The sequence below is a fragment of the Candidatus Halocynthiibacter alkanivorans genome (assembly GCF_003333265.1).
Classification (GTDB): Bacteria; Pseudomonadota; Alphaproteobacteria; order Rhodobacterales; family Rhodobacteraceae; genus Halocyntiibacter_A; species Halocyntiibacter_A alkanivorans.
On the sequence record NZ_QOLB01000084.1, the window covers coordinates 1 to 48759 of the forward strand.

The window sequence follows — 48759 nt, forward strand, 5'->3', positions numbered from 1 at the left end:
ATGCGGGAAGCTTGCGAGGCAATCTGCGATATCGCCGACCTCACAAGGCAGCTCCCGCTCAAACATTACTGCTCCCTTGCTATCCAGAATGCAAAGCGCACAGGATCGCAGCGAAACATCTAGTCCAACAAAGTATTCCATCATCTGTCTCCCTTGTTCACAGCTACCCTGTGATCCTATCGGGAGCTCGACCTCAGAACAGAGGCAGCCCAATTACGCATGCTCTCCGCCCTTCCTGACGAAATTCTGCGGCAGCAGCATTGGGGACAACGGGCTCGGAATGGCCGAGCGCTGCGGTTAGACTGATGTAGGCCCTCACAGCCGGCACCGCCCGTCTACCTGAGCGCATCCCCTACCAGATCGCTCGCCGCCGCCGCGATGGCCCTTTCCGCCGCCCTCACCCGTTCGCGCTGTGCGGCGGCGGCGGTGTTGCCCACAACTGCCTGAAATCAACCGCTCCGCGCCACCCGCAGACCGTGCATCTGGCGCGGGTCAGGATCTGTTCCCGCCGCACGTCCTCGATCCTGTCCACGCCGGGGATACCGTCCAGCGGAATGGTCGCGTGATGGCCGCAGCGGCAGACAATGTGGAACTTGTACATGGTGAGAACAGGTAGCGAACATGCCCGACCCTGAAAAGCAAAAATCCCCGGCGATCAAGCCGGGGCCTTCCGCTATCGTGGCTCTGATCAGAGCGACCCAGCTTGCCTACCGCTGTCGGCCCTGAACGGACGAAGGGGCGTGGTTGCAGCCAATGGAAGTTGCCCGCACGATTTCTGGTGATGAATGTGAACTGGGCTTCAGACCTAATAGCCGCTTCATCTTAGCAAGCGCAAAAGTTGGGACAGAGTTTGGAATAACCTCGCCTCCCGTACCTTAGTGTTTTAATCTGGTATTATCAGCCATGTAAGACCTGCTTGACGGAGGTGCGCAATATGCAAATGAAAACCAGCTTCTGGTCCCTGGAGCACGAAGCCGCCTTCCGTGATGCGAACCAACTGGTGCGTCGGGGCGGGCAGTGTGCGGCGGTGTGTGGCGCGCGGACGCGAACGGGTGCTGCGTGTCAGAACGCGCCAATCCGCGAAGGCAAGGGCCGGTGTTTACGGCACGCCGGGCCAAAGGCTGCAAGAGAACACCAGGAGCATCAGCGGCGGCAATTCTTTGCCGGGAAGATCAGCGCCGCTGAATGGAGCAAATCGGAAGCCCGGCGCGCTGCAAACCGGCTCGGATGGGAGTGGAAGAAGGGCCCATCGGTGCCAGGGAGCACAATTGATCTGGCCGCATTGGAGGCAGGCTTCCGCCGCGCGATCCAAGCGTTTTGCGTGGACGTCGCTCTGCTGGCCCCAGCGGTAGCGGATTGGCTGCGCTGGCGTTTCAGGCGAACGCAGATCGACCGCCAAAATGAGCGTGTATGGGCCCGCATTTTGACAGTGGACTTGCCGGATCGCATCCGAAAAGCGGGCGCAAAGCCCGACACTTACGATGTAACGAGGGCATTGCCGGACGTCAGTCAAACTCCGGCATGAAAACTGGCTGTGAGCGCGCCGGAGGGCCCTTCTAAGTGGCCGGACGCGGATCTACCTCCTCCCAAGGCAAGCCGTGGAAAGGGCCATGCAGGCCCCGGACGCCCGCCCTCAGTGCCGCCCGGCGATGAGGAACTAGGCGTGCTCATGGCGCTCTACATAGCGCACCGCACCCTTGTGGCCCCGCTTATGGGCCGGTGCGTATCTGAGGGCGGCAGAATGGCCGTTCTGCGCGCTCTGCGTGGCTACTTGGCCGCCCCGGGGGAGCGGGCTCCTCGTGAGCGTTGGCTGGCTCTGGTTACGCGTCTTGGCAGCTTCGACTTCCTTGGTGGTGAGCAGGTGCAGGCCCTTTGCCATAGATCGCCCCCTTGTGATGAACCGCAGCGGACGGAGGCGATCTCGCCGCTGCCCGCCCCTAACGTGCCCCTAAACTTTAGGGGCTGTGGGTGACTATCAGTGAAGGGTAAAGGGCCTGCTTTTGCCGTAACATGTTTAAATGGCAGCGCCAAATGCAGATGTATGATCCTTGGTGATTGCCTGTTAGGCGGCCACATCGGCCGCCCTCACAATCTTCAACTGCTAACGGTTACAGTTTGGGTGCCACCTGCAGCAGCGGCAGAACCTCCGCCATTTCAGGGCCTTTTGACCGCCCGGTCACCGCTTTGCGCAACGGCATGAACAAGCCACGCCCTTTGCGCCCGGTGGCCTGTTTTACCGCCGCAGTCCAGCTTGACCAGGTGTCCGCGCCATAGGGCAGCGGCGGCAGCATCGCAAAGGCTTCCGCGACAAAAGCACGGTCCTCGTCTTCCACCAACGCCTCAGCCCCGTCGCGGAACAGGTCCCACCACGCCGCCATATCCGCTTTCACAGTGATGTTTTCGCGCACCACATTCCAGAAGGCCTCGCCTTTCTCCGCCGGCACACCCAGCGCAGCAACTTCAGAAGCTACAGTTTCAAAAGGCAGCGCCGCCAGCACCCGGCCGGTCAGCGGGAACACGTCCCGGACGTCAAATTTGGTCGGGGCCGAGCCAAAATGGCCGATGTCAAAGCCCTCGATCAGCTCCTCCATCGACGCGCGCAGCTCCACCGGCTGGCTGGAGCCCAGACGCGCCATCAGGGACAGCAGCGCCATCGGCTCCACCCCCTGTTCGCGCAGATCACGCAGCGCCAGCACGCCCAGGCGTTTGGACAGCGCTTCGCCCTGCGGCCCGGTCAGCAAGGAGTGATGGGCAAATTCCGGCACGGTGCCGCCCAGCGCTTTGATAATCTGGATCTGAGTCGCGGTATTGGTCACGTGGTCTGAACCACGCACCACATGGGTGATGCCATAGTCGATATCGTCACAGACCGAAGCCAGGGTATAGAGGAACTGGCCGTCGCCCCGGATCAGCACCGGATCAGACACCGACGCCGCATCCAGCGACAGATCGCCCAGAATGCCGTCGGTCCAGTCAATGCGTTCAAGATCCAGCTTAAAGCGCCAGTGGCCATTGCCACGTTCCGTGCGCAGCGCCGCTTTCTCATCTTCTGACAGGGACAGCGCCGAGCGGTCATAGACCGGCGGCTTGCCCATATTAAGCTGTTTCTTGCGTTTCAGGTCCAGCTCAACCGGGGTTTCAAAGCACTCGTAAAACCGGCCAATGTCGCGCAGTTTCTGCGCCGCATCTTCATACCGTTCCAGCCGGTTGGACTGGGTTTCAACCCGGTCCCAGGTCAGCCCCAGCCATTCCAGGTCTTGCTGGATCGCATCAGCATATTCCTGTTTGGAACGCTCCGGATCAGTGTCGTCCAGACGCAGCACAAATTCGCCGCCTGTCTTACGGGCGATCAGGTAATTGAACAGCGCAGTGCGCAGGTTGCCAATGTGAAGAAAGCCCGTTGGCGAAGGGGCAAAGCGGGTAACGGTCATAGCGGATCCATTTCAAATTTGCCCAGTCATACAACGCCCGGATCAAAAGGCCAAGCAGGCGCTGCACATGGTCCGGCAGCGGGACCAGGGGGGGGCCGTGGTGCGGTTGCTCCGGCGCGGCTGCACCTTTCCCCGGAACCGTGCTTTCGTGTCCCACCGGGCGGATTTGGGAGGCGGCCCGCAGAATGTGGCGATCAGCAGGCAGCGCCCGTTTTCGACCTGGGATCAAAAAAGGCCTTTAATGTGGTTCAACGGGCCAGATGGCGTTCAGTTGTTCCAGGCCCCGGCGGATGACCTGCTCCAGCACCGCCATATCCACATCCGCCAGTTTGTTGATATACAGGCAGGCGGCGCCGGTTTTATGTTTGCCGAGACGATCCAGCAGGTCGCCCATATCCTGGTATCCGGGCATGATATACAGCGACAGGCGTGCTTTTTGCGCGGCAAAACCGGTGGCCTGACAATCGCCCTGACGGCCAGTTTTATAGGTGTAGTGATAGCGGCCATACCCAATGATGGAACTGCCCCACATGACCGGTTCAAACCCGGTAATGTCGCGAAACAGCTGATCCAGCACCTGCGCATCGGCCCGCCTGGTGGGATGGTCGATCGCCGCCAGAAATGCGGCGACGTTCTGATTCGTCGGTTGGGTCTTGTTCTCAGCCATGACACCCTCCTGCAGTCCTGCCCTGCCCGCGCAGTGGCAGTCGCGCCCGTATCCAGCCCCGTCAGCCCATCAGCAGAGCCCGCCTTGCAGCGCGATCACACCTCAGCGCCGCCAGACCAACAACCCGGTTACGCCTCCGCCGGTGAAGCCTTTACCCGGCCAGACGGTCAAACCGGCCAGCCTGTCAGCTCTCGTCGCGCCAGCGATTCACAATCGGATAGCGGCGATCAAGCCAGAAAGCGCCCTTGGTCAGCCGCGCACCGGGGGCGGACTGAAACCGTTTATATTCCGAAATATAGAGCAGGTGTTCGACTTTTTTCACCACCTCGCGCGAGTGCCCCATGGCAACAATTTCCGCGACACTGGCATCCTTGTCGACCAGTTGTTCGAGAATTGCATCCAGCACCGGGTAATCCGGCAGGCTGTCGCTGTCTTTCTGATCCGGACGCAGCTCGGCTGAAGGGGGTTTGTCGATGATCGACACTGGAATCACCGCGCCTGCAGGGCCGGCCATCCAGTCGCGGTGATTGTCGTTGCGCCAGCGGCATTGCTCAAACACGCGGGTTTTATAGAGATCTTTGATCGGGTTATAGCCGCCCGCCATATCGCCATAGATGGTGGCATAGCCCACCGCGACCTCGGATTTATTGCCGGTGGTCAGCAGCATCTCGCCAAATTTATTCGACATTGCCATCAACAGCAGACCACGCAGCCGCGATTGGATGTTCTCCTCAGCCAGACCGGGCTCATGCCCGTCAAACAGCACTGAGAGCGTATTGGAAATGGCGTCGCGCCCTTCTTTGATCGGCACGTAATCATAGCGGCACCCGAGATTTTCTGCGATCTCTTTAGCATCGTCCAGCGAGCCTTGTGAGGTGTATTCCGACGGCAGCATCACGCAGCGCACGTTGTCTGCGCCCAGCGCATCCACCGCAATCGTCGCCACGATGGCGGAGTCAATGCCGCCGGACAGGCCCAAAAGCACCTTTTTAAAGCCGGTTTTGCCCATGTAGTCGCGCAGTGATTCCACCATCACCCGGTAATCCTGCTCCCATTCATCCGGATGGCTGACGATCTCGCCGGGCAGTGCAGCCCAGCCCTCAGGCCCTTCCTCAAAGTCCACATGGCGCAGCAACTGGTCATAGACCGGCAGCTGGTGCGCCAGTACCCCGTGTGGGTTCAGCACAAACGAGCCGCCGTCAAACACCTGGTCATCCTGACCACCCACAAGGTTCAGATAGATCGCCGGCAGACCGGTCTCGACCACCCGGCTGACCATCACCGACATGCGGCGGTCGAACTTGTTGCGATAATAGGGCGAGCCGTTGGGCACCATCAGGATCTGCGCCCCGGTTTCCTGCAGCGCCTCAGCAACATCGTCAAACCAGGCGTCTTCACAGATCGGGGTGCCGATCCGCAGCGGCCCTACCTGATAAGGGCCGTTTATGGGGCCGGCGTCAAAAAGTCGTTCTTCATCAAACACATCTTCATTGGGCAAGTGGTGTTTCAGCACCACGGTCTTCACCCGGCCCTGTTGCAGGATGAAATAGCCGTTGTGCAGTTTATCGCCGATCGACACCGGCCCGCCAATGCCCATCGCCGGCCCATCGGCCAACTCTGCTGCCAGCGCCTCAATGCGCGCCACGCAATCGGCGACAAAAGCCGGCTTACGCACCAGGTCCTGGGCCTGGTAGCCCGAGACAAACATCTCGGGCAACGCCACCATATCCGCCCCGGCAGCGCGGGCCTGCTGCCAGGCCTCCCGGGCCAGCTCAATATTGGCAGCCAGCGCGCCAACTGTGGGGTTCAGCTGTGCAAGTGTCAGACGAAATCTCTGGGCCATAGTGGTTCCTCTTGATCCTGCCCCCTGATTTAACAGACTTGGCGGCAAGGGAAAGATGCTTGCGACCAAAAAACATTGCTCCTCTATGTCTGCTCCACTACTCTTCAGCCTCAAAAGGGCCGCAATCGGCCCGGGGCCGTCGAGGGCGGCCATCCGGATTGATGGGATATACCGTGCAGAAATCGTTACAGAATTCATTGCAGAAATCAGTCGCCCGCCGCCCGGGCCCAAATTCGGGCCAGACACGGAGCCTGAATTGGGGCCTGATCCGCGGCCTGGCATATGGCCTCTCTGCCCTGGCGCTCAGCGCCGCACTTGCCCTGCCGGCAGCGGCGCAGACCAGCACAAGGGTCATCACCAAGCAATACGCCGAGGGCGGTGTCTATGAGGGCACCTTTAAAGATGGCGAACAGCACGGCACCGGCACCTACCGCCTGCCCAACGGCTATGAATACAGCGGCGAATGGGTGATGGGCGAGATCCGCGGCCAGGGCGTGGCGCGCTTTCCCAATGGCGCGGTGTATGAAGGCCGCTTTGCCAAGGGCAAACAGGAAGGCTTGGGCAAGATTACCTACCCGGACGGCTCCACCTATGAGGGCGACTGGGCGGATGGCGCGATCAACGGTCAGGGCGTGGCGGTCTATGCCAACGGGGTGCGCTATGAGGGCGCGTTCATAAACGCCCTGCACGAGGGCAAAGGCCGCATGACGTCTGACAGCGGTTATATCTATGACGGCGACTGGCGCGCCGGCGTCAAAGAGGGCTTCGGCCGCATCACCTATCCTGACGGCGCCGTCTACTCTGGTGAAATGCTGGCCGGAGAGCGCCACGGCCAGGGCAAGCTGAGCCTGCCGGACGGGTTGACCTATGACGGTGCCTGGGCGAGCGGCCAGATCAATGGCCAGGGCGTGCTGACCCAGCCCAATGGTGATGTCTATGATGGCACGCTGGTGACCGGCAAACGCCAGGGCGAAGGCCGTGTCACCTATGCCAATGGCGACATCTATGAAGGCGCCTTTACGGACGACAAACGCCAGGGTCAGGGCCGCTTCACCGGCACCGACGGCTACGTCTATAACGGCGCCTGGGTCGACGGCCGCATTGAGGGCAAAGGCGAGGTCACCTATCCTGATGGCTCCCGCTATAACGGAGATTTCGCCGACGACCTGGCCCATGGCACCGGCAAAATCACCTATCCCGACGGCAATACCTATGAGGGCGACTGGATCTACGGCGTCATCGACGGCTCCGGCATCGCGCGCTACGCCAACGGGCTGGTCTATGAAGGTCAGTTCAAGAACGCCCGCAACCACGGCAAGGGCAAGATGACCTATACTGACGGTTACAGCTATGACGGCGACTGGGTGGACGGCAAGCGCGACGGCCAGGGCGTGGCAAACTATGCCGACGGCACTGTTTATGAAGGCCGTTTTGTCGCCGGTCAGCGCGAAGGCCAGGGCAAGATCACCATGCCGGGTGGTTTTACCTACAGCGGCAGCTGGAAGGGCGGTGAGATAGAAGGCGAAGGTGTGGCCACCTACGCCAACGGCGATGTTTACACCGGCACGTTCAGAAACGGCAAACGCCAGGGCAGCGGCACCATCAACTACGCCTCCGGCCAGGTCGAAAGCGGCGAGTGGGAAAACGGGGCACTCAACGATGACAGCGAGGCGGCCAATGGGGACGACAGCGCAGCTTCGGACGTCAGCGATGCCACCAGTACCAGTACAGTGGAAGCCGCCACCGGCGACACCGCCACAGGGGACGCCGCCACTGTAAGCGAATAAGCCCGCAACCAGGCGGCACCCGCCACACAGGCTGACGCCGCATTCCGCGGCAAGAGCCGCCGCCCCGGAAAACGCCACAGCGCCGCCGCGGCTGCGCTGCGCACCCTCCGCAGCGCAAGCTTGAAAACAGAGAGAAATACCGCGATTTGCCGCTTGTCTTTTCCAGGGGCGGCGCTAAAGTCCTGATTATGACACTGAAGGCACATATCTCTTTGAAATCCTCCGCGCCGCTGCGCGGACTGCCCCTTCGTGCTCTTCTTCTCCTTAGCAGCTTCTGAGCGTGCCTCCGGCGCGACCGCTCAGAAGTGCCCAGCGCCGACCTTAAATACCCCGGACACTCTCCCCGATACAGCGCCGAGCGCGCCCCGCCTGCTAAGGCAAAACGAAAGACCTGACCCATGACCGATACACGTGACCAGGACCGCGTCCTGATTTTTGACACCACCCTGCGCGATGGCGAGCAAAGCCCCGGCGCCACCATGAGCCACAATGAAAAGCTCGAGATTGCCGCGATGCTGGATGAAATGGGCGTCGACATTATCGAAGCCGGTTTCCCCATCGCTTCTGAGGGCGATTTCGCCGCTGTCAGAGATATTTCCAAAAACGCTGTGAACTCAACGATCTGTGGTCTGTCCCGCGCCAATTTTCGCGATATTGACCGCTGCTGGGAAGCGGTGAAATATGCGCGCTCCCCCCGCATCCACACTTTCATTGGCACCTCGCCGCTGCACCGTCAGATCCCCAATCTGAACATGGATGAAATGGCCGACCGCATTCACGACACCGTCACCTATGCACGCAATCTCTGCGACAATGTGCAATGGTCGCCGATGGATGCCACCCGCACCGAAGAAGACTACCTCTGCCGGGTGGTGGAAATCGCCATCAAAGCCGGTGCCACCACCATCAACATCCCCGACACCGTGGGCTATACCATTCCGCGCGAAAGCTCTGAGCTGATCGCGATGCTGTTGAACCGGGTGCCCGGCGCGGACGAAATCATCTTTGCCACCCATTGCCACAACGATCTGGGCATGGCGACGGCCAACAGCCTTGCCGCAGTTGAGGCCGGTGCGCGTCAGATTGAATGCACCATCAACGGGCTTGGCGAACGCGCCGGCAACACCGCGCTGGAAGAGGTGGTGATGGCGCTGAAAGTGCGCAATGACCGCCTGCCCTACCGTTCCAATATTGACACCACAAAAATAATGAACCTGTCGCGCCGGGTCGCCACAGTGTCCGGCTTTGCGGTGCAGTTTAACAAAGCGATTGTGGGTAAAAACGCCTTTGCCCATGAAAGCGGCATCCACCAGGACGGCATGCTGAAAAACGCCGAAACCTTTGAAATCATGCGCCCCGAAGATGTGGGTCTGAGCGAAACCAACATCGTGATGGGCAAACATTCCGGCCGCGCCGCGCTGCGCTCCAAGCTGGAAAACCTCGGTTTTTCGCTGGGCGACAATGAGCTCAAAGACGTGTTTGTGCGTTTCAAGGAACTGGCCGACCGCAAGAAGGAAGTCTATGACGACGACCTGGTTGCACTGATGGGCGACACTTCCGGCGCACCGGAAAACGTGCGCATTCAGCTCAAATCCCTGCGCGTGGTCTGCGGCACCGAAGGCCCGCAGGAAGCCGCGCTGACGCTGAAAGTGGATGGCGCGGAGAGATCCGTCACCGCGACCGGCGACGGGCCGGTGGATGCGACCTTCAGAGCAATCAAAGAGATCTTCCCGACCACAGCGACACTGCAACTGTATCAGGTCGGCGCCGTGACTGAGGGCACCGACGCCCAGGCCACTGTCTCGGTGCGGCTGGAAGAAGACGGCAGGATTGCCACCGGCACGTCGGCAGATACCGACACCGTGGTGGCCAGCGCCCGCGCCTATGTCACTGCACTGAACCGGCTGCTGCTGCGCCGGGAGAAATCAGCCCCGGATTCAGACCTGAAAACCGTCGATTATAAAGACGTATCCTGAGACCCGTCTTTGTGACTCTGCGCCGGCCCCGACGGGCCGGCGCCCCGTTGCCCCATTGCACAGCGGTCAAACCATATGCTCTGCCGCAGGCGCCTCATACAATGCGCACACGATAAACCGGCACCGCGCTGCCAGCCTGGTACTGCCCTGGCATTGCCCCTCCTGTCACGCCTGCACCGCGAGTACATCTCGCTGACCCGGTGCCTTTTCTGGCCGCGCAACCACACTGCAGCCAGCACCGTCCCCCCGGGATCCGGCGGAATTACGCGAATGGTCCGCACGGGGCTTTCCCTTCACACCGCGCCTGCTTATACATGCCGGACAGAAGGTCGGGTCCCGGTCTTCTTTGAGATTTGGATTAAACGGAAAGCCCATAAAATATGTTCGGTTTCGCAGGACTATTTTCGTCCGACATGGCTATTGATCTGGGGACCGCGAACACGCTGGTCTATGTCAAAAACAAAGGTATCATTCTCAATGAACCTTCCGTTGTGGCGTATCACGTTAAAGACGGGCGCAGACAGGTCCTGGCCGTAGGCGAAGACGCCAAGCTGATGCTGGGCCGTACACCTGGTTCTATTCAGGCCATCCGCCCGATGCGCGAAGGCGTTATTGCCGATTTCGACACCGCCGAAGAGATGATCAAATATTTCATCCGCAAAGTGCACCGGCGCACCACATTCTCCAAGCCCAAGATCATCGTCTGCGTGCCCCATGGCGCCACCCCGGTGGAAAAACGGGCGATTCGCCAATCGGTTCTCTCGGCAGGTGCACGGCGCGCTGGCCTGATCGCAGAACCCATTGCAGCCGCCATCGGCGCTGGCATGCCGATCACAGATCCGACCGGCAACATGGTTGTTGATATCGGTGGCGGCACCACCGAAGTGGCGGTGCTTTCGCTCGGCGACATCGTTTACGCGCGGTCCGTGCGAGTCGGTGGTGACCGGATGGACGAAGCGATTATTTCTTACCTGCGCCGGCAGCAGAACCTGCTGGTCGGAGAAGCCACCGCGGAGCGGATCAAGACTTCTATCGGCACCGCGCGCATGCCCGACGATGGCCGGGGCGCTGCAATGTCCGTGCGGGGTCGCGACCTGTTGAACGGGGTGCCCAAGGAAATCGAAATCACCCAGGCACAGATCGCCGAAGCTCTGTCAGAGCCGGTGCAACAGATCTGCGAAGCGGTGATGACGGCGCTGGAAGCCACCCCGCCCGATCTGGCGGCGGATATTGTCGACCGTGGGGTGATGCTGACCGGTGGCGGCGCGCTGCTGGGCGACCTGGATCTGGCGCTGCGCGAACAGACCGGCCTTGCCATTTCGGTGGCCGATGAGTCCCTGAATTGTGTGGCCCTTGGCACCGGCAAAGCGCTTGAGTTTGAAAAGCAGCTGCGCCACGTCATTGACTACGAAAGCTAAGCAGCCCTGACGGGCTGCGCGACCCGGAGCCCCCATTGGCAACAGATCGTAACAGTGAGGCTTACATTCGCCCGGTCAGACGACTTCTGACCGGGCTTATGGTCTTGTTTTTCCTCGCGACATTCATCCTGTGGCGCATTGACAACCCGCGTGTTGAACGGCTGCGGGCGCAGCTGGTGGACCAGCTGGTGCCTTCTTTCAGCTGGGCGATGGCGCCGGTGACAAAATTCTCCCGCATGGTAGAAGATTTCCAAAGTTACAACCGCATCTATGAGCAGAACCAGGAGCTGCGCCGTGAGTTGCAGCGCATGAAAGCCTGGAAAGAAGCCGCGCTGCAGCTGGAACAGAAAAATGCCCGGCTGCTGGAGCTGAACAAAGTGCGGCTGGATCCCAAACTGACCTATGTGACCGGGGTTGTTCTGGCCGACAGCGGCTCACCGTTCCGCCAGTCGGTATTGCTGAATGTGGGCGCCCGGGACGGTATTCTGGACGGCTGGGCGGCAATGGACGGCATCGGGCTTGTCGGCCGCATCTCGGGTATCGGCGCCAATACGTCGCGCGTCATTTTGCTCACTGATTCCAACAGCCGCATTCCGGTGACCATTCAGCCCTCAGGCCAGCGCGCCATCCTTGTCGGGGACAACTCGGCCGCGCCACCGGTGGACTTCCTCGAAAACCCTGAACTGGTGCGCCCGGGCGACCGGGTGATCTCCTCGGGTGACGGTGGCGTTTTCCCCGCCGGGCTGCTGGTGGGCCAGGTGGCGCTTGGCAAAGACCGTCGCCTGCGCATCCGGCTAGCCGCCGATTATGAACGGCTTGAATTCCTGCGGGTGCTGCGCAGCCGGAACCCGGAAAAAATCGCGGGCCAGGGCGATCTGATCGCACCGCCCGGCGCGCCGGCGACACCGCCGGAGCTGGTGCAGTTCCCGGAAGATCCGATCGCCCCGACTGACCCGCATCTGGACGCCGGCGATGGTTGATCCGCTGACCCTGCGACGGTTCCTCTATCGCCTCATGCTGAGTGTACTGGCGCTGCTGATTGTATTTTTCCACCTGCTGCCATTGCGGCCAGGTTCCGGCCACCTGCCCGGGCCGGATATGTTTGTGGCGCTGAGTTTCGCCTGGGTGCTGCGCCGCCCGGATTACGTGCCGGTCTTGCTGGCCGGCGGCATTATGATGGTCCTTGACATGTTGTTCATGCGCCCGCCAGGGCTGTGGGCGGCGTTGTTTGTGATCGGGCTTCAGGTGTTGCGCAACCGTCAGGGCGTGGCCCGTGAACTGTCCTTTGCGCTTGAACTTGCCCGCGTCGGCGGCGTGCTGCTGGCGATGGCCCTTGCCAATCAGCTGGTGCTGGCGCTGCTGATGGTGGACCGGCAGCCTTTTGGCATGTCGCTGTTGCAGGTGCTGGCCACCCTGGCGGCCTACCCGCTGGTGGTTCTGGGATCGGTGCTGCTGTTGCGGGTGCGCAAAATCACCCCGGGTGAAATTGATCAGATGGGGCATCGGATATGAAACGAGCCGCCAAAGACACCCTGGCCTCGGCGCGCACCATTTCGCGGCGCGCGCTGATCCTGGGCGGCGCGCAGCTGACCTTTATGGGCGGGCTGGGGCTACGCATGCGCTACCTGCAGGTCGACCAGGCCGACCAATACCTTCTGCTGGCAGAAGAAAACCGCATCAACCTGCGGCTGCTGGCGCCGGCGCGGGGTCTGATCTACGACCGCAACGGCGTTGTGATTGCCGACAATGAACAGATTTACCGCATCGTGGTGGTGCGCGAAGACGCCGGCGACCTCGATGAGACGCTTGCCAAAATATCCCGGCTGGTGGCGCTGACAGCGGATGAGATCGAACGCGCCCGCCGCGAATTGCGCCGCCGCTCGTCCTTTGTTCCGGTGACCATCGCCGACCGGCTGAACTGGGACGAGGTGGCGGAAGTGGCGGTGAATGCGCCGGCGCTGCCCGGGGTGACCCCCGAGGTCGGCCTGTCGCGCTATTACCCGATGGGCGAGGATTTTGCCCACCTGGTCGGCTATGTCGGTGCGGTTTCGGAAAAATACCTGGAACAATCCGGCGACGACGATCCGCTGCTGGAGATCCCGAAGTTTCAGGTCGGCAAACGCGGCGCTGAAAGCGAGCTCGAGCGCACTTTGCGCGGCTCAGCCGGCACCCGCCGCATTGAAGTCAATGCCGTCGGGCGTGTAATCCGCGAACTGGACCGGATCGACGGCACCGCCGGTGCCCCGGTGCAGATGACCGTGGACAGCCGGTTGCAGAATTTTGTGCAGGCCCGGCTGGCCGGTCAAAGCGCCGCGGCGGTGGTACTGGATGTGGAGACCGGCGACATCCTGGCGATGGGCTCGGCGCCCTCCTTTGACCCCAATAAGTTCGTGCGCGGAATTTCCAGGGCCGATTACCGCGCCCTGCTGGACAACAAGTTCCGGCCGCTGCCAAACAAGCCGGCGCAGGGCGCCTATCCGCCCGGTTCCACCTATAAAATGGTCACCGCGCTGGCCGCTCTGGAAGCCGGCGTGGTGCGTCCGGAAGAAACTGTTTATTGCCCGGGTTTTCTTGAGGTCGGCGGCCGCAAATTCAAATGCTGGAAGCGCGGCGGACATGGCAATGTGAATATGGAGCAGAGCCTGAAATATTCCTGTGACGTCTATTATTATGAGATGTCACTGCGGGTCGGGATCGAAAAGACCTCCGAGATGGCGCGGCGCCTCGGTTTTGGCCGTCGTTATGACCTGCCGGTCTCCAGCATCTCAGCCGGGCTGACGCCAACCAAAGACTGGAAGTTTGCCCGCCACGGTGCGGAATGGTTGATCGGGGATTCAGTGAATGCGTCGATCGGACAGGGCTATGTGCTGGCCTCGCCGCTGCAGCTGGCGGTGATGTCGGCCCGGCTTGCCACCGGCCGGGCGATCACGCCGCGTCTGATCAAATCCATTGGCGGTGTGGAGCAGCCGGTCAGAGATGGCGAAAAGCTGAATATAAATGAAAACATGCTGCGCGTGGTGCGCAAAGGCATGTATGCGGTCTCCAACGAGACCCGCGGCACCGCCTACCGTTCGCGCATCATTGACGAGGCGATGCAGATGGCCGGCAAGACCGGCACCAGCCAGGTCAGCAACGCGCTGGTGAACAACAAAGAAGTGCCCTGGGAGCAACGGGACCACGCGCTGTTTGTCGCCTTCGCGCCCTATGACAAACCAAAATACGCGGTTTCAGTGGTGGTCGAACATGGCGGCGGCGGATCAACCGCGGCCGCACCGGTGGCGCGCGACATCATGTTGCAGGCGCAATATGGTCAGTTGCCACCGCTCACAGCCTATCCGGCCAGCCAGCGCAGCACCATCAAAGCGCGCCAGGACGCGCTTCAGCTGCGCCAGATCAAGCCGGGCAGCGGCCGGAGCCGCGCATGAGCTATCTTGAGAACAATCTGAAGACGATACCCACCGGCTGGCGCAAAGTGCTGCATCTCAACTGGGCACTGGTGCTGTTGCTCTCCACCGTGGCCAGTGTCGGTTTTGTCATGCTCTATTCGGTGGCTGGCGGCTCATTAGAGCCCTGGGCCGCACCACAGATGAAACGCTTTGCACTGGGCATGGGTGCCATGTTCATCGTGGCAATGGTGCCGATCTGGTTCTGGCGCAACATGGCGGCACTTGCTTATATCGGCTCGCTGCTGCTGCTCGTGGCCGTTGAGCTGTTTGGCACCACTGGCATGGGGGCACAGCGCTGGATTGATCTCGGTTTCATGCGACTGCAGCCTTCAGAGCTGATGAAAATCGCCGTGGTGGTAATGCTGGCCGCCTATTACGATTTTCTCGATATCCGCAAAGTCTCGCGCCCGCTCTGGGTGCTGCTGCCGGTGTTTCTGATCCTGTTGCCCACCGCGCTCGTGTTGCGCCAACCTGATCTGGGCACTTCAATACTGATCATTGCCGGCGGTGCCATTGTAATGTTTGTGGCCGGGGTGCATTGGGCCTATTTTGGCGCGGTATTCGCCATGGTCGTCGGGCTGGTCGCCGCGGTATTTTCCAGCCGGGGCACGCCCTGGCAGTTGCTGAAAGACTATCAGTACAGCCGGATTGATACGTTTCTGGATCCGTCCCGCGACCCGCTGGGCGCCGGTTATCACATCACCCAGTCGAAAATTGCGCTGGGGTCCGGTGGCTGGAACGGCCGCGGTTTCATGCAGGGTACTCAGTCGCGGCTGAACTTTCTGCCGGAGAAACAGACTGACTTTATTTTCACTACGCTCGCCGAAGAGTTCGGTTTTGTTGGCGGCATGGGCCTGTTGGCGCTGTTTGGGCTGGTGCTGGCGTTTTGCATTGCGTCGGGCATCAGCAACAAAGACCGGTTCGGCGCGCTGCTGACCATCGGCATCGGCGGCACTTTTTTCCTTTTCTTTGCCGTCAATATGTCGATGGTGATGGGGCTTGTACCGGTGGTCGGTGTGCCGCTGCCGATGGTGTCTTACGGCGGCTCGGCAATGCTGGTGCTGCTGCTGGCCTTCGGCCTGGTGCAAAGCGCCCATATTCATCGCCCGAGAGGACGCCTGTGAGCCTGAACATTCTTTATGCTGCCAATCCCAGTGAGTGGGATGTCTATTCCGCCAGCCTGTCTTTTCTGCTGAAACAGGCCGGGCTTTCTGCCTGCATATCGCGGGAATTCGCCCCGGATGAGGTCGATTATATCGTCTACGCGCCCGGCTCAGAGCTGCAGGATTTCACCCCCTATACGCGCTGCAAAGCGGTGATGAGCCTCTGGGCCGGGGTGGAACGTATCACCGGCAATAAAACTCTGACCCAGCCGCTGACCCGGATGGTGGACAGCGGGCTGGAAGAAGGCATGTGTGAATGGGTCGCGGGCCATGTGCTGCGCTACCATCTGGGCATGGACAGACATATCCTCGGGCAGAATGGCGACTGGTGCCAGCAGCCGCCACCACTGGCGCGCAACCGCCGGGTCGGCATTCTGGGGCTGGGCGCCCTGGGTCAGGCTGTGGCCGGGACACTGGCGGCACTGAAGTTTGACACGGCCGGCTGGAGCCGCAGCGAGAAAGATATTGCGGGTATCAGCTGTTACGGCGGGGATACCGGGTTGCGCGCGGTGCTGGCACGCTCTGAAATCCTCGTGCTGCTGCTGCCCGACACGCCGGAGACCACCAACCTGCTGAATACGGACACCCTGGCGCTGATGCCGCGTGGCGCAATGATTGTGAATCCGGGCCGGGGTCCTCTGATCGACGACGAGGCCCTGCTGGCAGCGCTGGACAGCGGCCAGATCAGCCATGCGACACTGGACGTGTTCCGGGTGGAACCCCTGCCCGCCGGTCATCCCTACTGGGCCCACGCCAATGTGACCGTGACACCCCATATTGCCTCAGACACCCGCGCTGACACCGCCAGCCAGGTGGTGGTGGAAAACATCCGCCGCTGCGAGGCGGGCGAAGAGCTTATGTTTCTGGTTGACCGCGAGGCCGGCTACTGAGCCGGCCCACCCGATGCCGGGCCGGGATCTGGATATTTAAGCCAAAAAGAAACTGGCAGTTCTATATGTTTGTAGCGTTTTGAACCGACGCCGGCGCACGCGCCTGTGTTGCGACAATTCCGGAACCGGGGCTGCGCCCGCACCGGGGCCAGGCAGGTCAGACCTGGTGTTGCACTAACGCAGCACCGGTGGTTTGGACGGATCCATGCCAGGAGCCGCAGGGGCGGTGTTTTCTGCTTCGGGCTGTTCTGGCAGATCAAAACGCAAACCGACTTTGGCCAGCGCGGCGCAGATCGGGTCTGAGGCGGTAAAAAAACCAACGTCCAGTTGACCGGCGTCAATGCCGGAAAAAGTCAGCGCTTCGCTGACCAGCCCGGCGAGAGTGTCACGCGCCCCCGGCATTTCATCGACAAAGGCCAGCATATGGCCGCGGCGCCCGTCGTCATAGGTAATGCCCGACAACCATGCAAAGCGCGCCAGCCCGCCCGCCAGCGCGAGTTTGCCGTCCAGAGCCAGCAACAGGCGTTCCGGCAGGCCGCGCGGCGCGGTGGCCTCAACAGGGCGGGCTTCGACCTGTTCCGGTTTATTGCCAAGCGTGTCGGCCAGCCAGGACACCGCCGGAGCCGGGATCAGAATTTCTGACGGGGCCACACCCAGGTTGACCCCCAGGCCAAAGCCCTGCCCCGCCAGCATATCGGCAATCAGCCGGCCTGAAAGCGCCACATAGGGCGCGCTGGCCCCGACAAATTCTGCCAGCCGGTCTTCGCGGTCAAACACCAGCACATATTCGTCCCCCGCCACCGGGAAGATGCGCGGTTTGATCTGATCACCGGCTGATTCTTCCTCCAACAGCATGAACAGCTCGCCATCCGCCAGACGTTCGTAAAAGCGCAACCGCGCGGAATCGTCCTGCGCAGCGGCCTCCATCGCGGCATGGGCCACGTCAAGCGGGGTCAGCTCATGTGGGGTCAGCTCAGTCATGTGTTCAGCACCTTTTGCACCTCTGCCCGCAACACGGGAAGCAGGTCGGTTTCAAACCAGGGGTTTTTTCTGATCCATCCGGTATTGCGCCAGGACGGATGTGGCAAGGGAAAGACGCCGGGCAGATGTTCGCGCCAGGCCGCTGTTGTTGCGGTGACACCCGCGCGCGTCCCCAGGTGCCAGCGCTGTGCCGCGCCGCCGATGATCAGCTTCAGCGGAATATCGCCCAGATGCGCCATCACCCGCGCATGCCAGGTCCGGCCACAGACCGGCGGCGGCGGCAGATCGGCGCCCTGCTCATTATAACCGGGAAAACAAAAAGCCATCGGCACCACTGCCACCCGGTCCTGGTCGTAAAACTGCGCTTCACTCAGCCCCATCCAGTCGCGCAACCGCTGCCCGGACCGGTCGTCAAACGGGCGGCCGGAGTTGTATACCTTCATCCCCGGGGCCTGACCGGCCACCAGGATGCGTATACCCGGGCGGAACCAGACCACCGGGCGCGGCAGATGCGCGCTCGCGGTGGCTGCAAAGCGGTCCGCACAGAGTGTGCAGGCGCGGATAGCCTCAGAAGGATCGGTGGGATCAATATTCACTGCTCCAGATTAGAGTGTCTGTGCCGCGCTCAAAAGCCAATTCGGGCTGAAAGAGTTGCGCGGATCCCCCCTCGGTTCCGAAAACACCAAATCCGGCGGCTCCGGTGCTTGTCTGTAACCATCTCATACACTACTTGGAGGGCATAATTCAGGGACAGGAGACAGAACGCCATGTATCGGGTGTGGAACTTTATCACCAATTATTCGTTGTTGCTTATACTTGGTGCGGTAATTGCACTGGTCTGGGCCAATGTTTCGCCAGTCAGCTACGAGCACTTTATCGAGACTGTGCTGATTGAAGACTTCTTTATCGGCGCTGCGGTCATGGGCGAAAACGGGGAAGTGACCCGGGAGCTGACGCTGCATTACCTGGTCAATGAAGTCTTGATGGCCTTCTTCTTTGCGATGGCTGGCAAAGAAGTCTGGGAAGCTGTGATCCTGAAAAATGGCTCGCTGCGCGGCAAAAAGGCGGCCACGCCTCTGGTCGCCACTGCCGGTGGTATGATTGGCCCGGTCGCGGTCTATCTCGGGCTTGCTTATTTTCTGGGCTCCGACACCTATGACGCTGTTGCACGCGGCTGGGCGATCCCAACCGCAACCGACATTGCGTTTTCCTATCTGGTCGGTCGTTTTGTCTTTGGTGCCGGCCACCCGGCGGTGCGCTTCCTGCTGTTGCTGGCAATTGCCGATGACGCGATCGGGCTGATCATTCTGGCGGTGTTCTACCCGGACCCTCTGGTGCCGCTGTCGCTGAGCTGGCTGGCCGTCTCCTTTGGCGCTGCCATTGCCGTGTACGTGCTGTTCAACTACCTGCCGCGCCGGCTTGATGCGGGCAATGAGCTGCGGCCGGTGTCCACCTGGGTGCGCAACAAGCTGCATTTCCTGCCCTACTTGGCAGCCGGAGCCATAAGCTGGTACGGTTTTGAACAGGCGGGCATCGCGCCCGCTCTGGGCCTGTTGCCGATCGTGCCGACCATCCCCCATGCCGACCGTGCTTTTGGCATTTTCTCCGAAGCGGAAAAACATCTCAAAGACCTGCTCAACCGGATTGAACACCTGCTGGCACACCCGGTTGAAATCATCCTGTTCTTCTTTGGCCTGTTCAATGCCGGGGTGCAATTCTCCTCGATCGGCTCCCCGACCTGGCTGGTGCTCGGAGGATTGCTGATCGGCAAACCGCTTGGCATTCTGATCTTTGGCGCTTTTGCTGCCAATATCCTGCGGCTTGGCCTGCCCGCTGGCATGCGGACTGTGGACCTTGTGGTGATTGGCTGTGTTGCCGCGATCGGCTTTACGGTGTCCCTGTTCGTGGCCTCGGTGGCGTTTGAAAGCGGCACCATGCTGGGTGGCATAGAAGTCCAGGCAGCCGCCAAGATGGGGGCGGTGTTCTCCTTTGGTGCGGTGATCACATCGGTCATCGCCGGCAAGCTGTGCCGGGTACAGAAACAACACGTCTGAGCACGACGGTAAACCGGCGGCTGTTTCCCGACCCGGAGGCGGCCGCCGGTCTTTTTTTGCCCTGCATCAGCAAATGTTGTGGTATTTTCCGCCCGGGGCAGAGATTGCCCAGCCTTATTGTGGCCAGAATAAACCTTTAGGGCTATTGTTAATCAAAGTCTGTTAAGGACTTCACAGGCGAAATCTGCAGAGCCGGGGCGCGCGCATGCTCAAATTTGACAATGTCAGCAAGTCCTTCTGGACGGGCAAACAGAGAAAGGTGATCCTTGATCGGGCCAGCTTTTCGATTGAGATTGGAAATTCGTTGGGTATTCTGGCCCGCAACGGCACCGGCAAAACCACCATTATTAACATGATGGCGGGACTGGAAAAACCGGACGAAGGCCACATCCGGCGCGACTGCCGCATCTCTTTTCCGCTCGGGTTTATGGGCGGGCTGAACAACAAACATACGGCGCGGGAAAACGTGCGTTTTATCGCTCAGCTCTACGGGCTTGATCCGGATTATGTCGAGGCGTTCTGCCGTTGGCTGGTGGGGATCGAAGAATATTTTGACATGCCGGTCGGCACCTATTCCGGCGGAATGAAGGCCCGGCTGAACTTTGCCCTGTTGCTGGCGCTTGATTTCGATATGTACCTGATTGACGAGGGCATGCCCTCAACCGCAGATGTTGAGTTCAACAAAAAGGCCGGCGACATTATGCGGGAACGGCTGGAATCCACCACCCTTGTTGTGGTCTCCCATCAGGCCAAAACGCTGGAAAAATTCTGCCGCTCCGCTGCGGTGCTGCTCGACGGCCAACTGTATATGTTTGACACTCTTGAGGAAGCAAAGGCGTTCTATGACTACGAAGCCCAAAGCTAAACGGTTCCGCATCCGCAGAAGCAGCCCTCTGACCACGGCGGCTTCCACCGCAGCTGCACCCGACAGGATTGCAACGCCGGGTAATACACCGGATGCCCCCTCTGGCGCGGCCCGGCCGCAGGTCCCCGAGGGTCTGTTTGACAATGATGACGGCGCCGACGGCTTTGGCGACGCGGCGTTCCCCGGCTCGGCCGCGGCAGAGCGCAAAGCGGCTGCCCCTGCCCCTGACCAAGCCACCGAGCAGGCCACCGAGCAGGCGGCTGAAACTGTCGCCACAGGCGAGGTCACCCCCGGTGACGAATCCACCATTGACCGCGATATCGCCGCCATCCGCAAAGAAGGTCTGACCGGGCGCCAGCTGCGCATGGCGCGCCGCGTGGCACAAAAATACAACCTTGCGGCAACGTCGGATTTTGACGCAATCCGCCTGCTGCGGGCCAAAGGCATTGATCCGTTTCAGCGTGCGATGATGCTGGATCTGGTTGTGCCTGAAAAGACGGCGGAAAAACCGGTTCAGCTGCCGCAAACCTATACGCGGCCACAGCTGCCCGTCGCCGATGCACGTCAGGTTCAGAAAGAATCCCGCGCCGAAGCCGTGGCAAAAATTCAGGCAGACATTGCCCGCCGCCGCCGCCGCAAATCGGTCTTTCTGCTGCTGCGGCTGCTGTTTTTTGTCGGCCTGCCGACACTGCTGAGCGGCATCTACTATTACGCGATTGCGACACCGTTCTACACCACAAAATCCGAATTTGTGATCAACAAAGCCGAAGGCGCCGGTTCCAGCGCGCTGGGCGGGTTGTTCTCCGGCACCGGCTTTGCCAATTCTCAGGATTCGATCACCGTGCAAAGCTACCTTCAGTCCCGCGAAGCGATGCTGCGCCTTAATGACGATATTGGCTTTAAGGCCCATTTCAGTCAAAGCCGGATTGACGCGCTGCAGCGCCTGCCGGAAGATGCCAGCAATGAAGCTGCGTACAAACTGTTCTCCAAGAACATCTCCATCGGCTATGATCCCACCGAGGGCATTATTAAAATGGAAGTGACCGCCGCAGACCCTGCTGTCTCGGCGCAGTTTTCCCGCGCCCTGATTAAATATGCCGAGGAGCGGGTCGATACGCTGACAACCCGGTCACGCGACGATCAGATGCTTGGGGCCGAGGACAGTTTTGACACGGCAGAGGCCAAAATGATTGCCGCGCAGAGAAAAGTGCTTCAACTGCAGGAACAACTTGGCGTGCTGGATCCGGTCTCGGAATCTGCCGCCGTCATGACGCAGATTTCCACCTTCGAAATCCAGTTGCAGCAAAAGAAGCTGACGCTCGATCAGTTGTTGGACAATGCACGGCCCAATCAGGCCCGTGTTGAAGGGGCGCGCGGCGATATCCGCCGTCTTCAGGCGGTGGTCGCCAATCTGCGGGCACAGCTGACGGTGGGCGGTGGCACGACCAACTCGCTGGCTTCGATCGGCTCCGAACTGCGCATGGCCGAACTGGACCTGCAAACGCGTCAGGCGCTGATGCAGCAGGCGCTACAACAGCTCGAATCCGCCCGTATTGAGGCCAACCGCCAGACCCGTTTCCTCGCCGTCGGCGTAAGCCCGATCGCGCCTGATGAAGCCACCTCGCCGCGGAAGTTTGAAAACACCCTGCTGGCGTTTCTGATCTTCTCCGGCATCTATCTCATGGCGTCTCTTACCGCCTCAGTCCTACGTGAACAGGTATCTGCATAATGAAAAATGTACCCATCCGCTCCCTCATGGTCGGCAACGACCAGCCCCTCACCGTCATCGCGGGCCCCTGTCAGCTTGAAAGCCTCGACCATGCAATGATGATCGCCGGCCAGATGAAAGAGGCCTGCGATGCAGCAGGCGCGCAATATGTGTTCAAAGGCTCCTTTGACAAGGGCAACCGCACCTCCCTGTCCGGCGAACGCGGGCTGGGCATCGAGGAAGGCCTTGCGGTGATGGAAGCGGTGCGCGACGCGCTTGATGTGCCGACGCTGACCGACATTCACACGCCCGAGCAATGTGCTATCGCGGCGAAATCGGTGGATGTGATCCAGATTCCCGCATTTCTGTGCCGTCAGACCGACCTGTTGCTGGCGGCCGGCAATTCCGGCGCGGTGGTGAATATCAAAAAGGGCCAGTTTCTGGCGCCCTGGGATATGATCAATGTGGTCAAAAAAGTCGAAAGTACCGGCAATGACAAAATCCTTCTGACAGAACGTGGTGTCTCCTTCGGCTATAATGCGCTTGTCGCCGACATGCGCTCGTTGCCGGAAATGGTCAAAACCGGATATCCGGTGGTGATGGATGCCACCCATGCGGTGGCCCAGCCCGGCGGCCTTGGCGGCTCTTCCGGCGGTCAGCGGGAATTTGCCCCGGTTCTGGCACGGGCGGCGGTGTCGCTTGGCATTGGCGCGGTGTTCATCGAGACCCACGAAGACCCCGACAATGCGCCCTCTGACGGCCCCAACATGATCCACCTCGATCAGATGCCGGCGCTGATCAAAACTCTGATGGCATTTGATACCCTGGCCAAAGCCGACCCGATCAGATTGTAAATTTTACAGAAAAACGGATTTTGTCATGACAGCCCCCAAACCCCTGCCCGCGGTTACGCCCAACACCTGGACCTTCCTGCGCGACCCGATGATTGCTCCGACCGGGTTTCGTGAATATGACGCGCGCTGGAAATACCCGGATGAGATTAACCTGCCGGGCATGACCGCGCTGGGGCTTGGCATTGGCAGTCAGATGCATGCGCGCGGTGTTGAGCCTGTAATCGTGGTGGCCAATGATTACCGCGACTATTCGCTGTCGATCAAAAACGCCCTGATTATCGGGCTGATCCAGGCCGGCATTCACGTGCGTGACATCGGCAATGCGGTGTCGCCCATGGCCTATTTCAGCCAGTTCCATCTGGATGCGCCCGCGGTGGCCATGGTCACCGCTTCGCACAATCCCAACGGCTGGACCGGGGTGAAAATGGGCTTTCAGCGCCCGCTGACCCACGGGCCTGAGGAAATGTCTGAGCTGCGCGACATGGTGCTGAATGGCGACACTCAGGAACGCCCGGGTGGCCGCTATGAGCGCGTCGACGGCATCAGAGAAGCCTATCTCGACGATCTGGTCGGTGACTTCCGAATGAGCCGCAAACTCAAGGTCGTCTGTGCCACTGGCAATGGCACCGCGGCGGCCTTTGCGCCGGAATTGTTTGAACGGATTGGCGTAGAAGTGGTGCCCAGCCACAACCGGCTGGATTACACCTTCCCCCATTACAATCCAAACCCCGAAGCGATGGAAATGCTGCATGATATGTCAGCCTCTGTGCTGGCATCGGGCGCGGATTTCGCCCTTGGTTTTGACGGCGACGGCGACCGCTGCGGTGTGGTGGACGATGAGGGCGAAGAAATCTTTGCCGACAAAGTCGGTGTCATCATGGCACGCGATCTGGCCAGGATTTACCCCGGCTCCACCATTGTTGCCGACGTAAAATCCACCGGGCTGTTTGCGTCCGATCCGGAGTTGAAAAAATACGGCATCAAGGCGGATTACTGGAAAACCGGCCACAGCTATATGAAACGCCGGGTGCACGAACTGGGCGCGCTGGCGGGCTTTGAAAAGTCCGGTCACTATTTCCTCGCCGGTGAAATTGGTCGTGGTTATGACTGTGCCATGCGGGTGGCGGTCGAGATTTGCAAGCTGATGGACCGCAATCCGGACATGAAAATGTCCGATCTGCGCAAAGCGCTGCCGCGTACCTGGTCGATGCCGACCCTGTCACCCTGGTGCGCCGATACTGATAAATATCAAGTACTTGAGCGCATTGTCGCCAGGCTGGTCGCGCGCTATGAGGCCGGAGGAACGCTTGGCGGACGCAAAATCGCCGACGTGGTCACAGTGAACGGTGCCCGGGTGATTCTGGACAATGGCGGCTGGGGCCTGGTGCGCGCTTCCTCCAACACACCCAATCTGGTGGTGGTTTGCGAAAGCCCTGAATCCGAGGCTGAACTGCGCGCAATCTTTGCCGATCTGGACGCGGAGATCCGCACAGAACCGCTGGTCGGCGACTACGATCAAAGTTTCTGAGCGCTAAATCAGGCTCTCCACCGGGCGGGAAATCCCGGTGGGAAAAAAATCGGGTCCCGGTGACGTTTTTTTGTATTTTGTCTCTTGCGGACCCCGGCCACACATCGTAATTACCGCCACAGAGTTGGGGTGTAGCCAAGTGGTAAGGCAACGCTTTTTGGTAGCGTGTACCGTAGGTTCGAATCCTACCACCCCAGCCATTTTCCTCCGGTACAATCAAATACTGACCCTGACGGGCACCACAGCCGCAGTGCGTTCATCGGCTGCCCCGTTTTCTGCCCCGGCGTCTTCACCCCCCATACTCCCGTATTAGACCGTAGCGCAGCTCTGGGCATCCTCTGGGTTATGATCTCTTCTTGGATGGGCTCAGGTCAAGGACGGATGCCGAAGGTACCGGGAAGGGGTGCTGCTCAATAGGTATAAGTCGTGGGAGAGGGGACAGAAGACAAGAGACCTCCAAGACCTCCCGTTACTCGGTGTCCCCCCTTCCTCTCCCCAGACCCTTAGTCAGTTAGTCCAGTCCCCCTTCGCCCTCAAAGAACCTGTCTCTGCGATGGAGATAGCCTTTGGTCTTGTCTGGCAACTGTCTGATACTTAGGTAGGAATCATAGTTGGTAGGTTTTTATTGGAAATCATAAATTCTATAATTTTTGAAAGGGGCCATATTGCTATGCCTTTGGACCAAGAACAAATTCAATCTCTGCGAGATAAGGTGGCGGCTTAAGAAGGGGGCGAACCAATCACGATGAAGAGCCATTGGGGTATTGATTGGGAAACCATACCAACTAAGAAAAGGTATGGGACACTTGTCAGAGAAGCCGTGGAGGGCGGATTGGTGCCCGAATTGGTGCTACACAGAACTGCAACTCACTCGCTCGGGGAAAAAGAGAAGGCAATTCGTTGGCGTACCGTCGGACGCAACGTTGATCGACCAACGGCACTCCCGTCCGATAGACGTTCATCCGCATCGACAACCCGACGTTGACACAACAGTCTACCACGGGCCCGGGTCTCGCAGCGAAAGTCCGGTTCGAACCGATAATACAGCGTGCTGCACCAGACACATTTCGACGAGAAGGGCGGAGAGCGGTCCTTCGCTGTGTGCCGCACCAATGCCTGCTGCGCGGACTTTTCAGACCTTTGGCCAAGAAGTTTCAACCGACCCAAAACCGAATGATGCATTGCTTTCTCTATGTGATCCTGCCCAAGTCTGTGGGAAGCTAGATCGATACATTTGGGCCATGGGAGAAACCTCATAGTGACGCCATTCATTCTTGACGAGTTGGTTGAACGCGCACGCGTCGCGGCGGCCTCCGAAAACCCTAAATCGGCCCTCTGCGCGCTTTTGCAGGAGAGTCTGGCGAATTCAGACGCCATGGCGGATGCAATCGCGGCCATGGACGACGATGAGGTCATGATGTTAGAGGACGAGACCTGTTCGATCTGGACCTGCCGTTTTGACACCGAGGTGGTATTTCCGCCGCATGAGCATTGCATGCCCGTGCATATTGCCGTCTATCGCGGCGCCGAAGTCGAGGTTCTCTATCACCGTGACCCGGATCGGCTCCGCCACGTCAAGAACTGTGTGGTTGCTGCAGGCGAAGTTGTCAGCCTCGGTCCCGATCCGATCCATGCAGTGACGGCAGAAGGCGAGGAGCAGAGCCACGCCATCCACATCTACGAAGGCCCGCTGGCCAAGGTGAAGCGTTCGCTGTTCGACTGGGCCAGCGGCGGACAGATCGAGTTCACTATGGAAAACTTCCACGCGAATATGAGAAAAAAATCGGAAACGGAAGAATTCCGATGAAACTCTTGCATGACGCTGCCCGCACTGCGCAGAGCAGTTTTTCCGCTCAAAGTAACCAATGCTGGGTTTCACACAACATTCGGCTTTGGGCTCTAACCAGCTGTTCGCTCCGCTTTTGCCCGAACGACTGCTGAGCGGACATAATTCTGCCATTCGGAATGGGACTTCGAATGGCAGAATTCGGTGCGTCGCGATATCAATTCCGGCAAGGCGAGCGGAAGCAGTACGACGCTACAGACACAAAACCAGCAAAAACGGCACCGGACGCGAACATTTGATCTATGCCAATATCAGATATTTTTGAGCTGGCGCCAGACTGCGCAAGGCGCAACTCCGGCATCATTCAAAAGTGTTTAGCGATTATCAAGAGGCGAAACACACTGATGCCTTCCACCTAGTCGACCCAAGGTAGACAAAGGCGATCTGTGTGATATGGCAACCGCTCCTGAGCCGCCTTAACAGCAGAATTTTTGATCTGTGCGCTCAGGAACCCGGGGCCAGCCCCGGCGCGTGCCAGTTCTGCTCCATCTGGCGCTATGATGCAGCTGCCGCCATAAAACCCTACGCCATTCTCTTGCCCACAGTAATTAGCATAGGTCAGAAACACACCGTTTTCGAACGCGCGGGTCGGAACGACTTTGTCAGCGACGACACCCCATTGCGCACCAAGCGCCGTTGGGACCACCACCAAATCTGCACCGGCCAGGGCGACGTGGCGCAGGTTTTCCGGGAATTCCACATCGAAACAGATAAGAACGGCAATCTTAAAGCCACCCAGGGCAAATAGCTCACACGCTTTGCCGGGCGCAAAATGTTCACCTTCGAAGCCAGGCGGCAAAATAAGCTTACGGTGACGACCAATCACTCTGCCAGATTTGTCGATACACTGAGCACTGTTGAACAAGGTTTCTCCCTGCCGTTCAGCATAGCCATAAAGGATCGCCGTACCATGTGCCTTTGCCAACAGGGCGACGCTGCTGGCAAAAGGTCCATCGCATGGTTCTGCAACATCTGAGACAAGCGCACCGACATTATAGCCACTCTGAAATAATTCCGGCAGGATCAACAGATCGACGGGCTGATTTATGCGTTTGGCCACTAGGGCTTCTGTCAGCCAGTCCAGGCGCGCCTGCGGACCACCAAGATCTGCAGGAACTTGTGCAACAGCGACATTCAGTTCACGTGTCATTCTCTATCCTTTGCTGAGCAGGATTTGGCGCGGATAATCGGTGATATAGTCCACACCGGTTTCTGTCACGACTACTGAGTCACCAATCCGACCGGCGGTCACGCCTTCCACCGAAATGCCACCGTCAACAGCAAAGGTCATTCCGGGTTGCAACACAGTTTTATCACCTTCTTTCAGTTCAGGTGCTTCCAGATAGGCCACGCCGATCGACCTTCCTGTGCGATAGCCGGTTTCATAGCCTCGTTCACGGTAGACTTCGTTTGCCGCTGCCGCGACATCCTCAGCTAAAACACCGGGGCGGATGGCTGCAATAGCCGCCTGTTGGGCCTCAATCGCAGTCAATTGCACGTCGCGCGCCTGATCAGTCACGTCACCGATGTGGAACATCCGGTCGAAACCCAGCTTGTATTGTTTGAACTGAGCCATGTTGCAGAAGCAGAAATAAACCGGATCGAATTTCTGATAGGACCTTACACTCGCGCGGCGGTGCACCATTGAAGCATCGGCGCCACTTTGCAGAATTTGCAGGTTGTGGATCATCGGTGAAACAAACCGATCCCAACCCTTGTCGGTCAGGAAGGTCGCAGCCTTACGTGATCCGGCTTCAATAACAGCAAGCGCGGATTCATATTCTTGTGCGCCCTCTGCCAGGCTGTTGTGCGCCGCGGCCATCATCGCGCAGGCAATTTGACCCGCTTCTTTCATTATGCCGATTTCAAACGGAGTTTTGACCATCCGCATTGCACCCAATACAGGCGAAATATCTTTGAGAGGCACGCCGGGATAAGTGTCGTCCAGATGATTGCGCACAATTGCAGGGATTGTGCCGCGTTCGATCCAAATTTCCGAAGGTTTTTCACCCAGTGCCTGCGCCAGAGCGCGACCCCATGTGCGCTGACCAATGTCTTCCCAAACACGGACATCTTCCACCCAGGTCATTTCGCCGACCATCTCAGATTCCATCAGCGGCGTGATGACGACAGGCGCTTCATCCGCATCTACCACAAGCATCGACGGACGGCCGAATTCAATCCCCAGATAACCCCAGAACCCAGCCAGATAGGCGATCGAGCTTTCGTCAGTAAAAAGGGCCTTCCGGATACCTACCTCTTTCATTCTTGTCTGAAGGTTTCGGGTGCGTATTTTTGCTTCTTCGAGCATTATGAGGTCTCCTTTTATGAGCGCAATTCCTGAGGTTTGTCAGCCAAGATGGCTGGGCAAGAACACGGCATTAGGCGCAACAAATGTCACGATATGCAAACGATCCAAAAGCAGGAATTTCAATTTCGGACATCCAAACTTCTTTTACGTCACTGTATTCCGGCCCCTCCCTGAGGCCGGGGCTATCCACCGCATGGCGTGCGTGGTGCTGGGTCCGCACTGGCGCGCGCATCAATCTTTGCCGCGATACCCGACTACCTGCAAACTGCGCGGGATGAAATCTGCCTGCTGGTGCAGGTTGAGAACCGCAAAGGAATGGAAGCGCTGGACGAAATTCTGAAGAGCGATGGCATTGATGGTGTCTTTTTGGGGCCATCTGATCTGGCCGCAGATATGGGCCATATCGGTCAGGCCGGTGCAGCAGAGGTCAAAGAGACCGTATTGGGCGCCATACGAAAAATCGTTACTGCGGGAAAAGCCGGCGGCATCCTGACCCTGGACCCCCAAACGCAAACGGCCTGCCGCGATCTTGGCGCGACGTTTATCGCAACTGAAATCGACGTCACATTGTTCGTCCGAAATATCCGCGAGGCTGCAAAAGGCGCCGGCGAACGTTTACAAAACGGAGCAGCGCCCCGCTAAATAAGCCGCAACCGCAACACTCAAGATTGCAAATACAAAGCTTCCTGCGCTCGCAGCGAAAGCCCGGTTTTGCCATTCCTCCGGCTGCCAGGTGTCGGGAAGCGCCAAAACCGGACATTTATACCGCCACAGCGAACGAAAACAGCCCGCCAAACTGACCCACTTCTGCAGCAGCAGCATTGATCAGTAAGGGCTCAATCAAAACACATGCAGCCCGGATTTTGACAGTTTCAATCCCAAGCGGCGGCTAATCGAGGACGTTCATCGTCGGGGAAATCATGACGTCAGCCGCAATAGAAAACTCAATGGAGAATGCAACATCCGGGGACATGGAGCGAAAGTTCGCGATCACTGGCAACTAGCCCTCGAGTTCTTTGGGGGCATTCCCCTGAGCACCGCAGCCACTGACAAGATGCGGACGTTCCAGACCTTCACTCGGATCAGTCCAACTGCTGCTCTCGGTCCATTGCCGACATGTAAAACTTGCCGCCTTGGCCAGTGGAATGTTCAGATTGCGGATATTCGCGCATCACGCAGCAAATCAATTTGAATCTATGAACTTCGTAGAATTGAATAGACCATGACTTTGCGTATTTAGGAGTACTGTTAATCGGTTTTCAGAAGACGTCAGACGGAAATTGAAAATGCATTCGCTGGTTCCGATCTTAACGACGATGTCCACGAAATCAGCCCGCTACAACTCGGCGCGAATTGCTTTACGCATGAATGCGTTGCGATATTCTGGGGCCATATCTTGTCTCCTTCATTGCGAATACCGCTCGAAAGAGCCCGGCATTTTTACGCGACAAGACCACTGCAGCTGCGCGCCGCGCCGGGAAATGCTTACCTGCCCCCCCTGTAGGCTTCATGCCGGGTGAAACATGGTCTGCAGTAAGAACTCCCTTCTGTTGTTGCATTTCTGAGATTGCAAAGGGAACTCCGGGCCGGTGCTCCGGTATCCGCCGGCAAAACACTGTTTAACGAATTGCGATCTAAACAGAAACCGCCTCCAGCAACTGCGATCTGGAAATGTCCTTTTTGGTCCCGGAGCTGACAGTTTTACCACCCCGGAGCACGACGAACTGGTCGGAATTCTCATAGGCAAAGTCGAAATATTGTTCGACCAGCACAATTGCCATTTCGCCGAGGTCACGCAGATAGCAGATCACCCTGCCGATCTGTTGAATAATATTAGGCTGAATTCCCTCGGTAGGCTCGTCCAGCAACAGCAGTTTTGGCTTGGTGATCAGCGCCCGGGCAATGGCAAGCTGCTGCTGCTGGCCACCCGACAAGTCCCCCCCGCGCCGGGCCTGCATTTCTTTCAGCACGGGAAACAGATTGTAGATCTCGTCCGGAATAAACCGCTCTGCGGCGGGCAGGCAGGCAAAACCAGTTTCCAGGTTTTCTTTCACACTCAGCAAGGGAAAGACATCGCGCCCCTGCGGCACATAACCGACACCCAGCCTGGCCAGCGCGTGAGCGCTGGGTTTGCCCATGACCTGGCCGTCAATGGTAATCGTTCCGGATGACCTGGGGTGGCTGCCCGAAATGGCTTTGAGCAGGCTGGTTTTACCAACACCGTTTGTGCCCATGACACAGGTGATTTCACCCAGTTTCGCACCCATCGATATGTCATGCAAAATTTGCGAACTGCCATAGTGCAGATTCAGGTTTTCAATTTTCAACATTGCTCAGCGCCCCAGATAGACATCAATGACGTCCTGATTTTTCGTGACATGATCCAGACTGCCCTCGGCCAGAACCGATCCGGCATGCAGCACCGTGACTTTGCAGTTCAGACGCCGGACAAATTCCATATCGTGTTCAACCACGATGACGGCACGGGTCTTGGCCGCCTCAACCAGGATGTTGGTGGTATGCTCGCGCTCTTCGGGCGTCATGCCCGCGGCAGGTTCATCCACCAGCAGCAGCAGCGGGTCCTGAGCCAGCAGCATGCCGATCTCCAGCCATTGTTTCTGACCATGACTAAGCTCACCTGATTTGCGCGCCAGGCTGTCGGCCAGCCCAATTTTTTCGGCGACGTCCCGGACCCGGTTGTCATCCGGTTTTGACCGCCGGTAAAACAATGCCGCAATCGGGGAACGCTCGTTTTTGAGCGCAAGAAGCAGATTGTCAAACACGGTCTGATCCTCGAACACGGTCGGGCGCTGGAACTTCCGGCTGACCCCGGCCTGCGCAATTTTTGCCTCGCTCATGGCCAGCAGAGAAACGGATCTTTCCCCCCAGATCACCCGTCCCTCATCGGGGCGGGTTTTACCGGTGATGATATCCATAAACGTCGTTTTTCCGGCCCCGTTGGGGCCGATGATCGCGCGCATTTCGGCCATACCGATATGAAAGGACAGATTGTTGATCGCCTTGAACCCGTCAAACGAGACCGAGACGCCGGACACCTCAAGCAAAGCACTCATTTTGTCGCCTCTCTTTCCTGCAGTGATCCTTTGCCCGGTCCAAGATCTGCCCCATGCCGGTTGGGCCGGACCACGCCGAGAAACAGATCAATCAGCCCGCCAAGCCCTTTGGGGGCAAACAATGTGACCAGCACAAAGGACAGGCCGAGCAAAACCTGCCACCAGTCCACCCAGTCGATGGTGTAAAAGCCCAGAAACACTGAGGGCACCTGACCGCCGGTGAACCAGGTTGAAGCCAGCGAAACGAACGCTGCACCGATCGCGGCGCCGTACAACCGCCCCCGGCCGCCAATCGCCACCCAGACCGCAAGATAGATCGAAGCAATGGGCGTGACTTCTGCCGGATTGATAATGCCGGCCTGCGGATAATAGAGCGCACCGGCGATACCGGCGATGGCGGCGGTCAGGACAAAGACGAACAGTTTGTAACTCTCAACCGAATAGCCGAGAAATCTGACCCGCGCCTCGTCGTCCCGGATCGCCCGGATCACGCTACCGAATTTTCCGGACACCACCCAGGCGGCAAGCAGATATCCCAGGCCAAGCGCCAGCGCCGAGGCCCACAGGAACCACAGCGAAACCACACTTTGAGGGATGGCTTCGGCCCCGGGCAGATTCTGCAGGCCGGACAGGCCGTTGTTGCCGCGCAGACCGCTGTCGTTCTGAAACAGGTAGAGCGCCAGCGCCAGTGTCATCGCCTGGGTCAGGATCGACAGGTAAACGCCCGTGACCCGGCTGCGGAAGGCCAGCCAGCCAAAGATCAGCGCCAGCAGGCCTGGCACCAGCACCACCAGCATCAGTTGCAGCGGCAGGCTGTGTGAAAATGCCCAGATCAGGGGAAAGTCGCTACTGCCGACGACGCCGAAAATCTTATTTCCGATCGCTGCCACTATTTCCTGATCCGTCGGTGGGATTTCCACATTCGCCAGTGAGGCAAACACCACGTCTCGGGTGCGCTCATACATCAGCCACATGCCAATCATATACCCGCCCAGTCCAAAGAAGGCGAAATGCCCCAGCGACAGTATTCCGCAATAGCCCCACACCAGATCCATGGCGACCGCAACCAGGCTCAGGCAAAGCGTCTTGCCAAGGGTTTTGATCATAGAGGTAGAAATCAGCCCGACACCGGCGCCTTCGGACAATGTGGTGACAACCAGGGTGAAAACAGCCAGACAGGCCAAAAAGACCAGAACGCTGGGGTTGCGATAGAAAAAACTTCTTTGCATGGTTTAGTCCCCTGCCGCACGGCCCTTGAGCGCCACAATGCCCCTGGGTTTGAACTGAATGAAAATGATGATGAAGACGATCATAAAGGTCTGCGCCGCCAGGGTGTTTCCGGGGTTCAGCCATTCGACACCCTTCTGGAAAAACCCGATCATAGTTGCCCCGGCCAGCGTGCCCCAGATGTTGCCAACGCCGCCGACGACCACCGTCATGAAACTCTGCACGATATAATCGTTCCCGAGTTCTGACGTGACCTTTGCGAACAGACCGATGGCGACACCAGCAATGCCGGCAATGCCCGAGCCCAGGCCAAAGGTCAGCATGTTCACCCGCGCCGGGTTAATCCCCATGCTGGCCGCCATTTTCGGGTTTTGCGTCACCGCCCGGGTTTCCAGCCCAAAACGGGTGCGTTTCATGATGAACAGGTAGACAGCGAGAAAAATCATCGCCAGCACAAAGATTGCGATGCGAATGTAGCTGATGGATACGACATCGTTCAGCACCCAGGCCCCGTCCAGCCATGCCGGCGAAGTCAGCGGCCGGGCCTGGGTGCCAAAGATGTTTTTGGCGATCTGCTGCAGCGCAATCGAAATACCAAATGTCGCCAGCAATGTTTCCAGCGGCCGGTTATACAGCCACCGTATGACCAGCCGTTCCATTGCAACCCCGGCCGCAAATGTCACCGCAAAGGCCAGCGGCAGCGCGACAATAATCGAGACTGTGTAGTTGGTGATATACTGCTGCACGATATAGCCGGTGTAGGCCCCCATCATGATGAATTCCGCATGGGCCATGTTGATCACCCCCATCACGCCAAATGTGATGGCCAGGCCAATCGCTGCCAGAAACAGAATTGATCCGAGAGACATGGCATCAAGCGTCAGGTCGACAAACCGGTACAGCCCGACCTTCAGCCCGATGGCATCAAGCGCTTTCGTGGCAGCAGCGGTCACCGCCGGTGACGGGTCCTGGTAAACATCAACAAAGCTATAGCCGGCAACTGCTGCCGCGATTTCTGCTTCGCCGACAGATTCCGCTGCCAGGCCTGCAGCGACAAGCGCGTCATAGGCCTGGTCGCGGGCGTCCTGGCTGCTCAGCTGCGTCAGCGGCACGCCGCCGGCCCGGCCTGCGTCGATATTGGTCAGAAGAGCCGTATATTTACCGGCATCTGTGACCCGTTGAGGGGCCAATTCCGCTGTAACCATCATGGTGTAGGCGTCTTCGACAGACAGGTCTTCACTGCCAGGACGCAGACTGCGCGCGAGGTTCATTCCGGCGGTTTCAGATTTCGGCCCCACGATGCGCCGGGTGGCGACCAGCGGGTTCAGAGCGGCGCGGACATCCAGAGAGGTCGCACCGGACAGTTGGCCGATGGCTTCAATTCGTTTTGCCTCATCCCTGTCAAAAGTAACCGTGAGCAAACGCGTAAGGTGCAGTTTTAAAGTCAAAATATCCGGATCCGTCTCGCCTGCGAGCGAGGCCTGCAAAGGCGCCAGATGCGCCGCGTCCGGGTTGCGCTGAACCGACGTCAGCGCCGCCCGCCGCTGCACCGGGTCCGGGTCCGACAACTGGAAGCGCACCAGCGAGGTGGCGATCATTGCCCGTACGCCACTGTTTGGTTTCAACCGTTTCATCGTTTTGGGATCAAATGTCCCGGCCTCTGCACCGCTGTCAAAATCTAACAACAGGGTCTGACCCCGGGCGTCCTTGACCGTGTGGAAGAACAGACCATCAGATTTGCGCTGCCACATTTCCTTGGCCTGCCAGCTTTGCAGCACCGTCTGCGCCTGCGGCAGCCCGCTGTTGCTCAGCGCGTTGATGGCAGGGGCGATGGTGCGGCGCGAACTTTTTTCAATCAGCGCACGATGCGTCTGAAGAAGATCCTGAACCGGCTGTTGCTGCGCCGCTGTCGCCTGCGCAAACAAAATGATGGCGGTCAAAGCCGCAAGAATTATCCGCATGAGTCCTGCCTGGGTTAGGTAGGAGGGGACTGCAGCCCCCTCCTGAGTAACGTGCTGATCTGATCGCAATCAGTAGTTAGAGAGCGTCTGCACACAGGATTTTGTCACAGTGTTGTACATCCCGCAGTCCAGACCGGCCCAGTCGGATTTCAAAACAGCCGATTCCGGCAGGAAATCTGTCCATGCATCGCCAGCCACTTCGCTGGTCTGGCTGATGATATCGAACTGGCCGTCGGCCTGGATTTCACCGATCAGAACCGGTTTTGCCAGGTGGTGGTTTGGCAGCATCACCGCAGTGCCCCCGGTCAGGTTTGGCACTTCAAGCCCGTACATTTGGGAGCGTACTGCATCGACATCAGTGGATCCGGCCGCCTCAACAGCTTTGATCCACATGTTAAAGCCGATCACGGTTGCTTCCATCGGATCATTGGTCACGCGGTCGTCGCCCATGCGTGCTTTCCACGATGCGATAAAGGCATCATTCAGGTCACTTTCGGCGGACTGGAAATAGTTCCAGGCGGCGAGGTGGCCGACGAGGTTTGATGTATCAAGGCCCGAAAGCTCTTCTTCACCGACAGAAAACGCGATCACAGGGATATCATCTGCCGACACGCCGGCGGCGGCGAGTTCTTTATAAAAGCCAATGTTCGCATCACCATTGATCGTCGAAATGACACCAACTTTTTTACCGTCAGCGCCCAGCGCAATCACGTCAGCTACGATTTTGGACCAGTCGGAATGACCAAATGGCGTGTAGTTTACAAAGATATCTTTGGCCGCAATGCCCTTGTCCGACAGATAGCTTTCGAGAATGTTGTTGGTCGTACGCGGGTAAACATAATCGGTGCCCAGCAGCGCGAATTTTTCGACACCCAGCTCCTCAAGAAAGTAATCCGTCGCCGGGATGGCCTGCTGATTTGGCGCCGCACCAGTGTAAAACACGTTGCGCGAGCTTTCTTCGCCCTCATATTGCACCGGGTAGAACATCAGACCGTTCAGTTCTTCGATCACCGGAAGCACTGATTTGCGGCTGACTGATGTCCAGCCACCGAAAATTACATCCACCTCTTCGACGGTCAGCAGTTCGCGGGCTTTTTCTGCGAACAGTGGCCAGTCGGAGGCCGGGTCAACAACAACCGCTTCCAGTTGTTTGCCCAGCACACCCCCTTTGGCGTTTTGCTCGTCGATCAGCATCAACACCGTGTCTTTGAGTGTTGTTTCTGAAATCGCCATAGTGCCGGACAACGAATGAAGCACACCGATCCGGATTGCATTTTCGGCAAAGGCAGCAGAGCCCAATGCCCCTAAAGCCAGCGTGCCCGCGAGTGCAGTTTTTAGAATAGTCATGAAAACTCTCCCTGCAGGGAGGCACATGTCGCGCGGACTTGAAGCGAGAAGCCCATTCACATATGTACACCCTGCAACATCCAATGTTGCAACCGTGTGGCGGCCCGTCAGATTTCCACGTCAATGGGTCGTCACACACCTTCCACTCGGCTCGCATGGCAAGCGTCCTTTCCGGTAAGACCTACAAACTCCGCAATGCAGCGCCGATACAATGCAATCGAGCTGACAACTTCCAAAATTGCGCTTGCGTGATTAAAATATGTGCGCCACCGGTCCAGGCGCTTATTTTTCAGGCAATCAGCGGCTATCATCTGCCCGCGGCGTTGTTTTCCTGAGCGTTTCCCCTGAATTTACGTCACTCCGGAACGACAAACAGCACAGCCACCGGAGGCAACAATCACTTTCGTTCAAGATATGCGTCCTGCCCAAATGCCAGCCGCGCAACCGCGGGCAAAGGGTGAATTGCGGCTCAGCAGCAAACGGCAGGCTGACAAATCTGCACTCGATACGCTTCGTCAGTCCGGCGCTTACCGGGCCCTGTTTCCGCGCAGCGGTGACCGCGCTCTTACCAGCGTATTTGTGAACACAGCAGGTGGTCTGACCGGCGGCGACCGGATGTCACTGTCGGCGACCGCCGGTCACGACAGCAGGCTGACCCTGACGTCCCAGGCTGCCGAACGCATCTACCGTGCGCAGAGCGGCACGATCGCCCGTGTCACCACCGATCTGACAATCGAAACAAACGCACGTCTGGACTGGCTGCCGCAGGAAACCATCTTATTTGATCGCTCCGCACTGAAGCGCAGGCTGAATGTCACAATGGCTGCAGGCGCCACATTCCTGGCTGTAGAGCCGGTTGTGTTTGGGCGCATCGCGATGGGCGAGACGCTTCAGGACAGCCTGTTTCACGACGATCTGCGTATCACGCGGAATGAAGAGCTGATCTTTGCCGATGCGATCCGGCTTTCTGGTGATGTCGAATCGCAGCTTGCCGCGACAGCGGTTGCCAATGGCGCCCGCGCGCTGGCCATCGTGATATATGTCGCGCCGGACGCAGAAGCCCGTCTTCCTGCGCTGCGCGCTCTGATGCCGGGCACCGGCGGCGCCAGTCTTATCCGTCCCGATGTTCTGTTTGCCCGTTTTCTTGCACCTGACAGCTACCTGTTGCGGCGCGATCTGATCCCGGTGCTCGAGCTTCTGCACGACGGCCCGCTTCCCAAAACATGGACTCTTTAGATGAAACTTACGCCCCGAGAAAAAGACAAGTTGCTGATTGCTATGGCGGCGGTGGTTGCGCGCAAGCGCCTGGAACGGGGCGTGCAGTTGAACTATCCCGAAGCCATTGCCCTGATCACGGATGCGGTGGTCGAAGGCGCGCGCGACGGGCGCAGTGTCGCCGATATGATGGAGGCAGGGGCGCAGGTGATCTCGCGCAGCCAGTGTATGGACGGCATAGCTGAAATGATCCCGGAGGTGCAGGTTGAGGCAACGTTCCCTGACGGCACCAAACTTGTCACCGTTCACCAACCCATCCGCTAGGAGCCGCGCATGATCCCCGGAGAAATCTTTCCCGCTGAGGGCACGCTGACACTGAATGTGTGCGCCATTGCGATTACCCTGATGGTTGCCAACACCGGTGACCGGCCGATACAGATCGGCAGCCATTATCATTTTGCCGAGGCCAATCCGGCGCTGGAGTTTGACCGGCTGGCAGCACGTGGGATGCGACTGGACATTGCAGCAGGCACCGCCGTGCGCTTTGAGCCGGGTCAGCGCCGCGACGTGTCGCTTATCCCGGTGTCGGGTGGGCGTCGTATTTTTGGCTTCAATCAAGACATCATGGGAGACCTCTGATGGCCGTACAAATTTCCCGCGCCGATTACGCCGCCATGTATGGCCCCACCACGGGAGACAAGCTGCGTCTTGCCGATACTGACCTGATCATCGAAGTGGAGCGCGACCTGACCCGCTATGGGGAAGAAGTCAAATTCGGCGGCGGCAAAGTCATTCGCGACGGCATGGGCCAGTCCCAGGTCACCCGTGCTGCCGGCGCCGTTGACACCGTCATCACCAATGCGCTGATCGTGGATCACTCTGGCGTCTACAAGGCCGATGTCGCACTGTTCAATGGCCGCATCCATGCCATTGGCAAAGCGGGAAATCCTGACACCCAGCCAAGCGTAGATATTATCATTGGCCCAGGCACAGAAATTATTGCCGGCGAAGGCCGCATTCTGACCGCTGGCGGGTTTGACAGCCACATTCATTTCATCTGCCCCCAGCAAATGGAGGATGCGCTGCATTCTGGTGTGACGACGATGCTGGGCGGCGGCACCGGTCCGGCGCAGGGTACTCTGGCCACCACCTGCACGCCCGGCCCCTGGCATATCGGGCGCATGCTGCAGGCGGCAGACGCGTTTCCGATGAACCTTGCTTTTGCCGGCAAAGGCAATGCCAGCCTGCCCGCAGCGCTGGAAGAACAAGTACTGGCGGGGGCCTGTGCGCTAAAGCTGCACGAGGACTGGGGCACCAGTCCGGCGGCGATCGACTGCTGTCTGGATGTGGCCGATCAGATGGATGTGCAAGTGATGATCCACACCGACACCCTGAATGAATCCGGTTTTGTCGAGCACACGATCAAGGCAATGAAAGGCCGCACCATCCACGCCTTTCACACCGAAGGCGCCGGCGGCGGTCACGCGCCGGATATCATCAAAATATGCGGCGAAGACTATGTCTTGCCCAGCTCAACCAACCCGACCCGTCCCTTTACGGTGAACACGATTGAAGAGCATCTTGATATGCTGATGGTCTGTCACCACCTCGACAAATCGATCCCCGAGGATGTGGCATTTGCCGAAAGTCGCATCCGTCGCGAAACCATTGCAGCCGAAGATATTCTGCATGATATGGGCGCGTTTTCGATCATTGCCTCGGACAGCCAGGCCATGGGTCGCGTCGGTGAAGTGCTGATCCGCACCTGGCAGACCGCCGACAAAATGCGCAAACAACGTGGCCGCCTTTCCGAGGAAACCGGCGACAACGACAACTTCCGGGTGCGCCGTTATATTGCTAAATATACCATCAACCCGGCAATCGCCCATGGCATCGCCCATGAAATCGGCAGTATTGAAGTGGGCAAGCGCGCCGATCTGGTGCTGTGGGATCCAGCGTTTTTTGGGGTGAAACCTGAAATGGTGCTGATGGCCGGCACCATTGTCAGCGCCCAGATGGGCGATCCCAACGCTTCGATCCCGACGCCGCAACCCGTCTACAGCCGCCCGATGTTCGGAGCCTACGGGCGCAGCGTTGAACAGTCTGCGGTAACCTTTGTGTCGGAGGCCGCCCAGGCGGATGACGTGCGGGGCAAGCTGGGGCTCGCCAAACAAACGGTTGCGGTGCGCAATACCCGCAATATCGGCAAGGCGGATCTGATCCTGAACAATGCCACGCCTCATATCGAGGTGGACCCTGAAACCTATGAGGTGCGCGCCGACGGCGAGTTGCTGACCTGTGAACCCGCTGAAGTGCTGCCGATGGCACAGCGCTATTTCCTGTTCTGAGAGGGGCTGATGACACTTATTTCTTCCCATACTATCCAGCGTGCCGGGCAGTGGTCCGGCGCGGCTGACCATTGTGTGCTGACCTATGATGAACGCTTCCTGCGCCGCAAACGCCTGGTTGCAGTCGAGGGCACGGTATTTCTGGTCGATCTGGCGCATACCGTGTCGCTGAATCACGGCGATGCCTTTGAACTGACGGACGGGTGTCTGATCGCGGTCGAGGCAGCGCAGGAAGAATTGCTGGAGATCACCGGCGAAGATCTGGTGCGGCTGGCCTGGCATATCGGCAACCGGCACTGCCCCTGTCAGGTCGAACCCGCGCGGCTGCTGATTCAGAACGATCATGTGATCCACGATATGCTGACGTTGCTAGGCGCGACTCTGCGCGACGTGACCGAAGCCTTTTGTCCCGAAGGAGGCGCCTACGGGCACGGGCGCACCCATTCCCATGCACACTGACGCGGTTCTGACCCTGGCCCAGTGGCTGTCGCCCGCTTTTCCCATCGGCGCGTTCAGCTACAGCCACGGGCTGGAGTGGTCGGTTGAAAACGGCGACGTCCGCGACGCGGACACTCTTTGCGCCTGGCTGTCAGCCGTCACCAAATATGGGGCTGGGCGCAATGATTTGCTGCTTCTGGCTGCAGCCCATCGCGCCCAGGATACCGCCGAACTGGCAGAAATTGACACTCTGGCCCGCGCGTTGGCGCCTTCAAAAGAACGCCTGCTGGAGACAGTGCAGCAGGGCGATGCCTTTGTGCGCACGGTGAGTGACGTCTGGTTGCATGACCTGCCCGGGCTGACATTGCCTGTTGCGGTCGGGGCTGCGGCCCAGGCGCAACGCCTGCCGCTCGACCTTACTGCACAGATGTTTTTACAGGCGTTTATCAATTCGCTTGTATCCGCCGCGATCCGGCTCATCCCCATTGGTCAGACCGACGGTCAGAAGTGTATTGTCGCCCTGGCACCGCTCTGCAGGCGCACGGCAGAGCGCGCGCTGCAGCAAAACCTGGATGATCTTGGCGCAAGCTGCTTTCTTTCTGATATTGCATCGATGAAACATGAAACCCAATATTCAAGGCTGTTCCGCTCATGACTTCACCAAACGGACCCCTGCGCATCGGCATCGGCGGCCCTGTCGGCGCCGGCAAGACCACCCTTACCGCAGCCTTGTGCCGCAGCATGCGGGCCCGGTTTTCGGTCGGCGTCATTACCAATGACATCTACACCCAGGAGGACGCCGAAGCCCTGATGCGGCTGCAGGTGTTGCCCCGGGACCGGATCATTGGCGTTGAGACCGGCGGTTGCCCCCATACCGCCATTCGCGAGGACGCTTCGATCAATCTGGCAGCCATCGCCGATCTGGTCTCGCGCCACCCCGACCTTGATGTTGTGCTGATTGAATCCGGCGGTGACAATCTTTCAGCGACGTTCAGCCCTGAGCTCGCCGATATTACGCTTTATGTCATTGACGTTGCCGCCGGAGAAGAAATCCCCCGCAAAGGTGGCCCGGCAATCACCAAATCCGACATCCTGGTTATAAACAAAACCGACCTCGCGCCCTATGTCGGTGCGTCGCTTGAGGTGATGAAACGCGACAGTCAAAAAATGCGTGGAGCGCGTCCTTTTGTCTTTGCGTCGCTGAAATCTGGTGAAGGCCTGGACGAAATACTGCAACTGGTCCTGGAAATCGGTGGGTTGTAGTCCCGGACATAACGCCCGGGATCAAGTGAGAGAGTGCACATCCTGCATCTGGATTATTTTACCGCCGCTGGCTTGTGCATCTTCCAGGTCGTGGGTGACAAGCAGCACCGGCAGACCCTGCTCGCGCGCCCGGGCAAAAACCAGTGTCCGCATCTGTGCGCGCAGTGTCGCGTCCAGCCCGGAAAAGGGTTCATCCAGCAACAGCGCAGCCGGTTCAGACAGCAACATGCGCATCAGGGCTACCCGGGCTTTCTGGCCGCCGGACAATGTGGCCGGGTCTCTGTTATCAAACCCATCAAGACCGATATCGGCCAGAGCGACACTGATCCGCGCCGCGCGGTGTTTTGTGGGTCGCAGGCCAAATGCCAGGTTTGCGCCAACCGACAAATGGGGAAACAACAGATCGTCCTGAAACAGGATGCCGATATTGCGCTGTTCCGGACGCGCTGCGGTGATGTCCCGCCCGTCCAGCCGGATCAGCCCCGAACAGGTGAAAGCCGGATCCAGCGTGCCAGTGATCGCCGCCAGCAACGTCGATTTGCCGGAGCCGGACGGCCCCATCAGCGACAGCACCTCACCCGGATCGATATGGGCGTCGATCTCTGTCAGTGTGCTGGTGCCGCGGGAAATACGCAGGTTTTGCAGGGACAGGCCCTGTTGTCTGCTGCTGGAGGTGTCAGTCATTGTATAAGGCCTTGCGGTTGAACCAGATAAGCCGGGGCAGAAAAAGCGCCAGCGCAAAGGGGACTAAAGCGGCGCCGGTCTGCACCAGAGCATAGACGCCAATGGCGCGGCGGTCGCCCCCTGAGGCCAGCGCGACCGCTTCGGTGGTCAGGGTCATGACGCGGCCACCCCCGACCAGCAAGGTTGGCAGATACTGTCCAACCGAGACCGCGAATCCCACCGCCGCAGCTGTCAGAACCGGTGCCAGCAACATAGGCAGGCGCAGGGTCCACAGCACCCGGTCAGCCCCGGCACCAAGCGCGCCGCCGATCGTGGCGTAGCGTTTGTCCCAGGCGCGGAACGGATCCGCGAGCGACAGAAACACATAGGGCAGCACGAACACGACATGGACTGCAATAACCGCCGCTCTGCCGGACGTCAGCCCCAGCGAGATCATCAACGTCTGTACCCCGGGCAGAAAGGCGACCTGCGGTATCAGCAGTGGCAGGTACAGGATCCAGAATCCACCGCGCCCCATGCGCAGCCCGTGCCGGTGCTCGGCTTCCAGACAGCCGATGGTCAGCACAAGCGCGATCAGGGTTGAAACAGCTGCGATGACGACGGTTTCTTGCAACGGCTGGGCCAGCGTCGGCCCGAACCGCAGCCAGCTGCGCAGGCTGAACTCCTGCGGCAGCAGATCGGGAAAACGCCAGAGCCCGGCGAAAGACCAGGTGATCAGACCCGCAAGCCCCAGCAGCACTGCCAGGACCGAAATCCCGGCCAGCAGAATTGCCAAGGGCCGCAGAGCCCGCAGCGCAGGGGCACGTTGACCGGATTCGGTCCAGCGCATGCCCAGCTTTGCGGTGACGATCTCGCCGCCACGCCAGGCGACAAGAGAAGCGAGCACCAGGCCGAGCTGGACCAGCGCCCCGGCGGCGGCGCGCAGCCGCAGGGTCAGATCCGGGTCCGAGGTCCAGCGCACGATCTGCACCGACAGCGGCGGCGGGGTATTGGGCCCCAGAATGACCGCGACATCGACCACCGACATCGAATAGGCCAGCACCACATAGACCGGCAGCCGGATCTGGGCATAGACGCGGGGAAATATGGCTTTCAGCCAGGCAGCTTCGCGGCCGTAGCCCAGGCTGCGGGCGATCACCAGCGACCTGCGGCTTTGGACCTGGCCCATGGCGGCCATTGCCATCAGCAGCAGAAACGGCACTTCCTTTACCACCAGCCCGGCAATAAGTGACAGGCCCATCGGGTCCTGCAGGATCAACAGGTCGGGCGGCCGGTCCCAACCCGTCAGTGCCGGGGAAACGGCGCGCACAATCCAGCCAGAGGGGGCAATCAGGAAGGCGAGGCCAAAGGCCGCCGCGGCATGGGGCACTGACAAAAGCGGCGACAGCAGGCGACGCAGCAGCGTAAAAACTTTAGTGTCCTGCAGCGACGCCAGGATCAGGGTGACCAGGGCCAGCGACAGCAGGGTGGCGCCAAGCCCGCTGGACAGGCTGAGGCGCAGCGCGCTGTTAAAACCGGGCCAGGCGAAAAGATCCCGGAACGCGTTCAGCCCCGGCTCATAGAGACCCAGTGCCGGCATGATGCCAAAAGCAGGGGCAACCGTGCCGACAAACCCGGCCAGAACCGGCCCTGCCAGCACCAACACCGTCAGCAAGGGCAACAGGCGCAGTACAACCGGGCGGCGCGCGGTGTGCTTCCGCCCGGTTGCGCTGATATTTTCGGCGCGGCCCATATCTTACCGGGCGGTGCCGTAGCGGCTGATCCAGTCCGCAGTCACCCGGGTCATCCAACTGGGGTGCGGTTCCGCAAGCGCCTGGCCCAGTTCCACTGGTGTCAACGTCGCGATGCCAAGGTCGATATTTTCAAACCTGGCCCGGTCCTCAGCCGACAAAGCGGCCATGTCGAGCACGGTACCATAGCCAAGATAGTCCGGGTTCAGCGCCCGGGCCTGGGCTTCGGGCGACAGCAGGAAGTTGGCGACAATCATCGCGCCTTCCGCCGCATTGGCGTTATAAGGGATTGCCACGAAAGAGGCGTTGCCGATGGTGCCGTCCCGCAGCACAAACGTGCGCACCGTGTCGGGCAGCTCAAAATTGGCAATCGCCGTTGAGGCGGCCCCGGGGCTGAAAGAAATCGCCAGGTCGATCTCATTGTCGGCGATCAGCGCCAGCTGGGTATTGCCGGTCTGCGGATAGGCTCTGCCCTGACGCCAAAGCGTTGGGGTCAGGGCATCCAGATAGTCCCACAGCGGCGCGGTAACCGTGGCGTAAGTGTCGTCGCTGGCCGGCGCAAGCAGCGGCGCGGGATCCTCAACCAGATCATACAGCGCCTGTTTCAAAAAAGTTGAACCAAGGAAATCCGGCGGTTGAGGATAGGTGAAGCGGCCAGGATTGGCGCGCGACCACTCCAGGATCGCCGCCATATCAGGCAACGGTTCAGCCAGATCAGCCGTGTCATACATGAACACCACCTGAGCCATCGCCCAGGGGCTTTCGAACCCGTCCGTCGGCACAGTGAAATCAGTCTGAACGGTTTTGCCGTCCACATCGACAATCTGCCAGTTGGGCAGCTGTTCAGCAAATGGCCCGAACAACAGGCCGCTTTCTTTCATTGCGGCAAAATTGGCACCGTTAATCCAGATCAGGTCAACTGCCCCGCCGCTGTCTTTGCCGGCGCTTTTTTCGGCAAGCACCCGCGAAACCGCATCAGCTGTGTCTGACAGCTTCACATGTTCAAGCGTGACACCATATTCCTCTGACACGCGGTTGCCGACCCAGGCAATAAAATCATTGGTGGTGGTCGATCCGCCCCAGGCATTCCAGTAAACGGTCTGACCGCGTGCAGCAGATTGCACCGCGTCCCAGTCGGCGGGGTTCGTGTCTGCAAGGGTTGGTAATGCGAGGCCAGGTATGGCAAGAGCGGCGGCGGCAATTGCGGCGAAAGAAAAGCGCATAAATTACTCCGTTTGGGAGGGAAGGAAACAACACGTTCGTGAAATCCAGGCGAGCAAGGCCCCTGAACCAGCAATGCGGCACAAACCGTCACAAGCGATATCGAGACAGCCACCGATAGCGGCGGGTCTTGTTGCGCGCCCCAGCACAGCCGGTTTCCGGCTTTGCATGCTCAGTGAGCTGTCCGTGAGTTTTCGGTTCTGAGTGTTGATCATAGGCGGACATTGCCCCAGACGCGGAGACAATGTCACGGCCCAACTGGGCCTGCGTCCGGTTCTGACAAGCTTGTGAGACGCCGTGTCCGGCTCAGAAGCATATAAAGGGGCGGTAACCGTGCGTGACGCGGGCAAGACGGATGTTTCAATGTTGCGTGTTGCATTATTCTCCGCGATGGCCCCGATGGTCCCGGCGGCGGAACGGGCGCATGTTTTTGCCGTAAGCAGGCCTTCGCTGCGAGGCTAACAAAGGGCTGCTTTACGGACTATCCGGACATCCCCCCAGATCAGTCCGGCTGGTGCGTCAGGCCCGGAGCGCGCAATGTCCGCCACCCATCATGCGGTGACGCGACTGGTCAGGCAGATCTTGACCCGCAACAACGCCGGAATATACGAGGCCTGCCTGATGCGCCAAGGCCGGATCTGCTATTTATGCAAGCGCCTGCCTCAAAAACTTTCAAACCACCAATCAAACAAATTTCGCTGTCTTTCTTTGCGAACCGATCTGCCGCCAGATGCCGGGACGCGGGCCGCAAGGCTGCTCTCGGTCTGCCGGCGAGTGGAGACTGAAATCATGCACGCCCTGAACAACAGCACCCTGGGTCCTTCTGACATCAAGGCTCTGAGGACTGAAGTCTTACGGGGAGAACTGGCAAAAATTCTCGCTGAACAGACGACCATGGGCAGCCTTTCTGACGGCACAGCTGAAGCGCGTATCACTGAAGTTGAGGGTGAAAACCGCGCTCTGCGCCGGGTGCCACTGCGGCAGAATTAGTCCAGCGTTCTGGTACGCCTTGAAAAAGCGAGCCAATTGACCGCAATTTCGCGTCCTGCCCCCCTCCGGACCGATCCTGACCGTCAGGCGGTCTCACTGAGGAAGCGCCTGATTGAAGTCGACCCGGAAGTGTTGGACGGCGGGGAGGTTCGGCTTGCCTCGACAGATCTGCTTTCAGAACGGGGTGCTGGTGCGTTTGACACAAACGCAATATCGCCTGTCCTTATTTCGCAAGCCCCGGGTGAAGATTGAAGCAGATCCCTTCAAAGCGGGAGCCACAACCGCCGCGATCAGACCGGCACCCCGGACAGTTTTGCCAATAGCTCAGGCGTGCTCCTGGCTGCAAATTTCTGAAGTAAATTCGCCCGGTACACGTCGATTGTGCGCGGTGAAAGCTTCAGTTTACGCGCAATTTCCTTGGTTGGCAGGCCTTGGGTCAACATCATCACCACCTGTCGTTCGCGTCGGGTCAGCGGTATCATCGGGCGATTGTCCGACAGGTCGGTAAAACTCCAGACGCAATGGGCGAAGGGTTCGTCAGGATCCTGCGATTGCCCGCGCGCGTGACACCAGAACAGCTTGCCGTCGGCGCGTTTCATTACCCGGTCATCATGATAACTCCCGGTGGCCTGCATCTGCGCCCGCCCGATCCTGCCAATCTCAAGGAATTCCTTGTTGGATGGGTAGAGGATTTCCAGCAACTGACCTTCCAGCGCGGCAGCATCAAAGCCGAACATTTCGCAAAACCGCTGATTACAGCGTTCGATCTGGCGATCACGGGTGACGACCAGCCCGACCGGCGCCATGTCAAAGCCGAAATCAGTCGTTGCTGCGGTTCCCGAAGCCGGTTCATTGCGCATAGTAGGTAATCTCACCGATGGTTGTGCGGCCCCAATCTGTGAACAATCACCAGGACAGTCAAGTTTTGGAGGATCACATGGATGCACGGATAGTTGGATGGGGCCATACCCGGTTTGGACGGTTGGGCGACTGCACACTGGAGGATCTGATCCTTGACGTAACCCGGCAGGCCACGGCCCATGCCGGGCTGCAGGCGACGGATATTGATGGCATATGGCTGGGGCATTTTAATTCCGGCCTGGTGGGTGACGGGTTTGCCGCCTCGCTGGCGCTGAACGCGGATGACGCCCTGCGGTTCACTCCGGCGGTGCGGGTGGAAAACGCCTGTGCCTCCGGGTCGGCGGCGATCTACGCCGCGCGGGATGCCATACGTGCCGGGGATACCAAAATTGCGCTGGTTATCGGCGCCGAGAAGATGACCGCCTGTGATACCGCCGCCGCCACGCGGGCGCTGGCCGGTGCGTCGTATCAGAAAGAGGAATCCGGCGTGTCCTTTCCGCAGATCTTTGCCCGGTTTGCGCAGCGCTATTTCCAGCACTACGGGGATCACAGTGAGGTTCTTGCCCGGATCGCCGCAAAGAACCATGCCAATGCGATGGCCAATCCGCTGGCGCATCTGCAAAAAGATATTGGGTTTGACGCCTGCAATACGGTGAGCGAGAAAAACCCGGTGATTGCCGCGCCGCTGCGGTTGACGGATTGTTCGCTGATCAGCGACGGCGCCGCCGCGCTGATACTGGTGGCCGATGATATGGCCGGTCAGTTCGCCCAAAACATTGCGTTTCGTGCCGCCGTGCAGGTGAACGATTTCCTGCCGATGTCGCGCCGCGACCTGCTGGCGTTTGAGGGGCCGGCGCTGGCGTTTTCGCAGGCGTTTGCACAGGCCGGGGTGCAACCTGGTGATCTCGATTTTGCCGAGGTGCACGACTGTTTTACCATTGCTGAGCTGTTGATCTACGAGGCAATGGGGCTGGCGCCGCGTGGTCAGGGGGCGCAGGCCATTCTGGACGGGGTCGTCTGTGCCGACGGCGATCTGCCGGTCAATCTGTCGGGCGGGCTCAAGGCGAAGGGCCATCCGGTGGGGGCGACCGGGGTGTCCATGCATGTCATGGCGGCGCAACAGCTGTGCGGCACAGCCGGGGCGATGCAAAAGCACGGCGCCGAGCTGGGCCTTGTGTTCAATATGGGCGGCTCCGGCGTCGCCAATTATTGTAGCATTCTGGAAAATGGGGCGCGTCATTAAGCTCGCATACTGGCTGGTTAAACCCGCAAAACGGGCGCTTTGAGCCACGGCTTTGGGGAAGGGCACCAGAGCCGGCCTCCTCCGACGTCCCGGCTCAGACGCTTTCGGCCCGCCCCAGACAGCAAGCTCGCTCAATTCGATCGTCGTCGTTGTCAGATTCCGCCGCTGTGATCATGCGGCCGGCGGTGTTCTCATCATAAAACGTATACTCCGTCTGGCCATCGCGCAGCCGCACGAAGGCCAGCGTCGCTGGCCGCCTTGAGCGGATCGCAAAAGAAGCATCAACGCGGCTTTCGTGCAGGGTCTGCTCCAGCTGAATGCAAACAGGTCGTTCGACAGGCCCGACAAGAACCCCGTTGGCACCCCCAGCCGACCCAGCGCAATCGCAG

At 59.3% G+C, this 48759-nt stretch carries 41 protein-coding genes, 1 tRNA gene and 1 pseudogene; 26 read left to right on the plus strand and 17 right to left on the minus strand.

Annotation, left to right across the window (positions count from 1 at the left end; all coding sequences use genetic code 11):
* Positions 1 to 934: 934 nt before the first annotated feature.
* Entirely contained in the window at positions 935 to 1525 is a 591-nt protein-coding gene (locus DWA01_RS09875) for a hypothetical protein (RefSeq protein WP_114285678.1), read from the plus strand.
* 583 nt (positions 1526 to 2108) lie between these two features.
* On the opposite strand, the gene gltX is transcribed toward DWA01_RS09875, so the two are convergent.
* The 3 genes from gltX to DWA01_RS09895 all read right to left on the minus strand — a co-directional run bounded on the left by gltX (position 2109) and on the right by DWA01_RS09895 (position 5941).
* Positions 2109 to 3431, minus strand: coding sequence for a glutamate--tRNA ligase (gene gltX / locus DWA01_RS09885; protein ID WP_114285680.1), 1323 nt, complete (start codon positions 3429 to 3431; stop codon positions 2109 to 2111).
* 238 nt (positions 3432 to 3669) lie between these two features.
* The gene (locus DWA01_RS09890) at positions 3670 to 4098 is read right to left on the minus strand and encodes a DUF1801 domain-containing protein (RefSeq protein WP_114285681.1); all 429 of its coding nucleotides are present in this window, start codon (positions 4096 to 4098) and stop codon (positions 3670 to 3672) included.
* A gap of 184 nt (positions 4099 to 4282) precedes the next feature.
* Positions 4283 to 5941, minus strand: coding sequence for an NAD+ synthase (locus DWA01_RS09895; protein WP_114285682.1), 1659 nt, complete (start codon positions 5939 to 5941; stop codon positions 4283 to 4285).
* A 266-nt stretch (positions 5942 to 6207) separates the two neighbouring features.
* On the opposite strand from DWA01_RS09895, the gene DWA01_RS09900 reads away from it, so the two are divergent.
* From DWA01_RS09900 to DWA01_RS09935, 8 genes are all read left to right on the plus strand, one after another.
* A complete protein-coding gene (locus DWA01_RS09900) occupies positions 6208 to 7728 on the plus strand; it encodes an MORN repeat-containing protein (RefSeq protein ID WP_419186993.1) in 1521 nt (506 codons plus the stop codon).
* 398 nt (positions 7729 to 8126) lie between these two features.
* On the plus strand, positions 8127 to 9704 hold the full coding sequence (locus DWA01_RS09905) for a 2-isopropylmalate synthase (RefSeq protein WP_114285684.1): 1578 nt from the start codon (positions 8127 to 8129) through the stop codon (positions 9702 to 9704).
* Positions 9705 to 10084: 380 nt separating this feature from the next.
* The gene (locus DWA01_RS09910) at positions 10085 to 11122 is read left to right on the plus strand and encodes a rod shape-determining protein (RefSeq protein WP_114285685.1); all 1038 of its coding nucleotides are present in this window, start codon (positions 10085 to 10087) and stop codon (positions 11120 to 11122) included.
* 35 nt (positions 11123 to 11157) lie between these two features.
* Positions 11158 to 12102: a rod shape-determining protein MreC gene (gene mreC / locus DWA01_RS09915; protein ID WP_114285686.1), complete on the plus strand. Its 945-nt coding sequence runs from the start codon at positions 11158 to 11160 to the stop codon at positions 12100 to 12102.
* On the plus strand, positions 12095 to 12634 hold the full coding sequence (locus tag DWA01_RS09920) for a rod shape-determining protein MreD (protein WP_114285687.1): 540 nt from the start codon (positions 12095 to 12097) through the stop codon (positions 12632 to 12634). Before mreC ends, DWA01_RS09920 begins: the two co-directional genes overlap by 8 nt.
* A complete protein-coding gene (gene mrdA, locus DWA01_RS09925; RefSeq protein ID WP_114285688.1) occupies positions 12631 to 14547 on the plus strand; it encodes a penicillin-binding protein 2 in 1917 nt (638 codons plus the stop codon). The genes DWA01_RS09920 and mrdA overlap by 4 nt, the downstream gene beginning before the upstream one ends.
* Entirely contained in the window at positions 14544 to 15692 is a 1149-nt protein-coding gene (gene rodA, locus DWA01_RS09930) for a rod shape-determining protein RodA (protein ID WP_114285689.1), read from the plus strand. Before mrdA ends, rodA begins: the two co-directional genes overlap by 4 nt.
* Positions 15689 to 16621 carry a 2-hydroxyacid dehydrogenase gene (locus tag DWA01_RS09935; RefSeq protein ID WP_114285690.1) on the plus strand — a complete coding sequence of 311 codons (933 nt, stop codon included), beginning with the start codon at positions 15689 to 15691 and terminating at the stop codon, positions 16619 to 16621. The genes rodA and DWA01_RS09935 overlap by 4 nt, the downstream gene beginning before the upstream one ends.
* A 174-nt stretch (positions 16622 to 16795) precedes the next feature.
* On the opposite strand, the gene DWA01_RS09940 is transcribed toward DWA01_RS09935, so the two are convergent.
* Complete coding sequence (locus DWA01_RS09940) at positions 16796 to 17602, minus strand: SseB family protein (protein ID WP_114285691.1); 807 nt, start codon at positions 17600 to 17602, stop codon at positions 16796 to 16798.
* The gene (locus tag DWA01_RS09945; RefSeq protein WP_235008503.1) at positions 17599 to 18198 is read right to left on the minus strand and encodes a uracil-DNA glycosylase family protein; all 600 of its coding nucleotides are present in this window, start codon (positions 18196 to 18198) and stop codon (positions 17599 to 17601) included. The genes DWA01_RS09940 and DWA01_RS09945 overlap by 4 nt, the downstream gene beginning before the upstream one ends.
* Before the next feature lie 171 nt (positions 18199 to 18369).
* Here DWA01_RS09945 and DWA01_RS09950 point away from each other — a divergent pair, with 171 nt between their 5' ends.
* From DWA01_RS09950 to DWA01_RS09980, 7 genes are all read left to right on the plus strand, one after another.
* Positions 18370 to 19656, plus strand: a complete 1287-nt coding sequence (locus DWA01_RS09950) for a Na+/H+ antiporter NhaA (protein ID WP_114285692.1) — start codon at positions 18370 to 18372, stop codon at positions 19654 to 19656.
* A gap of 205 nt (positions 19657 to 19861) precedes the next feature.
* Positions 19862 to 20521, plus strand: a complete 660-nt coding sequence (locus DWA01_RS09955; protein ID WP_114285693.1) for an ABC transporter ATP-binding protein — start codon at positions 19862 to 19864, stop codon at positions 20519 to 20521.
* Positions 20499 to 22250, plus strand: a complete 1752-nt coding sequence (locus DWA01_RS09960) for a KpsE/RkpR family capsule polysaccharide export protein (RefSeq protein WP_114285694.1) — start codon at positions 20499 to 20501, stop codon at positions 22248 to 22250. Before DWA01_RS09955 ends, DWA01_RS09960 begins: the two co-directional genes overlap by 23 nt.
* A complete protein-coding gene (kdsA, locus tag DWA01_RS09965; RefSeq protein WP_114285695.1) occupies positions 22250 to 23083 on the plus strand; it encodes a 3-deoxy-8-phosphooctulonate synthase in 834 nt (277 codons plus the stop codon). The genes DWA01_RS09960 and kdsA overlap by 1 nt, the downstream gene beginning before the upstream one ends.
* A gap of 25 nt (positions 23084 to 23108) precedes the next feature.
* Entirely contained in the window at positions 23109 to 24611 is a 1503-nt protein-coding gene (locus DWA01_RS09970) for a phosphomannomutase/phosphoglucomutase (RefSeq protein WP_114285696.1), read from the plus strand.
* A gap of 125 nt (positions 24612 to 24736) precedes the next feature.
* Positions 24737 to 24811 (plus strand) — tRNA-Gln (locus DWA01_RS09975).
* Between the two features lie 1058 nt (positions 24812 to 25869).
* Positions 25870 to 26418, plus strand: coding sequence for a hypothetical protein (locus tag DWA01_RS09980; protein ID WP_114285697.1), 549 nt, complete (start codon positions 25870 to 25872; stop codon positions 26416 to 26418).
* A gap of 394 nt (positions 26419 to 26812) precedes the next feature.
* Here the strand turns inward: DWA01_RS09980 and DWA01_RS09985 are convergent, their stop codons facing one another.
* Together DWA01_RS09985 and DWA01_RS09990 are read right to left on the minus strand one after the other, a co-directional pair.
* Positions 26813 to 27607 (minus strand): carbon-nitrogen hydrolase family protein, encoded by a 795-nt coding sequence (locus tag DWA01_RS09985; RefSeq protein WP_114285698.1) that lies wholly within the window; start codon positions 27605 to 27607, stop codon positions 26813 to 26815.
* A gap of 3 nt (positions 27608 to 27610) precedes the next feature.
* On the minus strand, positions 27611 to 28768 hold the full coding sequence (locus DWA01_RS09990) for a M24 family metallopeptidase (RefSeq protein ID WP_114285699.1): 1158 nt from the start codon (positions 28766 to 28768) through the stop codon (positions 27611 to 27613).
* A gap of 198 nt (positions 28769 to 28966) precedes the next feature.
* On the opposite strand from DWA01_RS09990, the gene DWA01_RS09995 reads away from it, so the two are divergent.
* Positions 28967 to 29410, plus strand: a complete 444-nt coding sequence (locus tag DWA01_RS09995; RefSeq protein ID WP_114285700.1) for an aldolase/citrate lyase family protein — start codon at positions 28967 to 28969, stop codon at positions 29408 to 29410.
* Positions 29411 to 30402: 992 nt separating this feature from the next.
* Here the strand turns inward: DWA01_RS09995 and urtE are convergent.
* The 5 genes from urtE to urtA all read right to left on the minus strand — a co-directional run bounded on the left by urtE (position 30403) and on the right by urtA (position 36377).
* Positions 30403 to 31098, minus strand: a complete 696-nt coding sequence (gene urtE / locus DWA01_RS10000; protein ID WP_114285701.1) for an urea ABC transporter ATP-binding subunit UrtE — start codon at positions 31096 to 31098, stop codon at positions 30403 to 30405.
* A gap of 3 nt (positions 31099 to 31101) precedes the next feature.
* Positions 31102 to 31842, minus strand: a complete 741-nt coding sequence (gene urtD / locus DWA01_RS10005; protein WP_114285702.1) for an urea ABC transporter ATP-binding protein UrtD — start codon at positions 31840 to 31842, stop codon at positions 31102 to 31104.
* On the minus strand, positions 31839 to 33071 hold the full coding sequence (gene urtC / locus DWA01_RS10010; protein WP_114285703.1) for an urea ABC transporter permease subunit UrtC: 1233 nt from the start codon (positions 33069 to 33071) through the stop codon (positions 31839 to 31841). Before urtC ends, urtD begins: the two co-directional genes overlap by 4 nt.
* A gap of 3 nt (positions 33072 to 33074) precedes the next feature.
* Complete coding sequence (urtB, locus tag DWA01_RS10015) at positions 33075 to 35030, minus strand: urea ABC transporter permease subunit UrtB (RefSeq protein WP_114285704.1); 1956 nt, start codon at positions 35028 to 35030, stop codon at positions 33075 to 33077.
* Between the two features lie 69 nt (positions 35031 to 35099).
* Entirely contained in the window at positions 35100 to 36377 is a 1278-nt protein-coding gene (urtA, locus tag DWA01_RS10020) for an urea ABC transporter substrate-binding protein (protein ID WP_114285705.1), read from the minus strand.
* Positions 36378 to 36806: 429 nt separating this feature from the next.
* On the opposite strand from urtA, the gene DWA01_RS10025 reads away from it, so the two are divergent.
* From DWA01_RS10025 to ureG, 7 genes are read left to right on the plus strand one after another with little or no spacing between them, the layout of a single operon-like run.
* On the plus strand, positions 36807 to 37613 hold the full coding sequence (locus tag DWA01_RS10025) for an urease accessory protein UreD (RefSeq protein ID WP_114285706.1): 807 nt from the start codon (positions 36807 to 36809) through the stop codon (positions 37611 to 37613).
* Entirely contained in the window at positions 37614 to 37916 is a 303-nt protein-coding gene (locus DWA01_RS10030; RefSeq protein ID WP_114285707.1) for an urease subunit gamma, read from the plus strand.
* A gap of 9 nt (positions 37917 to 37925) precedes the next feature.
* The gene (locus DWA01_RS10035; RefSeq protein ID WP_114285708.1) at positions 37926 to 38231 is read left to right on the plus strand and encodes an urease subunit beta; all 306 of its coding nucleotides are present in this window, start codon (positions 37926 to 37928) and stop codon (positions 38229 to 38231) included.
* On the plus strand, positions 38231 to 39940 hold the full coding sequence (gene ureC, locus DWA01_RS10040) for an urease subunit alpha (protein WP_114285709.1): 1710 nt from the start codon (positions 38231 to 38233) through the stop codon (positions 39938 to 39940). Before DWA01_RS10035 ends, ureC begins: the two co-directional genes overlap by 1 nt.
* A 9-nt stretch (positions 39941 to 39949) precedes the next feature.
* A complete protein-coding gene (locus DWA01_RS10045) occupies positions 39950 to 40399 on the plus strand; it encodes an urease accessory protein UreE (RefSeq protein WP_114285710.1) in 450 nt (149 codons plus the stop codon).
* Entirely contained in the window at positions 40389 to 41033 is a 645-nt protein-coding gene (locus DWA01_RS10050) for an urease accessory protein UreF (RefSeq protein ID WP_114285711.1), read from the plus strand. Before DWA01_RS10045 ends, DWA01_RS10050 begins: the two co-directional genes overlap by 11 nt.
* A complete protein-coding gene (ureG, locus tag DWA01_RS10055; RefSeq protein ID WP_114285712.1) occupies positions 41030 to 41641 on the plus strand; it encodes an urease accessory protein UreG in 612 nt (203 codons plus the stop codon). The genes DWA01_RS10050 and ureG overlap by 4 nt, the downstream gene beginning before the upstream one ends.
* A 21-nt stretch (positions 41642 to 41662) precedes the next feature.
* On the opposite strand, the gene DWA01_RS10060 is transcribed toward ureG, so the two are convergent.
* From DWA01_RS10060 to DWA01_RS10070, 3 genes are read right to left on the minus strand one after another with little or no spacing between them, the layout of a single operon-like run.
* Entirely contained in the window at positions 41663 to 42325 is a 663-nt protein-coding gene (locus tag DWA01_RS10060; RefSeq protein WP_114285713.1) for an ATP-binding cassette domain-containing protein, read from the minus strand.
* Positions 42318 to 44057: an ABC transporter permease gene (locus DWA01_RS10065; protein WP_114285714.1), complete on the minus strand. Its 1740-nt coding sequence runs from the start codon at positions 44055 to 44057 to the stop codon at positions 42318 to 42320. The genes DWA01_RS10060 and DWA01_RS10065 overlap by 8 nt, the downstream gene beginning before the upstream one ends.
* Before the next feature lie 3 nt (positions 44058 to 44060).
* Positions 44061 to 45278: an ABC transporter substrate-binding protein gene (locus DWA01_RS10070; protein ID WP_114285715.1), complete on the minus strand. Its 1218-nt coding sequence runs from the start codon at positions 45276 to 45278 to the stop codon at positions 44061 to 44063.
* 535 nt (positions 45279 to 45813) lie between these two features.
* On the opposite strand from DWA01_RS10070, the gene DWA01_RS10075 reads away from it, so the two are divergent.
* Positions 45814 to 46266 carry a hypothetical protein gene (locus tag DWA01_RS10075; RefSeq protein WP_114285716.1) on the plus strand — a complete coding sequence of 151 codons (453 nt, stop codon included), beginning with the start codon at positions 45814 to 45816 and terminating at the stop codon, positions 46264 to 46266.
* Positions 46267 to 46556: 290 nt separating this feature from the next.
* On the opposite strand, the gene DWA01_RS10085 is transcribed toward DWA01_RS10075, so the two are convergent.
* Positions 46557 to 47126 carry a LuxR C-terminal-related transcriptional regulator gene (locus tag DWA01_RS10085; RefSeq protein WP_114285718.1) on the minus strand — a complete coding sequence of 190 codons (570 nt, stop codon included), beginning with the start codon at positions 47124 to 47126 and terminating at the stop codon, positions 46557 to 46559.
* Between the two features lie 77 nt (positions 47127 to 47203).
* Here DWA01_RS10085 and DWA01_RS10090 point away from each other — a divergent pair, with 77 nt between their 5' ends.
* A complete protein-coding gene (locus DWA01_RS10090; protein ID WP_114285719.1) occupies positions 47204 to 48370 on the plus strand; it encodes an acetyl-CoA acetyltransferase in 1167 nt (388 codons plus the stop codon).
* A gap of 166 nt (positions 48371 to 48536) precedes the next feature.
* Here the strand turns inward: DWA01_RS10090 and DWA01_RS10095 are convergent.
* Positions 48537 to 48759: pseudogene (locus DWA01_RS10095) on the minus strand (PfkB family carbohydrate kinase); the annotation flags it as partial.

Excerpts from the sequence above, each read along its gene's own strand:
- DWA01_RS09875 (WP_114285678.1), top strand. The coding sequence starts at position 935 with ATGCAAATGAAAACCAGCTTCTGGTCCCTGGAGCACGAAGCCGCCTTC.
- gltX (WP_114285680.1), bottom strand. The coding sequence starts at position 3,431 with ATGACCGTTACCCGCTTTGCCCCTTCGCCAACGGGCTTTCTTCACATT.
- DWA01_RS09890 (WP_114285681.1), bottom strand. The coding sequence starts at position 4,098 with ATGGCTGAGAACAAGACCCAACCGACGAATCAGAACGTCGCCGCATTT.
- DWA01_RS09895 (WP_114285682.1), bottom strand. The coding sequence starts at position 5,941 with ATGGCCCAGAGATTTCGTCTGACACTTGCACAGCTGAACCCCACAGTT.
- DWA01_RS09905 (WP_114285684.1), top strand. The coding sequence starts at position 8,127 with ATGACCGATACACGTGACCAGGACCGCGTCCTGATTTTTGACACCACC.
- DWA01_RS09910 (WP_114285685.1), top strand. The coding sequence starts at position 10,085 with ATGTTCGGTTTCGCAGGACTATTTTCGTCCGACATGGCTATTGATCTG.
- DWA01_RS09920 (WP_114285687.1), top strand. The coding sequence starts at position 12,095 with ATGGTTGATCCGCTGACCCTGCGACGGTTCCTCTATCGCCTCATGCTG.
- mrdA (WP_114285688.1), top strand. The coding sequence starts at position 12,631 with ATGAAACGAGCCGCCAAAGACACCCTGGCCTCGGCGCGCACCATTTCG.
- rodA (WP_114285689.1), top strand. The coding sequence starts at position 14,544 with ATGAGCTATCTTGAGAACAATCTGAAGACGATACCCACCGGCTGGCGC.
- DWA01_RS09940 (WP_114285691.1), bottom strand. The coding sequence starts at position 17,602 with ATGACTGAGCTGACCCCACATGAGCTGACCCCGCTTGACGTGGCCCAT.
- DWA01_RS09950 (WP_114285692.1), top strand. The coding sequence starts at position 18,370 with ATGTATCGGGTGTGGAACTTTATCACCAATTATTCGTTGTTGCTTATA.
- DWA01_RS09955 (WP_114285693.1), top strand. The coding sequence starts at position 19,862 with ATGCTCAAATTTGACAATGTCAGCAAGTCCTTCTGGACGGGCAAACAG.
- DWA01_RS09960 (WP_114285694.1), top strand. The coding sequence starts at position 20,499 with ATGACTACGAAGCCCAAAGCTAAACGGTTCCGCATCCGCAGAAGCAGC.
- kdsA (WP_114285695.1), top strand. The coding sequence starts at position 22,250 with ATGAAAAATGTACCCATCCGCTCCCTCATGGTCGGCAACGACCAGCCC.
- DWA01_RS09970 (WP_114285696.1), top strand. The coding sequence starts at position 23,109 with ATGACAGCCCCCAAACCCCTGCCCGCGGTTACGCCCAACACCTGGACC.
- DWA01_RS09985 (WP_114285698.1), bottom strand. The coding sequence starts at position 27,607 with ATGACACGTGAACTGAATGTCGCTGTTGCACAAGTTCCTGCAGATCTT.
- DWA01_RS09990 (WP_114285699.1), bottom strand. The coding sequence starts at position 28,768 with ATGCTCGAAGAAGCAAAAATACGCACCCGAAACCTTCAGACAAGAATG.
- urtE (WP_114285701.1), bottom strand. The coding sequence starts at position 31,098 with ATGTTGAAAATTGAAAACCTGAATCTGCACTATGGCAGTTCGCAAATT.
- urtD (WP_114285702.1), bottom strand. The coding sequence starts at position 31,842 with ATGAGTGCTTTGCTTGAGGTGTCCGGCGTCTCGGTCTCGTTTGACGGG.
- urtC (WP_114285703.1), bottom strand. The coding sequence starts at position 33,071 with ATGCAAAGAAGTTTTTTCTATCGCAACCCCAGCGTTCTGGTCTTTTTG.
- urtB (WP_114285704.1), bottom strand. The coding sequence starts at position 35,030 with ATGCGGATAATTCTTGCGGCTTTGACCGCCATCATTTTGTTTGCGCAG.
- urtA (WP_114285705.1), bottom strand. The coding sequence starts at position 36,377 with ATGACTATTCTAAAAACTGCACTCGCGGGCACGCTGGCTTTAGGGGCA.
- DWA01_RS10025 (WP_114285706.1), top strand. The coding sequence starts at position 36,807 with ATGCCAGCCGCGCAACCGCGGGCAAAGGGTGAATTGCGGCTCAGCAGC.
- DWA01_RS10030 (WP_114285707.1), top strand. The coding sequence starts at position 37,614 with ATGAAACTTACGCCCCGAGAAAAAGACAAGTTGCTGATTGCTATGGCG.
- DWA01_RS10035 (WP_114285708.1), top strand. The coding sequence starts at position 37,926 with ATGATCCCCGGAGAAATCTTTCCCGCTGAGGGCACGCTGACACTGAAT.
- ureC (WP_114285709.1), top strand. The coding sequence starts at position 38,231 with ATGGCCGTACAAATTTCCCGCGCCGATTACGCCGCCATGTATGGCCCC.
- DWA01_RS10045 (WP_114285710.1), top strand. The coding sequence starts at position 39,950 with ATGACACTTATTTCTTCCCATACTATCCAGCGTGCCGGGCAGTGGTCC.
- DWA01_RS10050 (WP_114285711.1), top strand. The coding sequence starts at position 40,389 with ATGCACACTGACGCGGTTCTGACCCTGGCCCAGTGGCTGTCGCCCGCT.
- ureG (WP_114285712.1), top strand. The coding sequence starts at position 41,030 with ATGACTTCACCAAACGGACCCCTGCGCATCGGCATCGGCGGCCCTGTC.
- DWA01_RS10060 (WP_114285713.1), bottom strand. The coding sequence starts at position 42,325 with ATGACTGACACCTCCAGCAGCAGACAACAGGGCCTGTCCCTGCAAAAC.
- DWA01_RS10065 (WP_114285714.1), bottom strand. The coding sequence starts at position 44,057 with ATGGGCCGCGCCGAAAATATCAGCGCAACCGGGCGGAAGCACACCGCG.
- DWA01_RS10070 (WP_114285715.1), bottom strand. The coding sequence starts at position 45,278 with ATGCGCTTTTCTTTCGCCGCAATTGCCGCCGCCGCTCTTGCCATACCT.
- DWA01_RS10075 (WP_114285716.1), top strand. The coding sequence starts at position 45,814 with ATGTCCGCCACCCATCATGCGGTGACGCGACTGGTCAGGCAGATCTTG.
- DWA01_RS10085 (WP_114285718.1), bottom strand. The coding sequence starts at position 47,126 with ATGCGCAATGAACCGGCTTCGGGAACCGCAGCAACGACTGATTTCGGC.
- DWA01_RS10090 (WP_114285719.1), top strand. The coding sequence starts at position 47,204 with ATGGATGCACGGATAGTTGGATGGGGCCATACCCGGTTTGGACGGTTG.